The organism is Inquilinus sp. NPDC058860 (genome assembly GCF_042743185.1).
GTDB lineage: Bacteria > Pseudomonadota > Alphaproteobacteria > DSM-16000 > Inquilinaceae > Inquilinus.
This window is the reverse complement of the sequence record NZ_JBHYMS010000045.1, coordinates 1-55,280: the sequence shown is the minus strand read 5'-3', so window position 1 is coordinate 55,280 and position 55,280 is coordinate 1. Positions and strand designations below refer to the sequence as shown.

Sequence of the window (55,280 nt, the reverse complement as noted above, 5' to 3'; positions counted from 1 at the left end):
GGCGTTGCGCAGGCCCAGGCGGGACAGCACGTCGCCGATCATGCCCTTGCCGCCGAAGATCGCGGCGTGGCGCCCGTCCTCCATGAAGCGGACGACATAGACCGGCCGGTCGGTCCAGGGTTCGATCACGCGGCGCGCCTCGGCCAGGACGGCGTCGGCGCGATCGGACCAGGAGCGTGCTTCGGCGTCGCGGCCGGTCAGCGCCGCCACCCGGATCAGCAGGTCCCGGGCATGGTCCAGCGCCGGCTTCTCGGCGGAGAAGCTCGGCAGCCAGGCGACCGGGGCGATGCGTTCGAGGTCGTTCTGGCCGACCTCCGCCCAGGAGGGGGCCAGGATCAGGTCGGGCCGAAGATGCTGCAGCAGCTCGAGGTTGGGTTCCTGCAGCGGGCCCAGATCCGGCACGCCGTCCGGCAGCCTCGGCTCGGCCACCAGACGGTCATAGAGCGGGATGTTGCCGACCGCGGCGGGGGTGACGCCGAGCGTCAGCAGCGTCTCGGTCAGCAGCAGGTCGAGGCACGCGACCCGGCGCGCCGGTCCCGGAGCCTGCGCGCGCGCCCGGGCCGGGCCGGCGAGGGCCAGCCCGATCCCGCCCAGGAACCCGCGCCGGTGCAGCATCACATCATCACCAGCGGTAGCCCAGCGAGGCCGAAATGGTGAAGGGCTCGCCGTAGCGGCAGCCGCCGATGTCGACGCAGGTGATGTAGTCCGTGTCGAACAGGTTCTTGGCGTTGAGCTGCAGCGTGGTCCCCGTCAGGCGCTCGTCGAGCGCGCCGAAATCGTAGGCGATCATGGCGTCCACCAGCATGCGGCCCGGCACGTCCTCACGGACCTTCCCACCGGCGTCTTGGCCGCTGGTATAGAAGCCCGGGATGTTGATGGAGCTCAGATATTGCAGGCCGGCGCCGATCGTCAGGCCCCTGAGGCCGAGGCCGTCGAGCTTGTAGTCGGCCCAGACCGAGACATTGTGATACGGGACCAGGGCCAGACGCTCGTCCTTCAGCTGGCCTTCCATGTTGCGCGCGTCGGTATAGCTGTAGGCGCCGACGAGGTTCAGCGCTCCGATGCTGGCCCGGGCCTCCAGCTCGATACCCTGCGACCGCACCTTGCCGGTCTGGATCGAGAACAGGTTGTTCTCCGGATCCGTCATCAGGACATGGTCCTGGTCGATCCGGTAGATGGAGCCGCTGACCAGGAAGTTCTCGCCCGCCGGCTGATAGCGCAGCCCGGCCTCGTACTGGTTGGCCTTGCTCGGCTCGAACTGCCTTCCGTCGGCACTGACGCCGGAGCTCAGTGCGGTCGGGTCGAAGGACTGGCTGAAGCTGAGATAGGGCGCGAGGCCGTTGTCGAACAGGTACAGCAGCCCGACGCGGCCGGTGAAGGCGCTGTCCGAACGGCTCTGCTTCCGGTCGATGCCCAGAAGGTCGAGCGTGGCCTGATTGCGGTAGCTGTTGTTGTAGGCGTCGGCCCAATCGTAGCGGCCGCCGAGCACCAGGATCAGCTTGTCGTAGATCTTCATCTGGTCCTGGAAATAGACGCCGATCTGCGAGCCCGAGTTCTTGAAGCCGGTGTTGTTGCTGTTGACGGTGACGTTCGCGTCATAGACCGGGTCGTAGATGTCGCCGAGCGGGCCGACCGAGCCGCCGAAGCGATTGGTGTCGTAGCTGACGCCGTAGGTGTTGACGCCGGCCAGGAGCGTGTGCTGCACCGGTCCGGTCTCGACCTTCGCCTCCAGCGAGGTGTCGGTGGTGAAGCCGTTTGACACCTCGTCGCGATTGATCACGCCGCGGGTCAGGGAGTTGTCGGGCCTGAGCGCTCCGTAGCTCAGATAGTTCCAATCCACCTCGGCATGGTAGTAGCGCAGGGAATTGCGCAGGGTCAGGCTGTCGTTGAATTTGTGCTCGAGCTGGTAGCCGAGCGTGTAGCTCTCGCTGTAGTACTTGTCGTAGCCCTTCTGGCCGATGAACAGGTCGCGCGGGATCTTGCCTTCGCGCAATTCGGTAAAGGGCATCGGCGGCGCGAAGCGGGTGTAGATCTCCTGATAGTCGCTCAGGAAGGTGATGGTGGTCGCGTCCGACGGCCGGAAGGTGAGGGCCGGGGCGATGTAGAACTTGTCGTCCGGCACGTGATCGACCCAGTTGCCGGAATCGCGCCACAGACCGGTCAAGCGGTAGGACAGCATGCCGTTGTCATCAATCGGGCCGCCGGTATCGCCGGAGAACTGGGTCCGGCCATAGCTCCCGTATTCGGCGTTCAGCTCGTGGAACGTCGTGTCGGTCGGCCGCTTGCTGATGGCGTTGACCACGCCGCCGGGGGTCAGCTGGCCGTAGAGGACGGAGGACGGACCGCGCAGCACCTCGATGCGCTCCAGCCCGTACGGCTCCTGGTTGCCGTCATAGACGTTCGACTGCAGCCGCAGCCCGTCGCGCAGCATCCCGGATGCGCCGGTGGACACGTTGAAGCCGCGGATCATGAAATCGTCGTTCAGCCGGCTGTAGGCGCCGGACTGGAAGGTCACGCCGGGGGTGTAGGTCAGCGCCTGGGACAGGGTCTCGGCGTTCGTCGCCGTGATCTGGTCCTTGGGGACCACCGAGATCGCCTGCGGCGTCTCTATCAGCGGCGTGGCGGTCTTGGTGGCGCTGAGGCCGGTGTTGGCCACGAAGCCCTGCACCGGGCCGGTCGGGTCCTCGCCCTGGCCGGTGACGACGATCGGGGCCAGGACGACGCCGTCCCCGGGCTGCGTCTCCTGCGCCTGGGTCTGCGGCTGCGCCGGAGGCTGAACCTGCGTCTGCGCCTGCGCGGATGTCCCGACCGATCCGCCGGCCGCGACGAGAATGGTTGTCGTTAGCAACATCCGCACGCGATCGCGCGCGCCGTATCCAGCACCCATGCCACCCCATCCTTCTTATTCGGAACCGCGGACGCCGGCGGCCTGCGCCACGCCCGTCGTGAAATGTCGGTTGCTCAATTATCAAGAATAATAATGACTCGCAATCTCATTTCATGAAGATTTTCATCGAACTCGACGGATCGGCGAACCGCATCCGGCATCGCCCGGTCGTCAGGCCCTGCTGAGCCGGTCGAGGATGGTCTGGGCCTGATCAAGGTGGCGCTTGACGATCGGCACGAGCTGGGTCGCGATCGCCTTCAGCGCGGGGTTGGCGCCGAAGCTGCTGTAGTCCTGCTGCAGCTTCAGCGCCGCGGTGTGGGCTTCCACCTGGATCCGCATGTACAGCCGGTCGAAATCCTGCTCGGTCGCGTTGGCGAGATCCTGCAGCAGCTGGTCGTGCCGCGCGTCCACGCCGGTCGGCAGGGAGGTGGCGAGAGTCTGGCCTTTTGCCGCGTCCGCCAGCTGCTCTCCGGCCTTCATGTGGTCGTCGATCATCATCCGGGCGAAGCTGCGGACCTCGTCGGAGGACGCCTTCTTCAGCGCCGCCTGGGCGGCCGAGATCTCGAACAGGTCGCTGATCGCGGTCTCTCGGACATAACCGGCGGCGTCGGTCCGCACCGGCTGCGCGGCGGTGTTGCCGCTCTGCGCCGATGCGGTCGGGACGGTCGCGAGGCAGGTCATGGCGGCGACGGCCACAACCGCCGGGAGGCGTCTCATGGTCGGCTCCGTGCTGGAGGCAGTCGGTCCTGCCCGGTCAACGAGACGGCCGGATCGCGGGTTCCGACGCCATGGGCACCGGGTCGACCCGGATTTCGGCGATCAGCGGCAGATGGTCCGAGGCATGCCGGCCCTCCGGATCGACCCAGCTGCGCAGCAGGGCATGGCGTGGCCGGCAATACACCCGGTCCAGCGTCAGCACGGGGCAGCGGGCCGGATAGGTGCGCTGCGGCGTGCGGGCCGGCAGCACCTCGGCCAGCAACCGCCGGACGGCGCCGTTCCAGGTCCAGTCGTTGAAATCGCCGAGCATGACCGAGGTCCGCGCCGCGCTGTCGGCGATCCGCGCCAGCATCGCTGCCTGGCGGCGCCGTTCCGAGAAGGCGAGGCCGAGATGGACCGAGGCGAGGTGGAGCGGGCCGGCCGGAGCCGAGACCATGGCCTCGACGGCGCAGCGCGGCTCCCGGCGGGAATGGGTCAGGTCGTGCAGCTGGATGGCCGACAGCGGCCAGCGGCTGATCAGAAGATGTCCGTAATGCCCGTCCGGCGCGACGATGGTCCGCGCCGCGGCGGTGTGGGGGCCGAGCGCCGTGGCGAGCAGGGCAAAGGGGGAATCGGGGCCGTTGCCGCGGCCGCGCGAATCGACCTCCTGCAGGGCGACGATGTCGGGCTCGTGCCGCCGGACCAGGGCGACCACGCGGTCGAGGTCGTAACGGCCGTCCGGGCCGATGCCGGCATGGATGTTCCAGGTCAGAAGGCGGAGCGGCGCGTCCGTCACGACTGCGAGCGCCGCCTCCGGCTGACCAGCGCCTGCAGCCCGACGGACAGCGCGATCCAGGCGGCCAGAACCGCCAGCAGGACGCCGATCTCCGCCAGGGACGGATCGCGCAGGATCGACAGGATGCGGTCGCCCAGCGTCGACAGCACCAGCAGCCCGGGCGCCAGGCCGAGGGCGGTGCCCAGGACGAAGTCGAGGATCGGGATCCGTGCCGCGCCGGCGACCAGGTTGACCAGGGTGAAGGGCGCGACCGGCACCAGCCGGATCGTGGCGACGGCGACCACCCCGCGGCGGGCGATGCCGTCGCGGATCCGGTGCAGTCGCGGGCCCATGACGGCGCGCAAGGCATTCTCGCCCGCCATCAGGCCGACCAGATAGCCGGCGAGGGCGCTGGCCAGCGCGCCGGCCCCGGCATAGGCCAGCCCCGGCCAGGCGCCATAGGCGGCGGCCGTCGCGGCGATCAGCACCGTCACCGGGAACATCACCATCCCGCCCAGCACGAAGGCGGCGACGACCAGCGGCGGCCCCCAGCCGGTTCCCGCAAGGCCGTGCAGGGACTGCTGCAGCCGCTCCGGCTGCGCCCAGCCGGCGAGGTCGGTGGTGCCCCAGGCCAGCGCCAGCAGCAGGGCCGCGACGACGATCGGGGCGATGCGCAGCAGGCCGCGCCAGCGCGCCTTGACCGAAGCCAGGGCGCGGTCGATCAGGCCGGTCGCCGGCAGCGGGTGGCGAGGGTCGGCGAAGCCGGCCAGGGTCCAGCCCCGCTCGTCCGCGATCGGCTGATGGTCGTCGACCGGCACCAGGTGGCGTTCCGTCCCGGCGGCCGCGATCGCGACCAGCAGGGATCCGGTCTCGCGGATTCGCCGATCCATCTCCTCCGGCTCGACCCCGCAATGCTCGGCCAGCAGACGGGTGCGGATGCGCCGGATGGCCCGGCGCTCATCGGCATCGGTGGCCTCGAGAGTCAGGTCGCATTCGCTGTCCACGCCCATCGAGCGGTTGCAGAGATTGGCGGAGCCGACCCGCAGCAGCCGGTCGTCCACGATCATCAGCTTGGAATGGACCATGACATCGGCCGTCGTACCGTCGCGGCCGGCCTGCGGGTGCAGCAGCCTGACCCGCCCGGCGACGCCGGCGGCGCGCAGGATCTCCATGAACCGGATGCGCCCGGGGGCCATGGCGCGATGCTCGACCCAGCTGTGGTGGATGCGTGGGGCCACGATCACGGCCTGCAGCGCCGGGACGTCCTGCATCCGGCGGGCCAGGCGCTCGGCGATGCGCGCGGAGGTCAGGAACTGGTTCTCAATGTAGATCGTCTCCCGGGCCGCATCGATCATGTCCTCGAACAGGGCCTCGATCTCGCGCGCCTCGCCCTCACCGGGATAGAGCGGCAGCGTCCGGGAGATGCCGACGGCGACGTCGTGGAAATCCGCCTCGACCTGCTCGGGCCACGGCACGGACCGGGCGGCGACCGCCGGCAGCGCCTCGTATGTCGCGCGCTCCCAGCGCCAGCGGGCGAGTTCGGCCAGAGCCCGCGCCGCGGGGCCGTCGACGGCCATCTGGACATCATGGAAGGGCGGGTAGGCGACACCGGCCGGGTCGACCCGGCCGGGATGCTCCGGCTGGTGGGACGAGGTGTCCCAGCGACGGATCGTCAGGTCCAGTCCGCCGACGAAGGCAACCGCATCGTCGATCACGACGATCTTCTGGTGGTGCGAGGAGCCGACCGGGATCTCGTCGTCGAGGCACAGCTCTATCTGCGGCGGCGTGCTCCATTGCAGGGCGAGGAGCGGCAGGGGCTCGCGCTCCAGCGCGTAGTACAGCGAGTAGTTCCAGAGCAGCAGCTTGACCGACAGCTCGGGCCGCTCGCGGACCAGGGCGCAGAGGAAGTCGCCCAGCGCGGCCGGCAGCCCGTCCTTCGGCTCGCCCTCCGGTCCGACCAGGGGTGTGCGGCTGTCGATATCCCAGCCGATCACCAGGATCCGGTGTTTCGCCTGCCGCATCGCCGAGCGCAGCGCCCCGAAATAGGCGGCGGCGTCGATCAGCACCGCGGCCCGGCCGGCTTGCTCGATCCGCCAGACGTTCCGCCGCGGCCGCAGCACCGATGTCTCCACGGGGCAATCCGCTTCCTGGTCGACGGCCGCGGTGCTTCGAATGACCCTCACGGCGTGGGATCCCTCGCTTCCTGTCCCTGCCCAGTCAACGCGCGAAGGAGGGAAAAAGTCACCGCCGCTCCGGCCGGCTGCGATCTCCGTCGCGCCGGGGGCCTTGCCAGGGGTCTTCACCTGCCATAGGGTATCGAGGTCACTGACTGACATGGTCATATGATGAATTTGGCCCCGCATGGCGATCTCGTGGCCCGTCTGCGCGCCGCGCTGCCCAAGGGCGTGCTCGACGATCCGGCGGATCTCGCCGGCTTCGTGACCGATTGGCGCCGCCTGCACTCGAACCCGGCGCTCTGCGTCGTCCTGCCGACCAGCACCGCCGAGGTCGCGACGGCCGTCCGGCTGTGCGCCGAGGCCGGCGTGGCGATCGTGCCGCAGGGCGGTAACACCGGCATGGTCGCCGGCGCGGTCCCGGTGGCCGGGATACCGCAGGTGATCCTGTCGCTCCGTCGCATGACGGCGGTGCGGGCGGTCGACGCGGTCGGCGACAGCATCACGGTCGAAGCCGGCGTCACGCTGCGGGCGGTGCAGGAGGCGGCGGCCGCGGTCGGCCGGCTGTTCCCGCTCAGCCTCGCGGCGGAAGGCACGGCCCAGATCGGCGGCGCGGTCTCGACCAATGCCGGCGGCCTGCAGGTGTTGGCCTACGGCTCGATGCGGTCCCTCGTCCTCGGGCTCGAAGTCGTGCTGGCCGACGGGCGCGTCTGGGACGGGCTGCGGTCGCTGCGCAAGGACAACACCGGCTTCGACCTCAAGCAGCTCTTCATCGGCTCGGAGGGGACGCTCGGCATCGTCACCGCCGCCTGCCTCCGGCTGTTCCCGGCGATCGTGCAGCGCGCCACCGCGCTTGTCGCGGTGCCGTCGGTCGCACGGGCCGTCGACCTGTTCCAGGCGGTGCGCGGCCGCACCGGCGGCGCCCTGACCATGTGCGAGTATGTGGCGGGTGACGCCATGCGGCTGGTCGCCCGGCAGGTCGCCGATGCCCGGCCTCCCTTCGACGCGCCGGCCTATGTGCTGATCGAGCTGTCCTCGCCCAGCGACCAGGACCCGATCTCCCTGACCCTCGAGCAGGTGCTGGGGGAGGCGCTGGAGGCCGGCACGGCCCAGGACGCGGTGATCGCCCAGAGCGAGCGGGAGAGGGCCCGGCTGCTGCGGCTGCGCGAGGAGATCTCCGACGCCGAGCTCGCGTCCGGCGGCGCGGTGAAGCACGACACCACCGTCCCGATCGCGCTGATCCCCGAGATGGTCGCGGCGACCGAGGCCCTGGTGCGGGACCGGTTCCCCGGCTGCCGGCTGAACGTCTTCGGCCATCTCGGCGACGGCAACCTCCACATCAACGTCATGCCGCCCGAGGGCCAGAAGGTCGCCGAGCTCGGCCCGCTCTACCGGACCATCACCGAGGCGGTGGAGGAGCTTGCGATGGCGCGCGGCGGCAGCTTCAGCGCCGAGCACGGTATCGGCCAGATGCGGGCCGCGAGCCTGCTCCGCTTCAAGGGCGAGGTAGACCTGGAACTGATGCGGACCCTGAAGTCCTCGCTCGACCCGAAGCACATCCTCAATCCCGGCAAGATCCTGCCGAGCGTCGCTGGGAGCCGCGGTTGACCGTCGATCGCCAAATCCGGGACGTCGCAGGAGGCGAGCCGGCCGCCGGCCGCCGGCTCGGCCGGCCGGCGCCGCTGGCGGAACGGGTGGTCAAGGCGCTGCAGGAGGATGTCGAGACCGGGCGTCTCGCGGCGGGGGACAGGCTGCCGACCGAGCCCGGGCTGGCCGCCAGCTTCGGCGTCAGCCGGACGGTGATCCGCGAGGCCGTGTCCCGCCTGCGGGCCGACGGCATCCTGGTCAGCCGGCAGGGGGCCGGGGTGTTCGTGTCGGACGCGCCGCTGCAGCGGTCCTTCCGGATCCGCGACGAGGAGGTGACGAGCGGCCCCGCTCCGCGCGAGATCTTCGAACTGCGGCTCTGCCTCGAGGTCGAGGGGGCGGCGCTGGCTGCGGTGCGGCGCACAGACGCCGATCTGGAGGCGCTGGCCCATTGGCTGGAGGAGATGGACCGAACCAAGCATGGCGCCGATTTCGGCGTCGCCGCCGACATCGAATTCCATCGCACGGTGGCCGCCGCGAGCGGCAACGGCAAGGTCGCCGATTTCCAGCGCTACCTGTCGGTCCTGCTGCGCCAGAGCGTGTCGGTGGCCCGCGGCAACACGCTGAAGCAGCCGGCCCTGGTCGACCGGGTGATCGACGAGCACCGCCGCATCCACCGCGCCATCGCCGGCGAGTCCGCCGCCGCGGCGCGCGAGGCGATGCGCCGGCATCTGCTGGCGGCGGCGCGGCGGCTCGGGCTTCTCGACGAGGCCGAGGCCGCGCGGCTGCGCTGACGCGCATCTTGCCGAAAGGCCGCCGGCTCGGCTAACGAAGGACCGGAACCGAGAGTCGATCCCGACATGAGCATGCTGACCGACGGCGCCGCCGCCACCTGGGGCATCGCCGCGCTGGCGACCGGCGGCGTCATCCTGCGGCCCTGGCGCCTGCCCGAGGCGATCTGGGCGGCCGCCGGCGCCGTGGCGCTGGTCGGGTTCGGCCTGCTGCCGGCACCGGAGGCCCTGGCGGCGATCGGCAAAGGTACCGATGTCTACCTGTTCCTGATCGGCATGATGCTGCTGGCCGAGCTGGCGCGCACCGAAGGCCTGTTCGACTGGGCGGCGGCGATCGCGGCGCGGCAGGCCCGCGGATCGGCCAGCCGGCTGTTCGGGCTGACCTATGTCGTCGGCATCGTCGTCACCGTGTTCCTGTCGAACGACGCCACCGCCGTGGTGCTGACGCCCGCGGTCTATGCCGTGGCGCGGGCGGCCGGGGCGGCGCCGCTGCCCTATCTCCTGATCTGCGCCTTCATCGCCAACGCCGCCAGCTTCGTGCTGCCGATCTCCAACCCGGCCAACCTCGTGGTGTTCGGCAGCCAGATGCCGCCGCTGCTGACCTGGCTGTCCTGGTTCGCCCTGCCGTCGGCGCTGGCGATCGGGGCCACCTTCGTCGCGCTGCGCCTGACCCAGGCGAAGGCGCTGCGTGCGCCCATCGCCACCGGCGTGCCGGTGCCGGCCCTGCCGCCGGGCGGCCATATGGCGGCCTGGGGCCTCGGCGCCACGGCGGTGGTGCTGCTGCTGGCCTCCGCCTTCGGGCTCGATCTCGGTCTGCCCACGGCGCTGGCCGGCCTCCTCACCACCGCGGCGGTGCTGCTGCATCGCCGTGCCGCGCCCTGGGAGCTGCTGCGCCGCATCTCCTGGGAGGTGCTGCCGCTGGTCGCCGGGCTGTTCGTGCTGGTCGAGGGGCTGGACCGCACCGGCGTGGTCCATCTCCTCGCCGCGACGCTGCAGGACGCTGCCTCCCGCTCGGTCGACGGCGCGGCCTGGGGCACGGGCGCGATCGTGGCGGTGGCCACCAACCTGATGAACAACCTGCCAGCGGGGCTGATCGTGCAGTCGACGCTGGCTCAGGCCCCCCTGGGCCAACCGCCCATTCCGCCGCAGATCGCGGGCGCCGCGCTGATCGCCATCGATCTCGGCCCGAACCTGTCGGTCACCGGCTCGCTCGCCACCATCCTCTGGCTGGTGGCCCTGCGCCGCGAGGGGCTGGAGGTCGGGGCGCTGCAGTTCCTCCGGCTCGGCCTCGTCGTGATGCCGCCGGCGCTGCTGCTGGCCCTGGCCGGATTTCTCCTCCCCTGGTGATCAGGCCAGGCTCCACAGGGCCAGGATCAGCACCACCACGAAGATCAGCGCGAACAGGAAGGCGATGGCATAGATCGGCCGCAGGGTCTGCGGCAGCCGCGGATCGGATGTCGCGGGGCCGCGTGCGAGCTCGGTGTCCGGCGGGCGCCCGATCGCTTCGCGGCGGCGGGCATCCCGGATCTCCTCGGAGGTGGGCGGCATGCCGGCGGCCTCGTCGTCGGTGCCCAGCGGCGCCGCGGCCGGGTCCTGCACCGGGATCTTGTCTCCGGTCAGGCCGCGGTCGATGTCCCGCCGCAGCTGTTCCGCGCTCTCCTTCCGGCTGGGCGAAGGCATTCCGAGCTCCGAGATGGCCAAGCTCCGAGATGGCCGCTATCAGGCCAATGGCCGCGGCCCGCCGCCGGTTCCGGCCGCGGGGCGGCGTCGCAATTTTCGGCGGGCGGTCGAACGGGTTCCGGCAAGGTGCTGTTGAGCCTTCAAGACGTATCGGAGCGACAGGAGAGCGCGATGACCGACCCGAGAGAGCATCTGACGCATTGGCTGCGCGACGCCTATGCGATGGAGAGCCAGGCCGTCTCCCTCTTGGAGACGCAGATCGACCGGCTCGAGACCTATCCCGAGGCCAGGGCGAAGGTGCAGGAGCATCTGCAGCAGACCAGGCGGCAGCGGGAGGACGTGGAAAGCTGCCTGGCGAAGCTGGGCGCCGACCCGTCCGACCTCAAGGTCCTGGCCCAGAAGACCATCGCCAACGTCCAGGGCCTGTTCCACTCCATGACCGAGGATGAGGTGCTGAAGCACGCGCTCGGCAGCTACTCCTTCGAGCAGTTCGAGGCCGGCAGCTACCGCATGCTGGCGGCGGCCGCCCGCGAGGCCGGGGAGCCGGGCATCGCCGAGACCTGCGAGCGCATCCAGGCCGAGGAGGAGGCGATGGGCGACTGGATCTGGCAGCAGATGCCGGCCCTGACCCAGGAGTATATGAGCCGCTCCGAGGTCGGGGTCACCGCCAAGCGCTGACGCTGGTCTGGGTGCGGCCGGTCAGGCCGTCCGCACCCAGACCAGCATCTCCCCGGGGTCGCGGTTGTCCCAGGCGTAATAGGGCACGGCCTTGATCCTGACCGGATGCTCGGGCGGCGGGGCGGTGCGGTAGAGGTCGTCGCCCCAGTCCGACACCGGCTGCGCCCGGGCTTGGCCCTCCAGCGTCACCACCCCGCCCAGCAGGCCGGGCTCGTGGCGTGGGGTCAGCCTGGCATCCGCCGGCAGCACCAGGCTGTTGAGCGGCACGCCGTTGTCGACGCCCTCCAGGCAATAGACCAGCGGCCCGCGCCGGATCGCGGCCCGGCCGGCATCGTGCCGGATCTCGGGATGGGCGTGGATCCGCTCGACCGCCAGCTCCAGGTCCAGCTTCACCGTGTCGCCGGCCGTCCAGCGCCGGGTGAGCGCCGCATAGCCGCTGCGGGTGACGGCGGCCAGGTCCTGCGGCTCGCCGTTGATCGACAGCGTCGCCTTCCGGCACCAGCCGGGAATGCGCAGATGCAGGGTGAAGACGGCCGGTGCCGCCGGGTGGACCGTGATGGCGACGACGCCGTCCCAGGGATAGCGCGTCTCCTGCACCAGCCGCACCTTGCCGCCGGCGACGTCCAGCGTGGCGGTGCTGTCGCCGTAGAGATGGATGGCGATGCCGTCCTCCGACTGGCCGTACATATAGCTGCCGATCGAGGCGGTCAGCCGGGCGATGTTCGGCGGGCAGCAGGGGCAGCGGTGCCAGGTCCAGCGGTGATGGCCGCCGCGGCTCTCCAGCGGGTTCTCGTAGAAGAAGGTGGCGCCGTCCAGCGACAGGCCGGAGGAGGCGCCGTTGTACAACGCCAGCTCCATCATATCGGCGTAGCGCGCATCGGGGCCGAGGCCGAGCATCCGGCCGGCCCAGAACACGAGGCCGACCGCGGCGCAGGTCTCGGCATAGGCGCTCTCGTTCGGCAGGTCGTAATCGGCGGTGAAGCCCTCGTTGTCGGCGGAGGGGCCGAGGCCGCCGGTGACGTAGAGGCGCTTGCTCGTCAGGTCGCGCCACAGCCGCTCCAGCGCCAGGCGCAGGCTGTCGTCGCCGTACTCCATCGCGATGTCGGCCATGCCGCTATAGAGGTACATGGCGCGGACGGCGTGGCCGACGACCTTGTCCTGCTCCCGCACCGGCACATGCGACTGGTTGTACTCGTAGGTCTTGAAAATGTAGTCCTCCGGGTCGCGGCCCTGCTCGCGCGCCTCGGCATCGTAGAAATGCGGCTGCCGGCCGCGCTCGTCGATGAAGTATTTGGCCAAATCCATGTATTTCTGCTGGCCGGTGACGCGGGCCAGCTTGACCAGCGCCAGCTCGATCTCCTCATGGCCGCAATAGCCGCGCTTCCGGCCGGGTCCGGTGCCGAGCACCGTGGCGACGTGGTCCATGAAGCGGCACATGATGTCCAGCAGTTGGCGCTTGCCGGTGGCCTGGTAATAGGCGACGGCGCCCTCGATCAGGTGCCCGGCGCAGTACAGCTCGTGGCAGTCGCGCAGATTGGTCCAGCGCAGCCCCGGCTCGATCCGCTGGTACCAGCTGCTGAGATAGCCGTCGGGCTGCTGCAGCCGGCCGTACAGCTCGATGACGTGGTCGACCTTGCGCTCCAGCTCCGGGTTCGGGGTGCGCTGCAGGCAGTAGGCCGCGGTCTCGATCACCTTGCCGAAATCGGAATCCCAGAACATCTGGGCGGTGACCAGCCCGCCGTGGAACGGGATCTTGACCCCCGGCGCCGGCTGGTCGGGATCGATCTGCTGCAGCATCCCGGCCTCCTCGCAGCGCTGGTACAGCGTGTCGGCGGTCCTGGCGCAGACGGCGTCGATGCGGCCGCCCCAGAAGCCGCGGACCTCGACCTGCGGCACGGCGGGCGGGCGGAAGCGGGCGCGGGGGGCAATCTCGGCGGCGGGGGCGGTCATCCGGAACTCCATCGATCGGTCGGTCAGGGAATGCGTCTACTTCACCGCGCCGGCCGTCAGGCCGCGGATGTAGAAGCGCTGCAGGGCGAGGAACAGGATCAGGCAGGGGATCATCATCACGGTGACGCCGGCCTGCACCGCGCCCCAGTTCACGGCGCCGAAGCGGCCGGAGCGGACGGCGGTCATCAGGATCGGCAGGGTGAACTTGTCCTGGTCGGTCAAGAGGATCAGCGCCGCCAGGAACTCGTTCCAGGCGGCCAGGAAGGCGAACAGCGCCACGGTGACGATGCCGGGGAACACCAGCGGCAGCATCACCCGGGCCAGCAGTTGAAGACTGCCGGCGCCGTCGATCCGCGCCGCCTCCTCGATCTCGCGCGGCACCGCGTCGAAGGCGTTGCGCATCATGAAGATCGAGAAGGGCAGTTGCAGCGTGACGTAGATCAGCACCAGCCCGGCCAGCGTGTTCTGCAGGCCCAGCTTGGTCAGCAGCAGGAACAGCGGCGTCAGGATCGACTGGAACGGGATCATGATCGTGGCGATCACCAGCACGAACAGCGCGTTCTTCAGCGGGAAGCGGAAGCGCGAGAACCCGTAGCCGCCGAGCAGGCTGACGATCGAGGTGATCGCCGCGGTGGCGATGGCGACCGTCAGGCTGTTGCCGGCATAGTGGCCGACGCCGGCGCCGAAGGCGTCGAGCGCGGCATAGCTGTCGGTGCTCCAGCCGGCGCTGGGCCAGGGCGGCAGCGGCGGCAGGTTGGCCTCCGACGCCGGCTTGAGGCTGGCCAGCATGGTCCAGGCGATCGGCGCCAGGAACAGCAGCGCCGCGATCAGCGCCGCCGCCTGCAGCAGGAAGCCGGGGGCGGCCCGGCGCATCGGCACGGCCGTGCTCATCATTCGCCCTCCGGATGGCGCAGCAGGCGCAGCTGGATCACGCTCAGGACCAGCAGGATGGCGAGCAGCACCATCGACAGCGCCGCGCCGTAGCCCAGCCGGAACGAGACGAAGGACTGGTTGAAGATCCAGTAGACGGCGGTGACGGTCTGGTTGCGCGGGCCGCCGCCGAGGATGATGTAGAACTGGTCGAAGGCCAGCATCGAGCCGGTGACCGACAGGATCAGCGCCAGGGCGATGGTCCGGCGCATCAGCGGCAGGGTGATACGGCGGAACCGGGCCCAGGGGCCGGCGCCATCGATCTTCGCCGCCTCCAGATAATCGGCCGGGATGCCCTGCAGCCCGGTCATCAGGATCACCATGGTGAAGCCCGCGACCTTCCACACCACCATGGCGATGATCGACCAGAAGGCCGGGTCGAAATCGGCCAGAAGGTTGACCCGGCCGGAGGTCAGCCCCAGCGCCTCCGCCGCCGGGCTGAACAGTCCGGCATCGACGTTCAGCAGCCAGGCCCACAGCAGGCTGGCCGAGGCGAAGCCGACCACGACGGGCAGGAAATAGGCGGTGCGGTAGAAGCTGCCGAAGGGCCGCGGCTTCTCGACGAACAGCGCCAGCGGGAAGGCGGCGGCGAAGATCGCGACGGTGACGACGACGGTATAGAGGGCAGTGAAGCGCAGGGCGTTCCAGAACCGGGTGTCGCGGGCGATGGCGAGATAGTTGTCGAGGCCGATGAAGCGCGACACGCCCATCAGCGGCCAGTTGTGCAGCGACATCCAGGCCGTCATCGCCAGCGGCACCACGAAGAACACCACCACCAGCGCCACCGCCGGCAGGACGAAGACCAGCCCGGCCCATTGGTGCCGGCGGAGGGGGCGGCGGCGGGCGAGGGCTCGCGGGATGGCGCCGGCGGCCTGGGTTGTGGACATCAGGCCTGTCTCCCCGACGAGCCGAGCTCTTTCTTGTCCCCCCTCCCCTTGCGGGAGGGGGGTAGGGGGAGGGGTCTGCGCGCGTCTGCGCGCGAATGCGGAGAGGATCGATCTCGCCGGAAAGGATTTGCGGCAGTCAAGGCTCGGCCAAGCGGAGACAACCCCCTCCCCCTAGTCCCCTCCCACGAGGGGAGGGGGGACTCGTTTGGGTTGGCCTCGGCGATTCTGGATGCCATCACCGCCCTCAGTTCCCCGGGGCGCTGTCGATGATGCCCTGCATCGTCTCCTGGGCGGTGGCGAGGGAGGCGTCGACGTCGTCGCCGAAGAACACCTCGTTCACCATCTGCACCCAGGGGCTGTTCATGCTGTTGATGATGTCGTTGAAGACCACGGAATAGGGCGTCCGGCCCTTCTCCATCGCCTCGGCCGCGATCTTGTAGCGCGGGTCGAGGTCCTTCAGCGCCTCGGCCGAGATGTCGCCGCGCACCGGCAGGCTGCCGTAGCGGGCCAGCAGGGTCTGGCCCTCCAGCGAGTAGGAGAAGTCGAGGAAGGCCTTGATCGCCTTCAGCTTGGTGGTGCCCTTGGTGACCACGAAATTGTCGCCGCCGGCGAAGGACGACCAGCCGCCGGTCTTCCCGGGCAGGAAGGTGACGCCGTAGTCGATGTCCGGGAACTGCGTGTTCAGGGCGCCGATGGCGAAGGCGCCGGACGGGGCCAGGCCGATATTGCCGCGGGCGAAGGCGGCGAAGAAGTTCGACCCGGTGTCGGTCCGCGCCCCCTCCGGCACCAGCCCCTTCTGGACCATGTCGCGGTAGAAGGCGATGGCGTCGCGCATCTGCGGCGTGTCGAGCGTCGCCTTGCTGCCGTCCTCGGTCAGGATGTCGCCGCCGCTGGCCCAGATCAGCGGCGTGAAGGTGAAGATGTTGCAGCCGCCGCAGGCGCCGGAGAAGTAGAAGCCCTTGATGTCGCCGCCCAGCGCCGCGACCTTCTCCGCCGCCGCCTCGATCTCGGCCCAGTTGGCCGGACCCTTGTCCGGGTCCAACCCGGCCTGGCGGAACAGCTTCTTGTTCCAGATCAGGACCGAGCTGTCGGCGGAATAGGGCAGGCCGTAGATCCGGTCCTTGTAGGTGCCGGTCTTCACATGCGCCGGCGACAGCTTGTCGAAATAGGGCAGGGACCTGGCCCAGTCGGTGATGTCCTCGAGCTGTCCGGCCGCGGCGAAGGACGGGGTGTAGATCAGGTCCAGCGACAGCGCGTCCGGTGCGGCGCCGCCGGCCGCGGCGGTGGCGTATTTCTGCACCAGCTCGGCCACCGGCACGATCTGCAGCTCGGCCTTGTCCTCGTGGCTCTGGTTGAACGCCTCGACGATGCGGGGCATGAAGTTCGACCCGTCGGACCGCACCCACAGGGTGAAGGTCTCGGCCGAAGCGGCGGAGACGGTGAGGGCCAGAAGGGCGATGCCCCCGGCCAGGCGCTGCATCAGACGCTTCATCTCGTGTCCTCCCTCGGTTCCGGCCGTCCTTCGGGGCGGCCTTGTTGATCCGGTTGGGCCGCTCAGCCAGGCGGGGCGCCGCAGGACGCCCGCACCACCAGGCGGCAGGGCAGCTTGCGGATGCCCGGTTCGATCGGCTCGCGGTCGACCAGCTTCAGCAGGGTCAACCCGGCCTCGCGGCCCAGCTGCTTCAGGTTCATGTCGACCGTGGTCAGCGGCGGGCGCGTCGCCGCGGCGACGATCTCCCAGTTGTCGAAGCCGATCACGGCGACGTCGTCCGGCACGCGGCGGCCGCGCTCGCGCAGCGCGTCGACCACGCCGCGGGCGATCTGGTCGTTGCCGCAGAACACCGCGTCGGGCGGCCGGCCGATGCCGTCGAACAGGTAGCCGGCGGCCTCATGCCCCCAGGCCTCGGTCCAGTGTCCGGTCAGCACGCCCTGCTCGGGCTCCTCCAGCCCGGCCTCGCGCAGCACGTCGCGATAGGCCTTGGCCCGCTGGTGCACGACGCGGAAGCTGGACGGGCCGGTGACATGGGCGATGCGGCGCCGCCCCAGCCGGGCGAGGTGCTCGACCGCCAGCCGCGCCCCGGCCTCGTCGTCGGAGACGAAGCCGATCGACTCCGGGTCGGGCTCGGTGAAGGCGTAGATCACCGGGATACCCAGGTTCGACAGGTCGACCGGCAGATGGCGGTCGATCCGCTTGCCCGAGGCGATGATGCCGTCGACCCGCTTCTCCAGCATGGCGTCGACATGGGTCTGGGCCAGCCTAGGGTCGTCCTCGATGTTGCACAGGAAGACCGAGACGCCGTTGTCGACCAGCGCGTCGGCGATGCCGGCCATCACCGGCAGGGTGAAGCGGCCATAGGTGTCGTTGGTCAGCAGCCCGACGGTGAAGCTGCGTTGTCGCGACAGGCTCTGCGCCAGCCCGTTCGGCCGGAAGCCCAGCGCCTTGGCCGCCTGCCGGATCCGCTCCCGCGTCTCCTCCGCCATCCGGCCGTGGCCGTTCAGCGCCTTGGACGCGGTGGCGACACTGACCCCGGCGGCCCGCGCCACGTCGCGCAAGGTCACCGGCCGGCCGGGCCCGTTCGGAGCGGATCGTGGTGACCTCTGGTCCATGCCGAGCCCGGTCGCATCCTGTTGAGAAAGTGGTTTCTCACGCCCGTTCCTTTGGACTTGTTCATTGATGTGAGAAACCGATTTCTCAAACACGGTAAGCGAGGAGGCCGGGCGACGGCAAGCCTGAATCGTCGGATCGGTTTCGAGCCTTGTCCGGTCGTCAGTCAGGCAGGCTGACGGTGAGATGATTGCTCCTAGCTTGGCAGGCAGGAGGCGTATATACGGATCCGCGTATATGTGTCTATTATACGGGTTCGGGTATATAGAAATTTTATGCGCGACCCCGTATATTGATTCATAATACGCCTTCACGTATATCTCTTGACGTGGAGGTTCTCATGGCGGACCAGATCGCACGCAGCGAAAATCAGCTCGGTGCCATCTTGCGCCGGGCCCGCAAACAGGCCGGCCTGACGCAGGGAGCGCTCGGCGAGCATATCCATTTGCGGCAGGCCACGGTCTCTCGCCTGGAAGCCGGGCAGCCCGCCGTCCAACTGCGCACGCTGATGGCCGCCCTGTCCGCCCTTGACCTTGAGCTTGTCGTCCGCCCCCGCAGCAAGGCGAGCGCCGCCGATATCGAGGACCTGTTCTGATGGCGCGCCGCCGGGCCCATGTGCCCCTGAACGTTTTCCTGAACGGACGCCTTGTCGGCGTACTGCGTCGCGAATCCACCGGCGCGATCGATTTCCAGTACGCCCGCGACTGGCTCGACTGGGAGAGCACCTTTCCGGTCTCGCTCTCGCTGCCCTTGCGCGAGGATCGCTATGTCGGCGTGCCGGTCATTAACGTCTTCGACAACCTGCTCCCGGACAGCGACGCCATCCGCAGGCGCGTCGCCGAGCGCGTCGGGGCGCGCGGCACCGACGCCTACAGCCTGCTGGCGGCCCTCGGCCGTGACTGTGCAGGCGCACTGCAATTTCTTCCGGGCGGTATCGACCCCGGTCCGGCCGGCGCTGTCGACGGCAAGCCAGTCAGCGACGAAGAGGTCGCTGCGATCGTCAACAATCTGGCAAGCGCGCCGCTGGGCATGGGCGAGGACGAGGACTTTCGCATCTCGATCGCGGGCGCGCAGGAAAAGACCGCCCTGCTGCGGATGAACGGCCAGTGGCTCAAACCGGTTGGCACAACCGCCACCACACACATTCTCAAGCCGCAGATCGGTCAGCTGCCGAACGGCATCGACCTATCGAATAGCGTTGAGAACGAGTTTCTCTGCCTGAAGCTGCTCGCCGCCCTCGGCGTGCCGACGGCTGATGCCGAAATCGCCGATTTCGGGGGGCGGCGGACGCTCGTTGTCGAACGTTTCGACCGCCGCTGGACAAAAGACGGCCGCCTATTGCGCCTGCCGCAGGAAGATATCTGTCAGGCTCTCTCCGTGCCGCCCACGCGCAAGTACCAGTCCGAGGGCGGTCCGGGAATGCGCGACATCATCCAGCTCCTCAAAGGCAGCGACACGCCCGATGACGACATCGCCACATTCATGCGCGCCTGCATTCTTTTCTGGATGATTGGGGCCACGGACGGCCATGCCAAGAACTTCAGCATTGCTCTGGGCCCCGGCGGGCGTTTCCGCCTGACCCGGCTCTACGACGTTCTGACCGCGCAGCCGAGCCTCGATGGCGGCCAAATCCGGCACAAGGAGTTCAAGCTCGCCATGTCCGTAGGACGGAACCGGCACTACCCGGTCGATGCCATCATGCCCCGCCACTTCCTGCAGACCGCCGCGCTGGCCGGCGTCGGCACGCCGCTGATGCAGGCCATTTTCAAAGATCTTGCCGAGAACGCGGTAAAACAGACCGGCGCCGTCATTGCGTCGTTACCGCGCGGGTTTCCGGAACAGCTTGTCACATCTGTCAGGGCGGCCGTGGAAGCGCGCGCCCGCCTCCTCGCCGAAGCTCCCACGGAGACCGCCGGTGCCTGAAGGACGACCTGGCCCGGCTGAGTCTTGACGCTACGCCGCGCGGACGAAGTGGTTGCCGGCGATCTGGCGCACGCCGCCCGTCATCCGCGCGGCATCGCGAGCCCGGGCGACGAGGTCGGCCTGCAGCTGCGACGCCTCGCCGTCGAACGGCCGCTCCGGGTCCGGCACGGCGGAGAGCAAGAGCTGGGTGTAGGGGTGCTGCGGCGCATCGATCACTGCGCCGGTGTCGCCCCATTCGACGATCCGGCCGGCATACATCACCGCGATCTCCTCGGCGACGTAGCGCGCCGTGGCGATGTCGTGGGTGATGTAGAGGAAGGCCATGCCGCGCTCGCGCTTCATCCTTTCCAGCAGGTTGAGCACGTCGAGCCGGATCGAGACGTCGAGCATCGAGGTCGGCTCGTCCGCCAGCACCACCTCGGCCCCGACCGCCAGGGTGCGGGCGATGTTGACCCGCTGCCGCTGCCCGCCGGACAGCTGGTGCGGGTATTTCGGCGCCGTCGTCTCCGGCTCCAGCTCCACCGCCGCCAGCAGCTCCATCACCCGGGCGTTCAGCGCTTTGCGGTCGGCGATGCCGGCATGGAGGGCGAGGGGGCGGGCGATGTGGTGGAAGATGGTGTGGACCGGGTTCAGCGACCCGAACGGGTCCTGGAACACCATCTGCACGGCGCGGCGATAGGCCAGCAGCTCGGCCGTGCCGTGCAACGCGGCGACGTCGCGGCCGCGGAACAGCACCCGGCCCGATGTCGGCTGGTGCTGCAGCATCAGGATGCGGGCGCAGGTGGTCTTACCGCTGCCGGATTCGCCGACCAGCGCCAGGGCCCGGCCGGCATGGAGGTCGATCGAGACGTCGTCCAGCGCCTGCAGCGGGCCGAAGCGCTTGCCGACGCGCTCCAGCGCGAGGAGGGGGGTCATGGCGTCGCCTCCGCCGCGTCCTGCAGCGCCGTGCGCCGGGCCCCGTGCACCGAGGGGAAGGAGGCCCAGAGCTTCCGCGTGTAGTCATGAGCAGGCGCGCGGAAGATCTGCTGCGCCGCCCCGACCTCGACCAGCCTGCCCTTCAGCATCACGCCGATGCGGTCGCAGAACTGCACCATCAGGCTGAGGTCGTGGGTGATGAACAGGATCGAGAAGCCGAGCCTGCGGCGCAGCCCGTCGATCTGCTGCAGGATCTCGCGCTGGACCACGACGTCGAGCGCCGTGGTCGGCTCGTCCATCACGATCAGCTTCGGGTTCAGGGCCAGGCAGATGGCGATGACGATGCGCTGGCGCATGCCGCCGGAGAACTGGTGCGGATAGTCGCGCAGCCGCGCCGGGTCGATGTCGACCATGCGCATCAGCTCGACCGCGCGGTCATGCGCCTCGGCCCGGCTGCAGCCGGTGTGGGCGGCCAGCACGTCGCGGAACTGGGCCTCGACCGTCAGCACCGGGTTCAGCGCGTTCATCGCGCTCTGGAACACCATGCCGACCTCGTGCCAGCGGAAGCGGCGCAGCGCCTCGCCGTCCAGGCGCAGCACGTCCTGGCCGCCGAAGCGGATCTCGCCGCCGCTGATCAGGGCGGGCGGCTTGTGCAGCCGGGTGATGGCGAAGGCGATGGTGCTCTTGCCGCAGCCGGATTCGCCGGCCAGGCCGAACACCTCGCCGCGGCCGATCTCGAAGCTGACGTCGTCGACCGCCCGGAAGTCGCCGCGGTCGCCGACATAGTCGATGGTCAGACCCTGCACCGACAGCAGCGGCTTGGGCGGAACCACGCTCATATCCGGGCTCACGGCCGCGCCTCCCGCAGCCGGGCCAGCCGCTTCCAGCGCGCCATCGACCGGCCGATGCGCAGCTGCGGGTTGGCGACCTCGTCGATGGCGAAGTTCATCAGCGACAGCCCGGCGCCGAGCAGGGCCAGGACGGCGCAGGGGGACAACAGCTCCCACCATGCCCCGACGGCCATGGCCGAAGCGTTCTGGGCGTTGAACAGCATGATGCCCCAGGAGATGGTCTGCGGGTCGCCGAGGCCGAGGAACTCCAGCGTCGCCTCCGTGATCACGGAATAGATCACGCTGCCGATGAAGTTGATGCCGACGATCGACACCAGGTTCGGCAGCAGCTCGACCAGCATGATGCGCCAGCGCGGCTCGCCGATCATCTCGGCCGAGCGCACGAACTCCTTCTCCCTGAGCGCGAAGGTCTGGGCCCGGGTCACCCGCGCGCCCCAGGCCCAGGACGTGGCGCCGATGATCAGGGCGATGACCAGCGGGCTGGCCTGGCCGATGAAGGCGGCCAGCACCAGCAGCAGGGGCAGGTTCGGGATCACCAGCACGACATTGGTGGCGAAGTTCAGCGCCTCGTCGGTCTTGCCGCCGAGATAGCCGGCGGCGATGCCGACCGCGGTGCCGATCACGGTGATCAGCAGCCCGGCGCCGAAGCCGACCGCCAGCGAGGTGCGGGCGCCGTAGACCAGCTGGGAGAAGACGTCGTAGCCGTTGCGGGTGGTGCCCAGCACATGGGTGGCCGAGGGCGGCTCATGCGGCCGGCCGACCCGGCGCGACGGGTTGTAGTCGGTCAACAGTGGCGCGATCAGCGCCATCACCACCAGGAAGGTGACGATGAACAGGCCGATCGCGGCCTTGCGGTTGGACAGGGCGGCCAGGATCATCCGCATGGTTCAGCTCCTGCGCAGCCGGGGGTCGAGCCGGGCATAGGCGATGTCGGCCAGGAAGTTCGCGGTCAGCATCGCCAGGGTCATGATCAGCAGCTGGCCCTGGATCACCGGATAGTCGCGCCCGAGGATCGCCTTGTAGAGGGTGTTGCCGAGGCCGGGATAGTTGAACACCACCTCGGTCACCAGCGACCCGCCCAGGATCTTGCCGATGGCGATGGCCAGGTTGGTGACGCCGGGCAGAAGGGCATTGCGGGCGCCGTACATCAGCATCACCCGCCGGTCGGCCAGGCCCTTGGCCCGGCCCATGGTGATGTAGTCCTCGCCCAGCAGGTTGATCATGTTGTTGCGCATGGTGACCAGGAAGTCCCCGGTCAGCACCACCGACAGCGTGATGACCGGCAGGATCGCGTGGTACATCACGCTGAGGATGTATTCGGCGGAGAAGGCGGGGTCGATCGAGGTGTCGGCGGCGTAGCCGGTCGGGAACCACTGCAGGGTGAAGCCGAAGACGAACAGCCCGAACAGCGCCACCACCACCGCCGGGGTGGCGGTGGAGACGATGGCGGTGGTCGACACCGCGACGTCGAAGCGGCTGCCGCGGCGCCAGGCGGCGACGATGCCGAGCAGGGTGCCGAGCGCGAAGCTCAGGAGCGTCGCCCCGCCCATCAGCACCAGGGTCCAGACCAGGGCGCGGCCCAGAACGTCGGAGACGGGGATCGGGAAGTACTTCACCGAGACGCCGAGATCGCCGGTAAAGACGCTGCCCAGATAGGTCAGGTACTGCTGCCACAAGGGTCCGTCGACGAAGCCGAAGGTGGCCTTCAGCGCCGCCAGGTTCTCGACCGACAGCCTTGTGCCGGACTGCGAGAACATGATGTCGATCGGGTCGCCCGGCATCAGCCGCGGGATCAGGAAGTTGATGCTCGCGGCCACCAGGAAGGCGACCAGGTAGAAGAACAGTCGTCGGGCGACGAAGGCCATTCCCGGTCCTCGGATGCGGGGGCAGGGGTGGCGCGGGGCCGGCCGTCGGCCCCGCGCCGGACGGTGTCCTTACTGAACCGGCTTCAGCGCCAGCAGGTGCAGCAGCCGCTCGTGGTTGGGGTCGTAGTTCTGCGGGCTGACGAAGGGGTTGTCGGCGGTGGCCCAGCCGGTGAACCGCTTCGAGTTGTACTCGTACCAGATCGGGTTGTTGTAGATCGGCACCACCGGCAGCTTCTCCGCCAGCAGCGTCTGCGCCTGGTCCAGCAGGTCCTTGCGCCTGGTGTCGTCGGTGGTCTGGGTATAGGCGTCCAGCAGCTGGTCCAGCTTCGGGTCGAAGAAGCGCTGCGCCGCGAACCGGGTCTTGCCCTTGTTGCGGGAATGGAAGGCGTCGTCCATCTGGTAGTAGGGCGTGGCGCCGACATACCAGGAGTTCAGCGCCATGTCGAAGCTGCCGTCCAGCAGGCTCTGGCGCCAGGCCGCGCCGTCCGGCGTCGCCAGCTTGACGTCGATGCCGATCTCGTTGAGGCCCTCGATCGCGATCTGCGAGGTGCTGATCCAGTCGGTCCAGCCGTTCGGCACGATCAGGTCGAAGGACAGCTTCTCGCCGTCCGGCGTGTCGCGGAAGCCGTCGCCGTCCTTGTCCTTGAAGCCGGCCTGGTCCAGCAGCGCCTTGGCCGCTTCCAGGTCGTACTGGGTATACTTGCCGTAGGTCTCCTTCACCTTCGGGTCGGCCCAGCCCTCGAAGCGCTTGCCGAAGGTGCCGGGATCGTCGTTCAGGGTCGGATAGCCGTAGCCGGCGACGTTGACCATGGCGTCGCGGTCCATCGCCATGCTGACGGCGCGGCGGAAGTCGACGCTGTCGAAGGCCTTGCGATGGGCCGGATCCGGGCTCTCCAGGTTCATGATCACCGCCACCAGGCTGCCTGGCGGGAACCAGTAGCCGTGATGGTCCTTGTCGGCGGCGACATAGGTCTTGTCGATGTCCGGCAGGAAGGAGGCGAACCAGTCCAGCTCCCCGGCATTGGCCGCCGTCAGCGCCTGGTCGTTGCTGGCGATCTGCGGGAAGCGAAGGCAGTCCACCTTCAGCGACGCCGCGTCCCAGTAATGCGGGTTGCGGCACTGCTCGTAGACCTGCGGGGTGAAGCGGGCGATCTCGGTCATCGGCCCGGTGCCGACCGGGGTCTCGTTCAGATAGGTGACCGGATCGGCCACGTCCTTCCAGGCGTGCTGGGCGATGATCGGCATCTCGACGATCTTCTCCGGGCCCAGGGCGGTCGGCTCCTTGAAGGTGAACCTCACCTTGGTCGGGCTCAGCTTCTCGACTCCGGAGATCACCTGCCAGATGCTGTTGAAATCCAGCGCCGGGAATGTCTTCATCAGCTCGAAGCTGAAGATCACGTCGTCGGCGGTGAAGGGCTTGCCGTCCGACCACTGCACGTTCTCGCGCAGGTCGAAGGTCACCGCCTTCAGGTCGTCGGCCAGGCTCATCGCCGTGGCCAGCCGGTAGTAGGGCTTGTTGTTCTGCGCCTTGCTGAACACGACCAGCGGCTCGTAGATGAAATCCATCGTGCTCTGCCGGTACGCGGTGCGGTTGAACGGGTTGAAGTTCCGCACCCAGTTCGTCTCCTCCTCGATATGCATCGTCAGGACGGACTGGGCGAGGGCCGTGGCGCTCGACGCCGCCAGCAGCGCGGCCGCGAGCAGGAATGCCGACTTCTTCTGCCTCATGACATTGGCCTCCATGCGTCTGTTTTATCGTTGATCGTCGATGCGCCGGCCCCGCGGGACGGGCCGGCGGTCCGTCAGGATCAGGCCGCGGCCAGCAGGGCCTCGACCTCGGCGTGCAGCGCCGTGACGTCGGCCGGGGCGGCGCCCAGGCGCCGCTCCGCCGCGTCCAGCCGGGCGGCCGCGGCGTCGTCCAGCGGCCGGGCCCGGGCGGCGGCGCGCTGCATCTCCGGCAGCTCGCCATGGCAGTGCAGGGCGATGTCGCAGCCGCCGTCCAGCACCTGGGCGACGCGGTCGTGCACCTCGCCCTGCAGCGAGTTCATGAACACGCAGTCGGAGATCAGCACGCCGTCGAAGCCCAGGCGGCCGCGGATCACCTCCCGGGTGATCACCGGCGACACCGAGGCCGGGCGGTCGGGGTCGAAGGCGCTGTAGACGACGTGGCTGACCATCGCCCAGGGCGTGTCGCGCAGCCGGGCGAAGGGCAGGAAGTCGGTGGCATCCAGGGTCGCCGCGTCGGCGGTCACCACCGGCCGGGTCCTGTGGCTGTCCTCGGTGGCGCGGCCATGGCCGGGGATGTGCTTCATCACCGGCATCAGCCCGACCTCGAGGAAGCCGTCGACGACCTCCCGCCCCAGCGCCGCCACCAGCTCCGGATCGCCGCCGAAGGCGCGCTCGCCGATCACCGCGTCGGCGCCGGGCATGAGCAGGTCGAGCACCGGCGAGCAGGCGCTGTTCAGCCCGACCTCGCGCATCATCCGGCCCATGGCGACCGAGGACAGGCGGATGGCCCGTTTCGCCGCCGGCAGATCCTTCTCCGCCAGCCGGCCGAAGCTGCGGAAGCTGCGGAACAGCGGCCAGGCGCCGGAATCGAGATGTGAGACGCGGCCGCCCTCCTGGTCGGTCAGCACCGGCGCATCCGGCCGGCCCACCGCCTCGCGGAAGGCGGCGCACAAAGCGCGCAGCTGCTGCGGGTCCTTCATGTTGCGGCGGCCGAGGAACAGGCCGTAGGGGTTGGCCTCACGGAAGAAGGCCAGCTCGTCCGCCGACAGGGTCGGCCGCTGGATGCCAAGGACGAGCGCGAGGGGCCGGCCGGGCCTGGATGCGGTCACGTCTGAGAACCTCCCGTCTCTGCGGCGGGGCCGGCCCGGTGCGATCGGGGCCGTGCCTCCGGATCAATCCGTCTCGGGCCGTATCATGCCGTGGTATAGACCACTTGTGGAACCCGGAATCTCGATCGCCCCGACGATTTTCTCGTAGAATGCGACCGGCCCGGCGCCGCCGATGATGGCGTAGGCGTGGCCGAGGTGGCGCATCCCCTCCATGGTCTCGCGCAGCAGCGCCTCGCCGATCCCCTTGCCGCGCTGGCCGGGGTCGACGCCGGTGGGGCCGAAGAAGCCGATGGCGGTGGCGTTGTGGCAGGCGAAGCCCAGCAGGGCGCCATCCCGGACCGCGACCAGGCAGCCGACCGGCTGGTGGGCGAAGGCGATCTCGACCTCGCTGGCCCAGCGGTCGCCGAAGCGCTCCGCCACCCAGCGGGCGACGGCGCGCTTCTCCGGCGCGATGGCAGGGCGGATGGTGATGCCGGCAGCGGCCATCGCCGCGCGCGACTCCGTCGGCGGCTCCAGCGCATAGAGCTTGACCAGCATGTCGGTCATCCCGGCCTCCTGTTATTCCGCAATAACGAAGCATGTAGCGTTATTGCGTTCTAACAGCTAAAGCCGGGAACGGGGGCGGCGTCAATATGGAAGGGGCGAGTCGCTTACCCCATGCTGCTCCTCCGCTCCACCAGCGCGAAGGGCAGGGTGACGTCGCCGCCGGCGCCGGGCTCGCCGGCGATGCGGCGGCCCAAGAGGGCCATCGCCTCTACCCCCATGCGGCGGCGCGGCTGGCGGATCGTGGTCAGCGGCGGCTCGTAGGTGCCGGCGAACTGGATGTCGTCGAACCCGGCCACGGCCACGTCGCGCGGCGCCTCGCGCCCGGTGATGCGCAGCGCCCGGATCGCCCCGATCGCCATCTCGTCGTTGCTGCAGAACACCGCAGTCGGCGGGGCGGGGAGGTCCAGCAGCGCCGTCATCGCCGACTCGCCGCTCGGGATGGTGAAGTCGCCGTGGCGGACCAGATCCGGCTCGTCGCGGAGGCCGGCGGCGCGCAGCCCGGCGCCGTAGCCGGCCAGGCGCTGCCGCGTCAGGATGTTGCTCTGCGGCCCGGCGATGTGGCCGATGCGGCGGTGGCCCAGCCCGGCCAGATGGGCCACGACCGCGGCCGCCGCGGCCGCGTTGTCGATGCCGACCACCGGCACCCGTCCGCCGGGGATGGCCTCCGACACCGCCACGATGCGGCCGTCGAAGTCGCGGTCGCGCAGCAGCCGCGGCGGCAGCCGGCCGTTCACCAGGATCAGCCCGTCGACCGCGCCGGTCAGCATCTGGCCGGCATGCCGGTCCTCGCGCGCCGGGTCCTTGGCGGTGTTGCCGACCAGCATGCTGAAGCCGCGCGCCGCCGCCTCCTCCTCGATTCCCAGCAGCACCTCGGAGAAGAACGGGTTGCCGATGTCCGGCACCAGCACCAGGATCTGCCGCGCCTCCTGCCGGCGCAGGCCGCGCGCCAGCGGGTTCACGGCATAGCCGGTCTGGCGCACCGCCGCCTCGATCCGCTCGCGCGTCTCGGCCGTGACCAGGGGCGATCCGGTCAGCGCCCGGCTCACCGTCGCCACCGAAACCCCGGCCAGCCGGGCGATGTCGACCATCCGGGTGCGGTTCCGCCCGTTCATGGGGGAGGACAATATTCGTTCCTCGATTCCGCGGTTGACGCCTCAATGTAATCGATTGTACGATCCGGTCAAAATACGGAATGCGCTGCAGTTCCAGTGTTCGCCACCCGTTCTGCGGGCGGTGATGGGTTCGATAGGCCGGTAAACCGAATAAATCGAGGGAGGAATCTTATGTATTTTCCTCAACGACTTCTGTTGTCCGCGGCTTTTTGCGGTGCAATAGCGGCGGGAGCAGCAGGAACGGCAACCGCGCAGACGGTCGACGTGGTCCATTGGTGGACCAGCGGCGGCGAATCCAAGGCGATCGGGGTGTTCGCCGAGGAGTTCAAGAAGCGCGGCGGCACCTGGATCGACAGCGCCGTGGTCGGCGGCACCGCGGCGCGCGCCTCGGCCATGAACCGGATCGCCGGCGGCGACCCGCCGTCGGCGGCGCAGTGGAACATCGGCGTCGCCGTGCGCAAGCTGGCGGAGGAGGGGCTCCTGACCGAGCTCGACGACCTCGCCGCCGCGGGCGGCTGGGAGAAGGTGCTGCCGCCGCTGATCGTCAAGAACGCCACCTATGACGGGCACATGGTGGCGGTGCCGACCGACATCCACGGCAACAACTGGATGTGGTACTCGACCAAGATCTTCTCCGAGGTCGGGGTCGAGCCGCCCAAGACCTGGGACGAGTTCTTCACGGTCGCCGACAAGATCAAGGCCAAGGGCTACATCGCCTTCGGCCTCGGCGGCGAGCCGTGGCAGGAAGGGCTGCTGTTCGGCGCCGTCCTGGCCGGCACCGCCGGCAAGGACACCTACCGCAAGATCTATGTCGACCACGACGCCGACCTCGCCGGCGGTCCCGGCACGGTGAAGGCGTTCGAGACGCTGCGCCGCCTCAAGGGCTATGTCGACGAGGGCCACAACGGCCGGAAGTGGAACGACACCACCATGCTGGTCGCCACCAACAAGGCGGCGATGCAGATCATGGGCGACTGGGCCAAGGGCGAGTTCGCCGCCGCCGGGCTGACCCCGGGCAAGGAGTTCGGCTGCGTCCTGGCCCCGGGCACGCAGGACGCCTACATCCTGACCGTCGATGTCTTCGTCTTCCCGAAGATCAACGACGAGGCCAAGGCCAAGGCGCAGAAGCTCTTGGCCGAGGTGATGATGGACCCGGCGCTGCAGGTCAAGTTCAACCAGTTCAAGGGCGCGCTGCCGGCCCGGCTCGACGCCGATGTCGGCACGCTCGACCCCTGCGCCCAGGCGGGCCAGAAGGTGCTGGCGGATGTGAACAACCAGATCCCCAACACCGCGCTGGGCTTCAGCAACGACGTCGAGGGCCAGATCAACGACCTGATCACCCTGTTCTGGAACACGCCGGAGATGTCGGCGGCGGACGCGGCCAAGCAGTTCGCCGACATCGTCGCCAACGCCGATCTCTGATCCCCAGCGCTCCCGGCGGTCCGCCGCCGGGAGCCAACCGGGAGGGACCATGTCCGCGCTCCGCATCCGTTACCCGGCGGCCAAGGCCATGCTCGCGCCCACCGTCCTGATCATGGCGGTGTGCTTCTACGGCGCGATCCTGTGGACGATCTACATCTCCTTCACGCGCTCCGGGCTGGTGCCGAACTACAGCTTCGCCGGCATCGGGCAGTATGTGCGCCTGTTCGGGACCGCGCGCTGGCACACCGCCTTCAGCAACATGTTCGTGTTCGGCGGGCTGTTCATCGTCGGGGCGCTGCTTTTCGGAACGCTGCTGGCCGTGCTGATCGACCAGAAGGTCCGGTTCGAAGGGGCGTTCCGCACCGTCTTCCTGTACCCGCTGTCGATGTCCTTCATCGTCACCGGCCTGGCCTGGCGCTGGTTCCTCAACCCGACCATGGGGCTGCAGGACTTCGTCCGCGACCTGGGCTGGGAGAGCTTCACCTTCGACTGGATCGTCGACCGCGACCGGGCGATCTACACCCTGGTCGTCGCCGCGATCTGGCATTCCTCCGGCCTGATCATGGCGATCATGCTGGCCGGGCTGCGCGGCATCGACCACGAGATCTGGCGCGCCGCCCGGGTCGAGGGCATCCCGCGCTGGCGCACCTATGTCTCGATCGTGCTGCCGATGCTGCGGCCCCTGATCGTCACCTGCTTCGTCCTGCTCGCGATCGCGGTGGTGAAGAGCTACGACCTGGTCGTCGCCATGACCAATGGCGGCCCCGGCAACGCCACCGACATGCCGGCCAAGTTCGTGGTCGACCTGACCTTCGAGCGCGCCAATGTCGGCCTCGCCTCGGCCGGCGCGGTGATCATGCTGACCGCGGTGCTGGCGGCGCTCGCCCCCTATCTCTACATCGAACTCGGGCGGAGGAACCGATGACCGACGCCGTCGCCGGCGCCATCCCGCGCGCCGCCCGCCGCCGCGCCCCTTCGCATGGCACCGCCGGGCGCCTCGGGCTCTACGCCTTCCTGGTGGTCTCGGCGCTGTTCTTCGCCATCCCGCTGCTGATCGCCTTCAACACCTCGCTGAAGCCGATGGACGAGATCCGCCAGGGCTCGCTTTTCGCCCTGCCGGCGGCGCCGACGCTGGAGGCCTGGGACAAGGCCTGGTTCTCGGCCTGCACCGGCCTGTTCTGCGACGGGCTGCATGTCGGCTTCTGGAACTCGGTCAAGATCCTGGTGCCGAGCGTGATCCTGTCGATCCTGGTCAGCGCGCTGAACGGCTACGCCCTGGCGCAGTGGCGCTTCCGCGGCGCCAACCTGATCCTGACGCTGCTGATGCTGGGCGCCTTCATTCCCTACCAGGTGATCCTCTACCCCCTGGTGAAGGTGTTCTCGACCCTGTCGCTCTACGGCACCCTGCCGGGGATCGTGCTGATCCACGTCATCTTCGGCCTGCCGGTGCTGACCCTGATCTTCCGCAACTTCTACGCCGGCCTGCCGGAGGAGCTGGTCAAGGCCGCGCGGGTCGACGGCGCCGGCTTCTTCCGCATCTTCCTGCAGATCATGCTGCCGATGTCGCTGAACATCCTGATGGTGGCGCTGATCCTGCAGGTCACCGGCATCTGGAACGACTATCTGCTCGGCCTGATCTTCGCCGGCCGCGAGAACCTGCCGATGACGGTCCAGCTCAACAACATCGTCAACACCACGACCGGAGAGGTCGAATACAATGTCGACATGGCGGCGACGCTGCTGGCGGCGATCCCGCCCCTGGTCGTCTACTTCCTCTCCGGCCGGTACTTCGTCCGCGGCATCGCCTCGGGCGCCGTGAAGGGGTAAGCCCATGTCCTCCGGCATTTCCATCCGACGCCTGAACAAGTCCTACGGCCCGCTGCACGTGCTGCGCGAGATCGACATCGACGTCGATCCCGGCGCCTTCACCGTGCTGCTCGGCCCGTCCGGCTGCGGCAAGTCCACCCTGCTCAACGCCATCGCCGGCCTCGACGACGTCGATTCCGGCGAGATCGTGATCGGCGGCGTCGACGTCACCGACGCAGAGCCGAGCGCGCGCGGCCTGGCCATGGTGTTCCAGTCCTACGCCCTGTACCCGACCATGACGGTGCGCAGGAACCTGTCCTTCGGGCTGCGCGTCAACCGCGTGGCGAAGGAGGAGGTGGAGAAGCGCGTCGCCTGGGCCGCCGACCTGCTGCAGATCCGCGAGCTCCTGGACCGCAAGCCGGGGCAGCTCTCGGGCGGGCAGCGCCAGCGCGTGGCGATCGGCCGGGCCCTGGTGCGCGACGCCCAGGTGTTCCTGTTCGACGAGCCCTTGTCCAATCTCGACGCCAAGCTGCGCACCGAGATGCGGGTCGAGATCAAGCGCCTGCACCAGGAGCTCGGCTCGACCATCATCTACGTCACCCACGACCAGGTTGAGGCGATGACGCTGGCGACCCGCATCGCGGTGATGAAGGGCGGGCAGGTCGAGCAGTATGCCGACCCGCAGACGCTGTACGAGAAACCGGCCTCCCTGTTCGTGGCCGGCTTCGTCGGCTCCCCGGCGATGAACTTCCTGCCCGGGACGGTGGTGCCGTCCGACGGCATGGCCGCCCGGATCGACGGCCACGACCTGCCGCTCGGGGCCTATCCCTTCCTGTCCGAGCCCGCGGCCGGGAACGAGATCGTGCTCGGCTTCCGGCCGGAGGATATCGGCCTGGCCGATGACGGCGCGCCGGGCGTGCCGGTGGAGGCGCCGCTGCTCTTCACCGAGCCGATGGGCGCCGACACGCTGGCCTGGTTCGAACTCGCCGGCAAGCGCGTCTCCGTCCGCCTGCCACCGGACCGGGCGCGGGCGCTGCCGGGCGGCGCCCGGCTGACGCTCGACCTGTCCAAGGCCTCCCTGTTCAGCACCCAGACCGAGCGCCGGCTGTAAGGCCGGCCCCCGGGACAAGACCGCCGGCAAAGCCGGCGACCAGACGCCGGCCCCAGACCGGCTTCAAACCCCAGAGGAAGCGATGTCCACTCCGGATGTGATCTCCATCCAGCTCTACAGCCTCCGCAACTACGGCGATCTCGACAAGCAGCTCGACGCCGTGGCCGCCGCCGGCTACCGCCATGTCGAGACGATCCAGTCGCATTTCGACGATGCCGCCGGCACCCGCCGCAAGCTCGATTCCCGCGGCCTGACCGCGTCCTCCGGCCATATCGGCCTGCCGGCGCTGCGCGATCGGCTGGACTGGGTGGTCGAGGGTGCCAGGACCGTCGGCCTGACCCAGCTGTTCATGCCGGCCCTGCCGGCCGACGAGCGCAAGGGCGACGGCGCCCGTTGGCGCCAGGCGGGGCAGGAGCTCGGCGAGTTCGCCGCCCGGCTGGCCGACCGCGGCATCAAGCTCGGCTACCACAACCACCATTGGGAGCTGGAAGCGATGGCGGACGGCCGCCCGGCGCTGGCCCATTTCTTCGACGGCGCCGACGGCCATCCGCTGACCTGGCAGGTCGACGTCGCCTGGCTGGCACGCGGCGGGGCCAACCCGTCCGACTGGCTGGCGAAGGAGAAGGCGCGGGTGACGTCGGCCCATGTCAAGGACATCGCCCCGGCCGGCCAGAAGACCGACGAGGACGGCTGGACCGATGTCGGCACCGGCACGCTGGACTGGCCGCGGCTGTGGCGCGAATGCCGGTCGGCGGGCGCCGAGTGGATGGTGGTCGAGCACGACAACCCCAAGCACCCCGACGCCTTCGCCAAGGCCAGCTTCGACTTCCTCAAGGGCCTGCCGGCCTGACCTGAAGGATCTTCGTCGGCACCGACCTCTCCATTCCCTTACTGTCATGCCCGGGCTTGACCCGGGCATCCAGAGACTGTCGAGACCTTCTGGATTGCCGGGTCAAGCCCGGCAATGACAGGGTGGGGAAGGGAAGAGCGACGCCGACGAAGGGCCAACCAAGACACCTCCGGAGACTCCATCCATGACCCCCGTCACCCTCGGCATCATCGGCTGCGGCAACATCAGCGACGCCTATTTCCGCGGCGCCGCCGGATCCAGCCTGGTGCGCGTCAAGGCCTGCGCCGACCTGCGGCGCGAAGCGGCCGAAGCCAAGGCCCGGCAATACGGCGTCACCGCGCTCACGGTCGACGAGCTGCTGGCCGACCCGGAGATCGAGATCGTCATCAACCTGACCGTGCCGCTGGCCCATGCCGCGGTCGGGCTGCAGATCATCGCCGCCGGCAAGCATGTCTATCTGGAGAAGCCGCTGGCGGCGACGCTGGGCGACGCCCGCGCCCTGGCCCAGGCCGCGGCAAAGGCCGGCCTGCGCATCGGCTGCGCCCCCGACACCTTCCTCGGCGGCGCCCACCAGGCCTGCCGCCGGCTGATCGACGAGGGCCGCATCGGCCAGGTGGTCGGCGGCGCCGCGGCGGTGATCTCGCGCGGCATGGAGAGCTGGCACCCGAACCCGGAGTTCTTCTTCAAGCCGGGCGGCGGGCCGATCCTCGACATCGGGCCGTACTACGTCACCCAGCTGATCAACCTGCTCGGGCCGGTGAAGCGGGTGGCGGCGGTCGCCACCAAGGGCTATCCGACCCGCAAGGTCACCAGCGAGCCTTTGGCCGGCCAGATCATCCAGGTCGAGGTGCCGACCACGGTCAACGGGGTGCTGGAGTTCGAGAGCGGCGCCAACATCTCGCTCACCGCCTCCTGGGACGTGTGGAAGAACAAGCGCATCCCGTTCGAGATCTACGGCACCGAGGGCTCGCTGCTGGTGCCCGACCCGAACTTCTTCGGCGGCGCGCCGCAGGTCAGCGCCCAGGCCGGCGACTGGCAGGATGTCGACATCGCGGCGCATCCCTTCGGCACGCCGAACCGGCCGCTGAAGGACGGCCGGTCGGTGGCCGACTACCGCATCATCGGCGCGCTCGACATGGCGGTCGCGATCCGCGAGGGCCGGCCGCACCGCGCCTCCGGTGAGCTGGCGCTGCACGCGCTGGAGGTGATGGAGGCGTTCGCCCTGTCCTCGACCGAGGGCCGCCACGTCACCATCGAGAGCGTTTGCCAGCGGCCGGAGCCGGTGCCGCTGGGCACCGACGAGTCGGTCTTCGTCGCCGCGCGCAAGGCGGCGTGACGGAAAGGATGGAAGCGGCCGTCTAGTGTTTGCTGTCATTGCCGGGCTTGACCCGGCAATCCAGAAGATGTCGACAGTCTCTGGATGCCCGGGTCAAGCCCGGGCATGACAGATGGAGAGACAACTTGCCGGCTTCCTCCACCCTCGACGCCGCCTTCCTCGCCCGCCTCGACGCGCTGCTCGGCCCGGGCGGGCTGGCGCGGGGCGACGCCCTGGCCGGCGCCCATCCCGGCTATCATCCCGACAACCTGGCCGCCGGCGTCCAGGCCTCGCCGCGCACAGTGGACGAGGCCTCGGCGGTGCTGGCGCTGTGCCACGAGGCCGGAATCTCCGTCGTGCCCCATGGCGGCCGCACCGGGCTGGTCGGCGGCGGCGCCTCGCGGCCGGGGCAGATCGTGCTCAGCACCCGCCGGCTCGACCGGGTGGTCGAGATCGACACCGCCGGCCGCCTTGCCGTGGTCGAGGCCGGGGTGACGCTGCAGCAGCTGCAGGGTGCCGCGGCCGAACACGGCCTGACGCCGGGCATCGATCTCGCCGCCCGCGGCTCCGCCACCATCGGCGGCATGATCGCGACCAATGCCGGCGGCATCGAGGCGTTCCGCCGCGGCACCATGCGCCACCGCGTGCTCGGCCTCGAATTCCTGCGCGCCGACGGCACCGTGGTCTCCGACCTGGTGCGGGTGCTGAAGAACAACACCGGCTACGACCTGAAGGACCTGATCGCCGGGTCGGAGGGCACGCTCGGCATCGTCACCCGCGCGGTCGTGCGGCTGGAGCGGCAGGTCGCCCCGGCGGCGACGGCGCTGGTCGCCTGCGCCTCGGCCGAGGCGGCGCTGGCCGCGGCCCTGCGGCTGCGCGACCGCTTCCCGGGCCGGCTGCGGGCGCTGGAGATCATGTGGCACGCCTATGCCGAGACGGTGGCGCAGGAGCACGGCGTGGCCCTGTCCGGCTTCGGCCTGGATCCGGCGCCGGTCTATCTCCTGACCGAGGCCGAGCAGGACCCGGACACCGACATCGCCGCGGCAATGGAGGCGGAGATCGGGGCGCTGTGGCAGGAGGGGGCGGTCGCCGGCGCCGCCCTGGCGCAGAACGAGCGGCAGCGCGAGCTGTTCTGGCGCATCCGCGACGATTCCGACGCGATCGGCCGCGCCTGCCCGGGGGTGAAGACCTTCGACGTCTCGGTGCCGCTGTCGGGGCTGCCGGCCTATGTCGAGCGGATCCGGGCGGAGCTGGCGGCGACCTTCTCGCCGGCGATGCGGGTCTATGTCTTCGGCCATCTCGCCGACGGCAACCTGCATGTGCTGGTCGGCGACTGGCCGGAGGGGTCGGAGGCGCGGATCGAGGCGATCCTCTATGACGGCCTCGCCGAATCCGGCGGCTCCTTCTCCGCCGAGCACGGCATCGGGCTGGAGAAGCAGGACGCCTTCCGCCGCTACGCCGACCCGGCGCGGCGGGCGGCGATGGCGGCGGTGAAGGCGGCGCTGGACCCGAAGGGCATCCTGAACCCGGGGAAGATTTTGGCGTAGGTTGGGTTCGCGTCCGCGAACCCAACAGGGACGGCCGGGCAAACGATGTTGGGTGCGCCCGGCGAACCCAACCTACGGCAGAGGCCGGGCCTTCAGCCACAGGAACAGCGGCAGCCGCGTCCATTGTCGCAGCCGGTCGCTGCCGTCCGGACGATCCGGCTGCGGCTCGCGGATCGAGGTGATGGCGAGGCCTGCCGCCTCCAGCGCCGCGGCATAGGCCTCGAGCGGCTGCGACCAGCCGGCGAAATCCATGCGCAGCCCGTCGCGCTCCTCGCTGCCCTCGAAGCGCTCGCGGCCGTAATAGCTGCCCTCGAAGACGAAGGGCGCGTCCGGCTCCGGCCCGGCAAAGCGGCCGCGGTCGCGGAACGGGTGGACCAGCGACACCATCAGAGTGCCGCCCGGCCGCAGCACGCGCCGCACCTCGCGCAGCGCGCCCGGCACGTCCTCGACATCCATCAGCATGTTGTAGGCGACCACCAGGTCGAAGCGGCCGTCCTCGAAGGGCAGGGCGGCGGCGTCGGCCACGGCGTAGTCCTGGGCGGAGCCGGCTTCGGCCGCGATCTCCACCAGCTCGGCCACGGTGTCGGCGGCGGTGACGCGGTACCCCAGCGCCGTCAGCTCGCGCGACACCCGGCCCTCGCCGCAGCCGAGGTCCAGCGCCTCGCCCGGGCCGCGGCCGATATAGCCGACCAGCGCCTCGCGATAGGCCCAGAAGGCATCATGGCCCGGCTTCCGCGCCCAGGCCGTCCAGTCCCGCGCGACACGGGCCCAGTGCTCCCGGTCGGATGAGGTTTTGGTCATCGGTCCTCTCCGGCAAAGGGAAAGGGCGGCCGCAACCGGCCGCCCCCGTCGGTCGGCAGGCCGGCTACTTGACCTTGGAGAACGCCGTCGGCTTCAGGATGGCGTTGGTGATGTGCGACACGATCGGGCCGTCGCGCTCGGTCCCGGCGCGCTTCTCCAGCCACTCCGGATCGGTCACGAAGGCGGACCATTTCTGCTCCCGCTCGGCCAGGGACTCCCATTCCAGCAGGTAGTACAGGGCCTGGTTCGTCTCGCCGATCTCGACGGTCCAGAACCCGGCCTGGCGGATGCCGAAGCGCTCCCAGATCTTCAGGGTGATGGTCTCGAAGCGGTTCAGCACGGCGGGCAGCTTGCCCGGCACGGCGTAATAGACGCGCAGCTCGTGAATCATTCCAGTCTCCTCCCGCAAGGGAAGGGACTGTGACCCCGCCGCGGCCCGATTGCAATCGTCCGGCAAAAGGCCGGCGCCCTCAGTCCTTGTCGGCGTAGGGGTTCTTCGGCTGGCGCAGCACCACCCGGATCGGCACCCCGGCCAGATCGAAGCTCTCGCGCAGCCCGTTCACCAGATAGCGCAGATAGCTGTCCGGGAACTCTTCCGCCTGGGACACGAACAGGGCGAAGGTCGGCGGCCGGGCCTTGACCTGGGTGATGTAGCGGATCTTCAGCCGGCGGCCGCGCACCAGCTGCGGCGGATGCGCCTCCAGCATCGCCGGCAGCCAGCGGTTCAAGGGCCCGGTGCGGACCCGGCGGTTCCACACCTTGTGGATGTCCAGCACCGCGTCCATCAGCCTGTCCAGCTTCTGGCCGCGCAGGGCGGAGATGGTGACGGTCGGCACGCCGCGCACCTGGGGCATCGAGGTCTGCAGCTTGTCGCTCAGCTGCCGCAGCGCCGCGGCGTGGTCCTCGACCGCGTCCCATTTGTTGATCGCGATGACGAGGGCGCGGCCTTCCTCGATCACGTGCCGGGCGATGGTCAGGTCCTGCTTGTCCATGATCGCGCCGGCGTCCAGCAGCAGCACGCAGACATGGGCCAGCCGGATCGTCTCCAGCGTGTCGCCGACCGACATGAACTCGATCTTGTCGTCGACCTTGTCGATCCGCGCCTTGCGCCTGAGGCCGGCGGTGTCGACCAGATGGATCGCCTGGCCGCGCCAGGTCCAGTCGACGCCGATGGCGTCGCGGGTGATGCCGGCCTCGGGCCCGGTCAGCACCCGCTCCTCGCGCAGCAGGGCGTTCATCAGGGTCGACTTGCCGACATTCGGCCGGCCGATGATGGCGAGGCGGATCGGCCGGGCGAGGTCGCGCTCCGGATCGACCGTGTCGCCCTCGCCCTCCTCCTCCGGCATCGCCGCGTCGTCCTCGCCGTCGGCCCCGGCCGCGTCCTCGTCCTCGGCCGGCATCAGCGGCCGCAGCGCGTCGACCAGGTCGACCAGCCCCTCGCCATGGGCGGCGGAGATCGCGATCGGCTCGCCCAGCCCCAGGGCCCAGGCCTCGTGCAGCCCGGCCTCGGCGGCGCGGCCCTCGCATTTGTTGGCCAGCAGCAGCACCTTGCCGCCCTGGCGCCGCAGCCATTGCGCGAAGTGCTTGTCCAGCGGCGTCACCCCGGCGCGGGCGTCGATCAGCATCAGCGCGACATCGGCCTCGCGCAGCGCCGCCTCGGTCTGCTGCCGCATCCGCGCCTCGAGGCTGTCGTCGAACGCCTCCTCCAGCCCGGCGGTGTCGATCACCCGGAAGCTCAGATCGGCCAGCCGGCCCTCGCCGATGCGGCGGTCGCGCGTCACCCCCGGCGTGTCGTCGACCAGCGCGGTGCGCTTGCCGACCAGCCGGTTGAACAGCGTCGACTTGCCGACATTCGGCCGGCCGATGATGGCGAGGGTGAAGGGCATGCGCTCGGGACTGCTCAGCGATAGGCGGTCAGGGTGCCGCCGGTGCCGACAATATACAGGGTTCCGTCGGCGACCACCGGGGCGATCCGCGTCGGGTCGGTCTCGAAATGGCCGGTGACCTCGCCGGTCCTGGGCGCGATCAGCACGCCGTCGCCGGTCGAGCTGGCCAGGATCAGCGTGTCGCCGGCCAGCACCGGGCCGGTCCAGGTGATCGGGCCTTCCTTGTCCTCGGGATCGGTCCAGCGCTCCAGCTCGCGGACCCAGCGCACCTTGCCGGTGTTGCGGGCCAGCGCCACGACCACGCCGCCGGTGGAGACCAGATAGATCGTGTCACCGGCGACCCAGGGCATCTGCGTCCCGCTGACCGGCTGCTCCCAGACCGTGGCGCCCGAGCGCATGTCGATGCCGACCGCCTGGTTGCCGTGGCTGACCGCGACCACCAGGTCGCCGTCGATCGCCGGCATGGCGGTGATGTCGGCCAGGCCGGCCAGGGCCCCGGCGGCGCGTGCGGCGCCGCCGCCGACATTGGCGGCCCACACCGGCCGGCCGTTCTCGATGCGCAGGCCGAACAGCTCGCCCGAGGAATAGGGCGCCACCACCACGCCGTTGTCGACGGCGGGGCTGCCGCTGCCGAGCAGGGCGGAGGCCTCGGTGATGCCGGCATGGCTCCACACCTGGGTGCCGGTCTTGGCGTCCAGCACCTCGGTCTGGTTGTCGACGGTGATGGTGACGACGCGGCCCTGGGTCACGGTCGGCGCGCCGCGCACCGGGCCGGCCAGCTTGCTGCGCCAGATCAGGCCGCCGTTCTGCGGGTCGACCGCCACGGCCTCGCCGAAACCGGTGGTGGCGTAGACCGTGCCGTCGGCATAGGCGGCGCCGCCGCCGATCGGCACGCTGTCCTGCTCCGGATCCGCCACCCGCACCCGCCAGTGGGAGCGGCCGGTGGCGGCGTCGAGCGAGTTCAGCCGGCCGGAGGCGTCGGTGATGTAGACCTTGCCCTCGGCGATCACCGGGCCGGTCAGCAGGGCCGCGCTGCTGCTGTCGCCGCTGCCGATGCTGCTGCTCCAGGCCCGCTGGAACGGGATCTTCAGCGCCAGGTTGCCGTTGACGTGGTTCACCGCGCCGCCCGGGTTGCGCCAGTCGGGGTTGGTGCGCACCGCCGGCAGAACGCTCGGCTGGCCGGCATCGGCCGCGGGCTCCAGCCCTTCGGTGCGGCTGATGACCGAGATCCGTTCGCCCGGCAGCGGCGTCTTGGCTTCCTTGAACCAGCTGCAGGCGCCGAGGACCCCGGCGAGCGCGAGGATGGAGAGCCGGGGCAGCAGATGGCGTCGCCGCATGGGGTGGTCCCTCAATTGCTCGAAATGCTGAGGAGCTGTTCGGCCCGGCTGCGCACGCCGGGGGGCGAGGCGGGGTCCTTCGACAGCGCCTCGAAGATCTCGCGGGCCTTGGCCGCATCCTTCTGGCGCAGGGCAAGCAGGCCCTGCAGCTCGCGCGCCGCGGCCCGCCAGGGCGCGCCGTCGGCCGCCAGCGGCGCCAGCTCCTCGTTCAGCGCCGCGGGGTCGCCGTCGTCGAGCCGGGCCATGACCGAATAGAGGCGGGCGAGGTCGCGCACCACCGTATTGACGCCGCTGTCGCCGGCGATCTGCTGGTAGACCTTGCCGGCCTCGTCGCGCTTGCCGGCGTCGAGATCGGCGCGGGCCTCCAGGAGACGGGCCAGGGCGGCACGGTCGGCGCTGCTGTCGGCGGCGACGGCGGCGTAGATCGAGGCGGCGTTCTGCGGGGTGGCGGCGGCCTGCTGCTGGGCGTCGACCAGGGCCCGGGTCTGCGACTGCGCCTGGCTCTGGCTGTAGCTGCGCCAGCCGACGAAGGCGCCGGTGCCGAGGACGACCGCGACCGCGCCGGCGATGATCAGCGTGCCGTAGCGGTTCCAGATCGCCTTGACGCGATCTTCGCGCAGGGCTTCGTCGACTTCGCGGAAGATATCGGTCATTCACAAGGTTCCGAACAGGGCGCCGCCTCGGCCGGGCGTCGCGGCCGAGCCGCCTTACCTAGACGATTGGTTCCGGGAAGACAATCCAGCGGTGTGGCGGCGATAAGGCGATATGCACCGGCGCTGCGATCGGACTCCGCTGCGATCGGGGCGCGCACCGTCTGGACGCGCGGCCGGATTTGTCCAACACTCGGCCTGACCGACTCAACCGTGTCGAGGCGTTCCGTCCGGCGCATGTCGCAGGTTCTCGATCTCTCCCAGATAAGGCGCGGCCGCGGGCGCGTCTATTTCAACCGCGGCGAGCTGGGCCAGCTCCTCGGCCTCTATTTCGACCGCGTCGCCGCCGGCGAGTGGCGCGACTACGCGATCGACCACGGCGTCGGCATCGCCGTGTTCAGCGTGTTCCGGCACAGCCACGACCGTCCGCTCTACGGCATCGCCAAGACGGTGGGGCCGCAGGGGACGGAGTACGGCGTCTATGAAGGCCGGCACCGCCTCCGCCGCGGCCACGTCCTGGCGGAGGTGCTGGCGCTGTTCGAGCGCAAGCTGACGCTGGTCCGGGACTGACCCCGATTCCCTCCATCCCTTTCCAGGCCGCATCATGACCGACTTCGCCCTCTATCCCAGCCTGCAGGACCGGGCCGTGCTGATCACCGGCGGCGGCTCCGGCATCGGCGCCGCACTGGTCGAGCATTTCGTCCGCCAGAACAGCCGGGTCGTGTTCTGCGACATCGACGCGGAGTCGTCGCGGGCGCTGGTCGAGCGGCTGGCGGGGGAGGGGCTGGCGGCCCCGACCTTCCTGCCCTGCGACCTGCGCGACATCGACGCGCTGCGCGCCATGGTGCGGGCGGCGGAGGCGGCGGCCGGGCCGATCCGGGTGCTGGTCAACAATGCCGGGCACGACCAGCGCCACAGCATCGACGAGGTGACGCCGGACTACTGGGACGACCGGCTGGCGGTGAACCTGAAGCACCAGTTCTTCGCGGTGCAGGCGGTGCGGGCGGCGATGCGCGACGCCGGCGGCGGCTCGGTGGTCAATTTCGGCTCGATCTCCTGGCGCGCCGGGATGGGCGGCATGCCGGCCTACACCACCGCCAAGGCGGCGATCGAGGGCCTGACCCGCAGCCTGGCGCGCGACCTCGGGGCCGAGGGCATCCGCGTCAACTGCGTGCTGCCCGGCGCGGTCCGGACCGAGCGGCAGGTCAAGCTCTGGTACACGCCCGAATACGTCGAGCGGATCATGGCGTCGCAATGCCTCAAGGGCTTCGTCGAGCCGGACGACATCGCCCGCATGGTCGCCTTCCTGGCCTCGGACGACGCCCGCATGTGCACCAGCCAGACCTATGTGGTGGACGGCGGCTGGATCTGAGCGATTGTTCGGCAATACACCGGCTGCGGCCGCCTGGCGGCGGGTTGGAAGCTTCCGATGCTCATGGACCCTGGCATCCGCTGCGCGCCGGCCCTGGAAACCGCCGCGTGCCGATTCACGCCTGCCCAGTCCCGAGCTCATTCACCGCATCTCCCGGGAATTGACGATTCTCCGGATTATACCTATCTTCCGGAACATAGGGAGCCCGTGTGCTCCGCAGACTCGAAAACGCTGAACCTGCCAGATCGAACCGAGACACCGAAACGCGCCAAGACGCTCAGATCCTCGCACGCTGAACCCGAAACTCGCAAAACCGCACCGGAGCACCCGCTCATGGCGAAAGGCATGGAAATCGTTCCCTCGAGCGAGCTGCAGAAGCAGTTCGGCCGCTACTCCGACGAGGCGATGATCCGCCCGGTCGGCGTCAGCCGGAATGGTCGCGTGCGCTTCGTCATGGTCCCCATCGACGAATATGAGCGCCTGCGCCGTCGAGAGCGCGTCGCGGGCCGCGCGGAGGATCTGGATGACGAAACCCTTGCGGCGATCCGGGCCGTCGAGCCCGCGCCCGAGTGCGAAGACGCAGAGGCCCAGCTCGGCTCTTCCTAAACCGGGCGAGGTCATCAACTACAGCTATCTCTGGGAGCGCGAGTATCGGGAGGGCCGCGACGAGGGCGTGAAGGATCGGCCGGTCGCCGTCGTCCTTGTCACGGCATCCGTCGACGGTCTCGACCAGGTCCATGTCGTGCCGATGACCACCAGGCCGCCCGGACGAGACCAACAGGCGGTCGAAGTTCCGGAGGCGGTGCGCCGCCAGCTCGGCCTTTCGGCCGAGCGTTCCTGGATCATCGTCTCCGAGTGGAACCGGTTCACCTGGCCCGGCTACGACATCCGGCCGATCCGCGGCCGCGAACCTTCGGCGAGCTTCGGCTTCCTTCCGGCCGGGCTGTTCCGGCAGGTGCGAGATGCGCTCGTCGCCGCAGCGATCGGCCGCCCGGTCGATCGCGACGATTGATCGGTGCGGGTCAGGCGTGTCGATCCGCTAGCCATATGATCCATCTGGTACCATCGATCGCCCTTGTCTGGATCTAACGGCCGCGGCCGAAACCCCGCATGCTGCAGTCGACCCGGCATCGGCCGGACCGTTGTCACGCCCCGGAAGCGCCGGGGAGAGAAGGCGCGATGCGCGCGACCTGCCTTGGGCTTCCAGGCTCAATGGGCCAGCAGCGTGGTCTCGATCCGGCCGTCCGGCGCGATCGCGCGGATGCCGTCCGCCAGCTCGCGGCCGACCGCCTCCAGCGCCGCGAGCGGCATCGGCTCCAGCCGCTCGATCACGAACCACATCTCGGTCGTCGGCAGGTCGAGGCGGGTGCGCGGGCCCTGGCGCCAGTTCCAGCGCCGGCAGGTGACGCCGCGGTCGTCGCGCCAGACCACCTCGCCCGGCTCCGGATGCTCGGCTGCGGCCTCGCCGTTCGACAGCGTCTCGAAGACCTCGTCGCCGGTCGCCCGCACCAGCCGCGGCGGCCCCGCATAGGCGGCCAGGTCCTCGCCGCCGATCGGCACGGCCCAGCGCACGCTCAGCGCATTGTAGAGGTCGACCATGCGGTTGATCGGCGGCAGCCCGCCGTCGCGCTGGGCCCGCTTGCGCAGCGCCTCGGCCGAGCAGGGCGTGCGCTGCGGCTTGGCGCCGAAGCCGCGATAGGCCTCGCGCCAGGCCTCCAGATGCGCCGCCGCCCAGTCGGGGCCGTCAGCTGCGGCCTGGCAGGCCTCGATCAGCCGGGCCGCGCTCTCGGCATCGCTCGGGCCGTTGCGGGCGCCGCGCGCCACCAGGCTCAGCGCCACGAAATCGGGGCGGAGCGCCCGGATGGCAGGATCGACGACAGGCAGGGCGGACAGCATCGGCTCGGTTCGCTAAAATGACCGGAAGGATCACTTTGTTGAATAGGCCGAGATGACCGAACAGGTCAATATAGTGACCGGCGCGGCGCCCGAAGACGCCGAGGCGGCGACCGCGACGGCGGTGGCGCGCCATGTCGCCGAGCGGCGGCGGGAACGGCGCCTGTCGCTGGACGCGCTGGCCCGGCTGTCCGGCGTCAGCAAGGGCATGCTGGTGCAGATCGAGAACGCCCGCTCCAACCCCTCGATCGCCACGCTGTGCCGGGTGGCCGCGGCGCTCGGCGTCTCGGTGGCGCAGCTGGTCGACCTGAGCGGGGGGGAGGTGGTGCGGCTGGTCGGGCCGGGGGAGGCGGCGCGGCTCTGGGCCGGGCCGGAGGGCGGCGCCGCGGTGCTGCTGGTCGGCAGCGACGGGCCGGACATGCTGGAGCTGTGGCGCTGGGAGCTGAAGCCGCGCGAGCGGCATGTCTCCGACCCGCATCCGGCCGGCACGCGCGAGCTGCTGCACGTCACCGCCGGCACGCTGCTGCTCGAGGTCGAAGGCCGCCCGCACGAGGTGCCGGCCGGCACCTCGGCGCTGCTGCACAGCGACCGGCCGCACAGCTACGCCTGCAAGGGCGCACGGCCGGTCCGCTTCACCATGGCGGTGATGGAGCCGGCCGGCCGGCGGTTTTGAGGGATAATGACGTAGGTTGGGTTCGCGTTGGCGAACCCAACCTACGGCTTACTCGCCCATTCCGGCGAGCAGCACGTATTTCAGCTCCACGAACTCCTCGATGCCGTGATGCGAGCCCTCGCGGCCGAGGCCGGATTCCTTGACTCCGCCGAAGGGCGCCACCTCGGTGGCGACGACGCCGGCATTGACGCCGACGATGCCGTAGTCCAGCGCCTCCGCCACCCGGAACACCCGGCCCAGGTCGCGGGCGTAGAAATAAGCGGCCAGGCCGAAGGGCGTGGCGTTGGCCTGGGCCACCACATCCGCCTCGTCGCGGAAGCGGTAGACCGGGGCCAGCGGGCCGAAGGTCTCCTCCTGCGTCACCACCATCTCGGTGGTGGCGCCGGACAGCACCGTCGGCTCGAAGAAGGTGCCGCCCAGCGCGTGGCGGTGGCCGCCGGTGACGACCGCGGCGCCCTTGGCCGTGGCGTCGGCGATGTGGCGCTCGATCTTCTCCACCGCCTCCAGGGTGATCAGCGGGCCCTGGACCACGCCGGGCTCGATGCCGTTGCCGACCTTCATCGCCTTCACCTTGGCGGCGAAGCGGGCGACGAAATCGTCATGGACCGCGTCCTGGACGTAGATCCGGTTGGCGCAGACGCAGGTCTGGCCCATGTTGCGGAACTTCGAGGCCAGCGCGCCCTCGACCGCCGCGTCGATGTCGGCGTCGTCGAACACGATGAAGGGCGCGTTGCCGCCCAGCTCCAGCCCGACCTTCTTCACCGTGTCCGCGGCCTGGCGCATCAGCAGCTTGCCGACCTCGGTCGACCCGGTGAAGCCGACGAACTTCACGGCGGGGTGGCCGGTCAGCACGCGGCCGATCTTCGGCGCGTCGCCGGTGATCACGTTCAGCACGCCGGCCGGCACGCCGGCGCGCACCGCCAGCTCGGCCAGGGCCAGGGCGGTCAGCGGCGTCTCCGGCGCCGGCTTGATCACGGCGGTGCAGCCGGCGGCCAGGGCCGGCGAGACCTTGCGGGTGATCATCGCCGCCGGGAAGTTCCAGGGCGTGATCGCCGCGACCACGCCGATCGGCTGCTTCATCACCAGGATGCGGGCATCGGCGCGGTGGCTCGGGATGGTCTCGCCGTAGATGCGCTTGGCCTCCTCGGCATAGAACTCGACGAAGGAGGCGGCGTAGTCGACCTCGCCCCGCGCCTCCGCCAGCGGCTTGCCCTGCTCGCTGGTCATGATCAGGGCGATGTCCTCCCTGTTCGCCAGGATCAGGTCGAACCAGCGACGCAGGATGGCGGAGCGCTCCTTGGCGGTCTTCTTCGCCCAGGGGCCGAAGGCGGCCTCGGCGGCCTCGACGGCATCGGTGGCCTCGGCCTCGCCGAAGCGCGGCACGCGGCCCAGCGTCTCGCCGGTCGCCGGGTTGGTCACCGCATCGACGGCCTCGCCGATCCAGGAGCCGCCGATCAGGGCCTGGCTCTTCAGCAGGGTGGGGTCGTTCAGGGTCAGCATAGGGACCTCACGGGGTCACGGAACGGAATGGCGCAAAGGCGCCTTCGCTGCTCTTTGCTGTCATTGCCGGGCTTGACCCGGCAATCCAGGGGCCGCGCAGAGCAGCTCTTGCCGCCCTGGATGCCCGGGTCGAGCCCGGGCATGACAGAAAAGGGGACTAACGCGCGTCGATCAGGCCGCGGCCAGCGCCGTCTCCAGCACGTCCAGGCCTTCGTCGACGATGGCGTCGCTGGCGGTCAGCGGCACCAGGATGCGGACGACATTGGCGTTGACGCCGCAGGACAGCAGCACCAGGCCGTTCTCATAGGCCTTCTGCGTCACCTTCCTGGTGGCGTCGGCATCGGGGTCGTAGGCGCCGCGCGACTTGACGATCTCGAAGGCGACCATGCCGCCCAGGCCGCGGATGCCGGCGATCGGCAGCAGGTCGTTGCGCCGCGACAGCGTCTCCAGCCGCGCCTTGATCCGGGCGCCGATGGCGTTGGAGCGCTCCAGCAGCTTCTCCTCCTTGAACACCTCCAGCACCGCCAGCGCCGCGGCGCAGGCCAGCGGGTTGCCGGCATAGGTGCCGCCCAGCCCGCCGGGATCGGCCGCATCCATGATCGGCGCCCGGCCGATCACGCCGGACAGCGGGAAGCCGCCGGCCAGGCTCTTGGCGACGCAGATCAGGTCGGCCTCGACGTCGAAATGCTCCATCGCGAACATCTTGCCGGTGCGGCCGAAGCCGGTCTGCACCTCGTCTGCGATCAGCACGATGCCGTGCTCGTCGCAGACCCGGCGCAGGGCGCGCATCAGCTCGCCCGGGGTCTCGTAGAAGCCGCCTTCGCCCTGCACCGGCTCGATGATGATCGCGGCGACGCGGGACGGGTCGACATCGGCCTTGAACAGGAAGCTCAGCGCCTTCAGCGAATCCTCGACGGTGACGCCGTGCTGGGCCACGGGGAAGGGCAGGTGCCAGACTTCGGGCAGCACCGGACCCAGGCCCTTCTTGTACGGCACCACCTTGCCGGTCATGGCCGAGGCCATGACGGTGCGGCCGTGGAAGGCGCCGGTGAAGGAGATCACGCCGCTGCGGCCGGTGGCGGCGCGGGCGATCTTCACCGCGTTCTCGGTCGCCTCGGCGCCGGTGGTGAAGAACACGGTCTTCAGCGGGCCGCTGATCGGGGCCAGCGCGTTCAGCTTCTCGGCCAGCTCGATATAGGGCTCGTACAGCATCACCTGGAAGCAGGTGTGGGTGAAGTTCGCCATCTGCTCCTGGACGGCGGCGATCACCTTGGGATGGCAATGGCCGGTGTTGACCACCGCGATGCCGCCGGCGAAGTCGACATAGCGCTTGCCCTCGACGTCCCAGATCTCGGCGTTCAGCGCGCGGGCGGCGGAGATCGGCGTGGTGTGCCCGACCCCGCGGACGACGGCGGCGTTGCGGCGCTCAAAAAGCTCGGCATTGGTGGTCATGCGCATCCTCTCGGGTCAGGCGACAGACAGAAGGTCGGTGCGGCAGCCTCGTTGCACAATCGCCTAGTTTGAACGCGTCCGGTGCATCCTATGCACCATTGCCGCTCGGCGTCGCGAACAGATCGCGCAGCCAGCGCCGCAGCGTGGCCAGGCCGGGCTCGTCCCAGCGCGCCGCCTCGGACAGGAAGTGGTAGCCGCCGAGGCGGATGTCGGACGGCACCATCTCGACCAGCCCGCCTGCGGCCAGGTCCTCGCCGGCCAGCACGGCGTTGGCCAAAGCGATGCCCTGGCCCAGGCGGGCCGCCTCGATCGCCAGATGGGCATGCCACAGCCGCGGGCCGCGCAGCGGCGGCAGCTCCGCCACCCCGGCCTTGTGCAGCCAGCGCTCCCACTGCTCGGTCGACTCCTCGTGGATCAGCGGCACCCGCAGCAGGTCGGCCGGCGCCGCGACATCGGCGTGGCGGGCGCGGAAGGCGGCGCTGGCCACCGGGAAGACGCGCGGGCTGGACAGGAGCTCGGCCCGCACCCCGTCGCGCGGCGCCACCGCCTCCAGATAGATGATCTCGGCGTCGGCCTCGTCACGGGCAAAGTCGGGCCGGGCCAGGGTCGGCAGCAGGGTGATCTCGTGCTCCGGCAGCAGCGCCTCCAGCTCCGGCAGAAGCGGCAGCACCCGGCGCGAGGCGACGCCGGGGGCGCACCAGATCGCCAGCATGCGGCGGCGCGGGGCGGACAGCTCGGCGGTGGCGCGCTCGATCAGGTCCAGGGCATTGCCCACCTGGGCCAGGTAGCGCGCGCCCTCCGGCGTCAGCGCCAGGCCGCGCCCGGCCGGCCGCAGCAGCCGGGCGCCGAGGCGCTGCTCCAGGTTGCGGACATGGCGCGACACCACGGTGTGGCTGACCGCCAGCTCCTCCCCCGCGGCGCGGACGCTGCCGAGGCGGCCGACGGCCTCGAAGGCGCGGAGCGCGAGGAGATGGGGCAGACGGCGGGCCATGGCGGTCTCGGGTCGGGATCGGGCGAGGCGGACCCTAGCATGGCGGCGATACGGCCGGGGCGCCTCGGCGATATATGAATTTTTTCACGAATTCGCAGAATCCGGATTGCCGAGCGAGGCGGAGCCGGGATTAAGCTGGCATGGGCGCGGGAGGGCCGGGAGAACACCGGCCGAGGCGCGCCTGATTTGGTGGGGGAGAGGATTTCATGCCGGTATTTTCAGGCACGGCGGCCGCCGACAGAATCGTCGGCAGCGCCGAGGCGGATCGCGTGTACGGTCTGGACGGCAACGACACGCTCTATGGCGTGGGCGGCAATGACGTGCTCGACGGGGGGCGGGGCGGCGACATCCTGGTCGGCGGTCTCGGCAACGACGTCTATCTCGTCGATTCGGCCGGCGACCGGGTGGTGGAGCGGGCTGGCGAAGGCGTCGACCGGGTGCATGCCCGGGTCAGCCATCAGCTCGCGGCCCATGTCGAGAACCTGATCCTGGAAGGCACGGCCGACCTGGCCGGCACCGGCAACGCGCTGGACAACACCCTCATCGGCAATGCCGGGAACAACGTGCTTAACGGCAGCGCCGGCGACGATATCCTGATCGGCGGCAAGGGCGATGACGTCTACGACGTGGACTCGACCGGCGACCGGATCCAGGAATTGGGGAACGAGGGTTACGACCGGGTGCGGGCCGCGGTCAGCTTCACGCTCAGCTCCAGTATCGAGGAGCTGAACCTGACCGGCACCGGCGCCATCAACGGCGCGGGCAATGCGTTGGCGAACACCATCGTCGGCAACGCCGGGAACAACGTGCTCAACGGCGGCGCAGGCGACGACCTGCTGATCGGGGGCAAGGGCAACGACGTCTACCTCGTCGATTCGGCCGGCGACAGGGTGGTGGAACGGGCGGGCGAAGGCGTCGACCGGGTGCACGCCCGGGTCAGCCATCAGCTCGCGGCCAATATCGAGAACCTGATCCTGGAAGGCACGGCCGGCCTGGTCGGCACGGGCAACGCGCTGAACAACACCATCATCGGCAACGTCGGGAACAACGTGCTCAACGGCAGCGCTGGAAACGACATCCTGATCGGCGGCAAGGGCGACGACGTCTATGACGTGGACTCGGCCGGCGACCGGATCCAGGAACTGGCGAATGAGGGCTATGACCGGGTGCGGGCCTCGGTCAGCTTCACGCTCGGCTCCAATATCGAGGAGATGAACCTGACGGGCGCGGCAGACGTCTCGGGAATCGGCAATGCTTTGGCGAACACCATTACGGGCAATGCAGAACAAAATGTCCTGAGTGGAGGCGCCGGCAACGATCGAGTGTTTGGTGGTGATGGACGCGACGACTTGCGCGGCGGTGCTGGCAGAGACTACTTAAGTGGAGGTGAGGGAAATGATCAGTTTAATGAACACCAAAATGATTTGATGGCAGGGGAAGTTTATGACGGTGGTGATGGGTATGATAGAATCTGGGTAAGCGGAGATTCTTTTAGCTTAATCGATTTTTCGAAAATATATTTATATAACTTGGAAGAGTTGGTAGTTGAATATGGTATTGCGCAAATTTCGGTTGAAAATATCATTTCGATAGATAAAATAATAGCAAATACTATTAAAATTTATAACAGTGGCGATTTAGGATTTGTTAGCTCTGATGTCCAGGCAGATAAAATTATATTGTCAGATTTTGGAAATTCTTTGACGCTTGGGGCGGCATATACCGGCCTTGGTGGTAGGACAGTCCATGGAGGGTTGGGAGTCGACTCTATTATCTGTAGTGACTCGGGCGATACGTTCTTCGGTGGCGGTGGAAATGATAGCATAACAGGCGGCGCTGATATTGATCAACTTTATGGAAATTCTGGTGATGACGTAATTTTTGCAAGAGGGGGGAGCGATACCATCGGAGGTGGTGAAGGAAACGATCGTCTATCAGGAGGATATGGACAGGATTATTTTAGGTTTTCTGGAAAAGATGATGGGATAGATACAATAGTTGATTTTAATTTGTCCGAAAATGATAAGATATTATTTGACTATGATGGTTTCCTGCATGGAGTTTTCACATATCTTGGCTCAGCTGCCTTTACGGGTCACGGCAACACGGAGGCGCGCTTCTCAGCCGGACAAGTGCTTGTCGACGCAGACGGCGACAGCATGGTGGACATCACGATCAGGCTGGACGGTATCACGGCGGCCTCCCAGCTCAGCGAGCGCGACTTCGTTTTCTGGTAGTCACTCGCCTCAGCGAACACGCGCAACCTCCGCCCCGCATTTCCCGAATGCTGCATTGCAGCATTCGTATGACGTATCGGCAAGATAAGCGCGCATTCTAGGGGCGAACTCCCGTCATCGGATTCGCCCCTCATGCCGCTGCCGCTCTTCGCCCTGGCCGTCGCCGCGTTCGGCATCGGCACCACCGAATTCGTGATCATGGGCCTCTTGCCCGACGTGGCGCGGGACCTCGGCGTCTCGATCCCGGCGGCCGGCATGCTGGTCTCGGGATACGCGCTCAGCGTCACCATCGGCGCGCCGATCGTGGCGCTGATGACGGCCAGGCTGCCGCGCAAGACCACGCTGCTCGGGCTGATGGGCGTCTTCATCCTCGGCAACCTGATGTGCGCGCTGGCGCCCGACTACTGGTCGCTGATGGCGGCGCGGGTGCTGACGGCGCTGTGCCACGGCGCCTTCTTCGGCATCGGCGCCGTGGTCGCCGCCGGCCTCGTGCCGCGGCACCAGCGCTCCCGCGCCATCGCGCTGATGTTCTCCGGCCTCACCCTGGCCAATGTCCTGGGTGTGCCCTTCGGCACCGCGCTGGGCCATGTCGCCGGCTGGCGCGCCACCTTCGGCGCCATCGTGCCGATCGGCATCGCCGCGGCGCTGGCCATCGCCTTCATCCTGCCGCGCGACCGCGAGGCGCCGGCCGGCAACCTGCTGTCCGAATTCTCGGTGCTGCGCAAGCCGCAGGTCCTGCTGGCCATGGCGCTCAGCATCCTGTCCTCGGTCAGCCTGTTCACCGTTTTCACCTACATCACGCCCATTCTCGAGACCGTCTCCGGCCTGACGCCGCAGGGCGTCACCACCGCCCTCCTGCTGTTCGGCGTAGGCATCACCGTCGGCAACCTGTTCGGCGGCCGGCTGGCCGACTGGCGGCTGATGCCGGCGGTGATGATGAGCTTCACCGCGCTGGCCGTGGCCTGCGCCGGCTTCGGCCTGGCCGCGCCGATGATGGTGCCGGCCGTCACAGCGATGGTGCTGTGGGGCGTGGTCCAGTTCAGCCTCGGCGCGCCGCTGCAGACCCGCGTGGTCGACCAGGCGCATGAGGCGCCGAACCTGGCCTCGACCCTGAACCAGGGCGCCTTCAACCTCGGCAACGCCGCCGGGGCCTGGCTCGGCGGTGCCGCGATCACCGCCGGCATGCCCTATGGTCAGCTCCCTTATCTCGGCGCCGCCGTCGCCGTGATCGGTTTGGCCGTCGCGGTCCTGTCCTACACCCTGGACAAGCGCGCCCCGGCCCTGGCCTGAGATTCCATTCCGGCTTGATCCATGCAGGTACAAAGCTCAAGTTAGCTTGAGTATCGACCGTGACGGACCATGCCATGGACGGAGTCCTGACGATCAACCAGGTGTCGCGGCGCAGCGGCGTCGCCGCCTCGGCGCTGCGCTATTACGAGGAGCGGGGGCTGATCCGGTCCGAGCGGGCCGGCTCCGGCCATCGCCGCTTTCCACGGGCGGTGCTGAGGCGGATCGCCTTCATCGTCTTCGCCCAGCGCATCGGCATGTCGCTGGAGGAGGTGAAGGCCGAGTTGGACACGCTGCCGACCGACCATATCCCGACCGGCGAGGACTGGTCGCGCCTGTCCGGCGGCTGGACCCGGCGGATCGACGAGCGGATCGCGGAGCTGGAGCGGCTGAGATCCGGCCTCGCCGGCTGCATCGGCTGCGGCTGCCTGTCGCTGTCCTCCTGCGGCCTGGTCAACCCGGCGGACCGCGCCGCCCGGCTGGGACCGGGGCCGCGCGTCTGGCTCGGCGACAACAAGCCGCGAAGCTGAGGCGCCTCAGGCCCGCTTCCAGCGCTGCAGCAGGTCGGTCACGCGGCCGAGGGCGAGGTCGGCCAGCACCGCCAGCGTGCCGACCACCAGCGCGCCCTGGATGACATAGGCGAGGTTGTTGCCGTTCAGCCCGACGATGATCGGCGTGCCCAGGGTCCGGGCGCCGACGGTCGAGGCGATCGCCGCGGTGCCGATGTTGATCGCGACCGAGGTGCGGATGCCGGCCAGGATCACCGGCGCCGCCAAGGGCAGCTCGACCGACCACAGGCGCCGGGCCGGCCCCATGCCCATGCCCTCGGCCGCGTCGCGCGCCGCCGGCGGCACCTGCTCCAGCCCGGCGATGGTGTTCTCGACGACCGGCAGCAGGCCGTACAGCGACAGGGCGATCAGCGCCGGCCAGGCGCCGAAGCCGATCAGCGGCACCGCGATCGCCAGCACCGCCACCGGCGGGAAGGTCTGGCCCATCGCCGTCACCGTCTCGACCAGGCCGCGGAACTCCGCCCCGGACCGGCGGGTGACAAAGATCCCGGCGGCGACCCCGATGACGATCGCGATCAGGCTCGACGCCCCGACCAGCAGGACATGAGCCAGCACCAGGGCGGGGAAGCTGTCGGCCTCGTAGAAGGGTCGCTCCAGCTGCGGGAACCAGGCGGCGAACAGCGGCTTCGTGAGCGGCAGCCCGAACACCAGCACGGCGAAGCCGGCGGCCAGCCACAGCAGCGGGTCGCGCCAGGGGTGCCAGCCCGGGCGCGTGGGGTCGGCTGCGGCAGGCTGGGCGACGCTCACGCCCGCACCAGGTCGTCGAGATGCAGAGTGCCCAGCGGCCGGCCGTCCGCCGCCGCCACCGGGGCGCTGTCGGCGTGGCGCGCGACCAGGATCGACAGGGCGGTGCGCAGCGACGTCTCGGCCGGGATCGGCGCGCCGTGGGCCGCCTCGCCGGGCCGCACCCGGTCCGCCGCGGTCTCGGTGGCCAGCAGCTTCAGCCCGAGGTCGTCGCGGCCGATGAAGTCGCGGACGAAGTCGTTGGCGGGGGAGGTGAGGATCTCGCGCGGGCTGCCCAGCTGCACCAGCCGGCCGTGGTCGAGGATGGCGATCTGGCTGGCCAGGCGCAGCGCCTCGTCCATGTCGTGGGTGACGAAGACGATGGTCTTGCCGGTCTCGCGGTGGATCCGCGCCAGCTCGCCCTGCAGCGCGTCGCGGGTGATGGGGTCGAGCGCGCCGAAGGGCTCGTCCATCAGCAGCACCTCGGGGTCGGCGGCCAGCGCCCGGGCGACGCCGACCCGCTGCTGCTGCCCGCCGGACAGCTGGTGCGGGTATTTCTCGGCGAAGCGCGGGTCGAGCTGCAGCAGGTCCAGGAGCTCGCGCACCCGGTCGTCGATCTTCGATTGCGGCCAGCCCAGCAGGGCCGGCACCGCGGCGATGTTGCGGGCCACGGTCCAGTGCGGGAACAGGCCGATCGACTGGATGGCGTAGCCCAGGCGGCGGCGCAGCGCCTCGACCGGGATCGTGGTCACGTCCTCGCCGCCGACCTTGAGCGTGCCTTCGCTGTGCGGGATCAGCCGGTTGATCATGCGCAGGCTGGTCGACTTGCCGGAGCCGGAGGAGCCGATCAGGGCGCAGAAGGCGCCGTCGGGAACGCTCAGGGTCAGGTCGTCGACCGCCTTGATGCCGTCGAACACCTTGCTGACATGCTCGAACTCGATCATGCGGCTCTCCGTTGCAAGGCGTCGACCAGGATGCGGAACACGGCATCGACCGCCACCGCCATCAGGATGATCGGCAGCGCGCCCAGCAGCACCAGGTCGAGGGCGTTGGCGAACAGGCCCTGGAACATCACGGCGCCCAGGCCGCCGGCGCCGATCAGCGCCGCCACCGCGGCCAGGCCGATCGCCTGGATCAGGGTGATGCGCAGGCCGGACAGGAAGACGGGCAGGGCCAGCGGCACCTCGACCTTGCGGAAGATCTGGCGTCTCGTCATGCCGATGCCGCGGGCGGCGTCGATCACCCCGGCCTCGACCTGGCCCAGCCCGGCGGCGGTGTTGCGGGCGATCGGCAGCAGCGAATAGAGGGTGAGGGCGATCACCGCCGGGGTGATGCCGATGCCGCTGACGCCGAGCCAGGGCAGGGCGGCGGACAGGGCCGAGAGCGGCGCGATCAGCAGGCCGAACAGCGCGATCGACGGGATCGTCTGGATGATGCCGAGGATCGAGAAGATCGGCCCGCGCGCGGCGGCGGAGCGATGCGCGGCGATGCCCAGCGGCACGCCGATCAGCAGCGTCGGCACCAGCGCCAGCCCGACCAGCAGCAGGTGGCGCAGCACCTGCGGGCCGAACACGCCGTGCTGCTGGACGTATTCCTTCATCAGCGACAGCTGGTCGACCGCGCCGCCGGCGATCAGCGCCGCGACCGGCACCGCCAGCAGCAAGGCCGCGGCCAGCCGGGCCAGCGGGCCAAGGGTCAGCCGACGGGCGGCGTCGGCGGCGGCCAGCAGGGCGGCCAGGGCCAGCACCCAGAAGCCGGCGCCGAGCGAGGTGCGGGCCGAGGGCCGGGCGCCGGCGGCCAGCAGCTCGGCCTGGATCCCGGCCAGCCAGACCAGGCCGATGGCGATGCCGATGCCGGCGGCCAGCTGCGCCGCCAGCGTCCAGCGCCGCGGCGGCACGACCGCGCCGACCAGCAGCAGGACGGCCGCGGCGACCGGCAGCGCCGCCCAGGGCCCGGCCAGGTCGAGCGCGCCGATCGGCTTGCCGGAGAGCAGCCGGTTCGGCGCATGGGTCAGGATCGGCAGCGCCAGCCCCCCGGCCAGCGCCACCACCCCCAGCACCAGCAGCACGCGGTTGCGGATCAGGGGCATGGCAGGCGAGCCGGCCATGACGGTTCTCCCTCGAACCACGCCACAAAGAGTCCCCCCTCCCCTTGCGGGAGGGGGGTAGGGGG

Annotated in this window: 52 protein-coding genes (1 of these 52 running past the window's edge); 21 read left to right on the top strand and 31 right to left on the bottom strand. The window is 69.6% G+C overall.

Translation table 11 applies throughout. The features are described 5' to 3' along the window. The 5 genes from ACFW16_RS25975 to ACFW16_RS25955 form a co-directional block, all read right to left on the bottom strand. Positions 1-615, bottom strand: partial view of an ABC transporter substrate-binding protein gene (locus ACFW16_RS25975; RefSeq protein WP_380310538.1) — the 5' portion only. Its footprint begins 282 nt before the window's first position; the window shows 615 of its 897 coding nt (coding positions 1-615); the start codon lies at positions 613-615; its stop codon lies off the left edge, out of view. A 7-nt stretch (positions 616-622) separates the two neighbouring features. Then, positions 623-2,851, bottom strand: coding sequence for a TonB-dependent siderophore receptor (locus ACFW16_RS25970; RefSeq protein WP_380310536.1), 2,229 nt, complete (start codon positions 2,849-2,851; stop codon positions 623-625). A gap of 207 nt (positions 2,852-3,058) precedes the next feature. Next, entirely contained in the window at positions 3,059-3,604 is a 546-nt protein-coding gene (locus ACFW16_RS25965; protein ID WP_380310534.1) for a DUF4142 domain-containing protein, read from the bottom strand. 37 nt (positions 3,605-3,641) lie between these two features. Continuing rightward, the gene (locus tag ACFW16_RS25960; protein ID WP_380310532.1) at positions 3,642-4,379 is read right to left on the bottom strand and encodes an endonuclease/exonuclease/phosphatase family protein; all 738 of its coding nucleotides are present in this window, start codon (positions 4,377-4,379) and stop codon (positions 3,642-3,644) included. Continuing rightward, positions 4,376-6,490, bottom strand: a complete 2,115-nt coding sequence (locus tag ACFW16_RS25955) for a VTT domain-containing protein (RefSeq protein ID WP_380310530.1) — start codon at positions 6,488-6,490, stop codon at positions 4,376-4,378. Before ACFW16_RS25955 ends, ACFW16_RS25960 begins: the two co-directional genes overlap by 4 nt. 210 nt (positions 6,491-6,700) lie before the next feature. On the opposite strand from ACFW16_RS25955, the gene ACFW16_RS25950 reads away from it, so the two are divergent. The 3 genes from ACFW16_RS25950 to ACFW16_RS25940 all read left to right on the top strand — a co-directional run bounded on the left by ACFW16_RS25950 (position 6,701) and on the right by ACFW16_RS25940 (position 10,254). Then, the gene (locus ACFW16_RS25950; RefSeq protein WP_380310528.1) at positions 6,701-8,140 is read left to right on the top strand and encodes an FAD-binding oxidoreductase; all 1,440 of its coding nucleotides are present in this window, start codon (positions 6,701-6,703) and stop codon (positions 8,138-8,140) included. After that, entirely contained in the window at positions 8,137-8,910 is a 774-nt protein-coding gene (locus ACFW16_RS25945; protein ID WP_380310526.1) for a FadR/GntR family transcriptional regulator, read from the top strand. Before ACFW16_RS25950 ends, ACFW16_RS25945 begins: the two co-directional genes overlap by 4 nt. A gap of 66 nt (positions 8,911-8,976) precedes the next feature. Then, the gene (locus ACFW16_RS25940; RefSeq protein ID WP_380310525.1) at positions 8,977-10,254 is read left to right on the top strand and encodes an SLC13 family permease; all 1,278 of its coding nucleotides are present in this window, start codon (positions 8,977-8,979) and stop codon (positions 10,252-10,254) included. Here the strand turns inward: ACFW16_RS25940 and ACFW16_RS25935 are convergent, their stop codons facing one another. After that, positions 10,255-10,587 (bottom strand): hypothetical protein, encoded by a 333-nt coding sequence (locus tag ACFW16_RS25935; RefSeq protein ID WP_380310523.1) that lies wholly within the window; start codon positions 10,585-10,587, stop codon positions 10,255-10,257. Between the two features lie 171 nt (positions 10,588-10,758). Between ACFW16_RS25935 and ACFW16_RS25930 the strand changes: the two genes are divergently transcribed. Further along, positions 10,759-11,265 carry a ferritin-like domain-containing protein gene (locus ACFW16_RS25930; RefSeq protein WP_380310521.1) on the top strand — a complete coding sequence of 169 codons (507 nt, stop codon included), beginning with the start codon at positions 10,759-10,761 and terminating at the stop codon, positions 11,263-11,265. 21 nt (positions 11,266-11,286) lie between these two features. On the opposite strand, the gene ACFW16_RS25925 is transcribed toward ACFW16_RS25930, so the two are convergent. The 5 genes from ACFW16_RS25925 to ACFW16_RS25905 form a co-directional block, all read right to left on the bottom strand. Further along, on the bottom strand, positions 11,287-13,215 hold the full coding sequence (locus ACFW16_RS25925; RefSeq protein ID WP_380310519.1) for a glycoside hydrolase family 127 protein: 1,929 nt from the start codon (positions 13,213-13,215) through the stop codon (positions 11,287-11,289). Between the two features lie 36 nt (positions 13,216-13,251). After that, on the bottom strand, positions 13,252-14,106 hold the full coding sequence (locus ACFW16_RS25920; protein WP_380310517.1) for a carbohydrate ABC transporter permease: 855 nt from the start codon (positions 14,104-14,106) through the stop codon (positions 13,252-13,254). Further along, positions 14,106-15,032: a carbohydrate ABC transporter permease gene (locus ACFW16_RS25915; protein ID WP_380310515.1), complete on the bottom strand. Its 927-nt coding sequence runs from the start codon at positions 15,030-15,032 to the stop codon at positions 14,106-14,108. The genes ACFW16_RS25920 and ACFW16_RS25915 overlap by 1 nt, the downstream gene beginning before the upstream one ends. Positions 15,033-15,276: 244 nt before the next feature. Continuing rightward, positions 15,277-16,524, bottom strand: a complete 1,248-nt coding sequence (locus tag ACFW16_RS25910; RefSeq protein ID WP_380310513.1) for an ABC transporter substrate-binding protein — start codon at positions 16,522-16,524, stop codon at positions 15,277-15,279. Positions 16,525-16,586: 62 nt separating this feature from the next. Continuing rightward, on the bottom strand, positions 16,587-17,591 hold the full coding sequence (locus ACFW16_RS25905; protein WP_380310511.1) for a LacI family DNA-binding transcriptional regulator: 1,005 nt from the start codon (positions 17,589-17,591) through the stop codon (positions 16,587-16,589). Between the two features lie 386 nt (positions 17,592-17,977). On the opposite strand from ACFW16_RS25905, the gene ACFW16_RS25900 reads away from it, so the two are divergent. Together ACFW16_RS25900 and ACFW16_RS25895 are read left to right on the top strand one after the other, a co-directional pair. Next, positions 17,978-18,232, top strand: coding sequence for a helix-turn-helix domain-containing protein (locus ACFW16_RS25900; RefSeq protein ID WP_380310509.1), 255 nt, complete (start codon positions 17,978-17,980; stop codon positions 18,230-18,232). Beyond that, positions 18,232-19,560 carry a type II toxin-antitoxin system HipA family toxin gene (locus ACFW16_RS25895; protein WP_380310507.1) on the top strand — a complete coding sequence of 443 codons (1,329 nt, stop codon included), beginning with the start codon at positions 18,232-18,234 and terminating at the stop codon, positions 19,558-19,560. Before ACFW16_RS25900 ends, ACFW16_RS25895 begins: the two co-directional genes overlap by 1 nt. Positions 19,561-19,590: 30 nt before the next feature. On the opposite strand, the gene ACFW16_RS25890 is transcribed toward ACFW16_RS25895, so the two are convergent. The 8 genes from ACFW16_RS25890 to ACFW16_RS25855 all read right to left on the bottom strand — a co-directional run bounded on the left by ACFW16_RS25890 (position 19,591) and on the right by ACFW16_RS25855 (position 27,686). Then, positions 19,591-20,475: an ABC transporter ATP-binding protein gene (locus tag ACFW16_RS25890; RefSeq protein ID WP_380310505.1), complete on the bottom strand. Its 885-nt coding sequence runs from the start codon at positions 20,473-20,475 to the stop codon at positions 19,591-19,593. Next, positions 20,472-21,308: an ABC transporter ATP-binding protein gene (locus tag ACFW16_RS25885; RefSeq protein WP_380310503.1), complete on the bottom strand. Its 837-nt coding sequence runs from the start codon at positions 21,306-21,308 to the stop codon at positions 20,472-20,474. Before ACFW16_RS25885 ends, ACFW16_RS25890 begins: the two co-directional genes overlap by 4 nt. 14 nt (positions 21,309-21,322) lie before the next feature. Then, entirely contained in the window at positions 21,323-22,210 is an 888-nt protein-coding gene (locus ACFW16_RS25880) for an ABC transporter permease (RefSeq protein WP_380310501.1), read from the bottom strand. A 3-nt stretch (positions 22,211-22,213) separates the two neighbouring features. Further along, positions 22,214-23,191: an ABC transporter permease gene (locus ACFW16_RS25875; protein ID WP_380310499.1), complete on the bottom strand. Its 978-nt coding sequence runs from the start codon at positions 23,189-23,191 to the stop codon at positions 22,214-22,216. A 69-nt stretch (positions 23,192-23,260) separates the two neighbouring features. Beyond that, complete coding sequence (locus tag ACFW16_RS25870; protein ID WP_380310497.1) at positions 23,261-24,919, bottom strand: ABC transporter substrate-binding protein; 1,659 nt, start codon at positions 24,917-24,919, stop codon at positions 23,261-23,263. 80 nt (positions 24,920-24,999) lie between these two features. Then, positions 25,000-26,028 carry a glycoside hydrolase family 3 N-terminal domain-containing protein gene (locus tag ACFW16_RS25865; RefSeq protein ID WP_380310495.1) on the bottom strand — a complete coding sequence of 343 codons (1,029 nt, stop codon included), beginning with the start codon at positions 26,026-26,028 and terminating at the stop codon, positions 25,000-25,002. 63 nt (positions 26,029-26,091) lie between these two features. Further along, a complete protein-coding gene (locus tag ACFW16_RS25860; protein WP_380310493.1) occupies positions 26,092-26,574 on the bottom strand; it encodes a GNAT family N-acetyltransferase in 483 nt (160 codons plus the stop codon). Positions 26,575-26,678: 104 nt separating this feature from the next. Next, entirely contained in the window at positions 26,679-27,686 is a 1,008-nt protein-coding gene (locus ACFW16_RS25855) for a LacI family DNA-binding transcriptional regulator (RefSeq protein ID WP_380310491.1), read from the bottom strand. A 264-nt stretch (positions 27,687-27,950) separates the two neighbouring features. Between ACFW16_RS25855 and ACFW16_RS25850 the strand changes: the two genes are divergently transcribed. The 7 genes from ACFW16_RS25850 (at position 27,951) to ACFW16_RS25820 (ending at position 35,737) form a co-directional block, all read left to right on the top strand. Then, entirely contained in the window at positions 27,951-29,108 is a 1,158-nt protein-coding gene (locus ACFW16_RS25850; RefSeq protein WP_380310489.1) for an ABC transporter substrate-binding protein, read from the top strand. A gap of 49 nt (positions 29,109-29,157) precedes the next feature. Then, positions 29,158-30,033 carry a carbohydrate ABC transporter permease gene (locus ACFW16_RS25845; RefSeq protein ID WP_380310487.1) on the top strand — a complete coding sequence of 292 codons (876 nt, stop codon included), beginning with the start codon at positions 29,158-29,160 and terminating at the stop codon, positions 30,031-30,033. Further along, the gene (locus ACFW16_RS25840; RefSeq protein WP_380310485.1) at positions 30,030-30,935 is read left to right on the top strand and encodes a carbohydrate ABC transporter permease; all 906 of its coding nucleotides are present in this window, start codon (positions 30,030-30,032) and stop codon (positions 30,933-30,935) included. Before ACFW16_RS25845 ends, ACFW16_RS25840 begins: the two co-directional genes overlap by 4 nt. A gap of 4 nt (positions 30,936-30,939) precedes the next feature. Next, complete coding sequence (locus tag ACFW16_RS25835; protein WP_380310483.1) at positions 30,940-32,025, top strand: ABC transporter ATP-binding protein; 1,086 nt, start codon at positions 30,940-30,942, stop codon at positions 32,023-32,025. An 82-nt stretch (positions 32,026-32,107) separates the two neighbouring features. Then, positions 32,108-32,875 carry a sugar phosphate isomerase/epimerase family protein gene (locus ACFW16_RS25830; RefSeq protein WP_380310481.1) on the top strand — a complete coding sequence of 256 codons (768 nt, stop codon included), beginning with the start codon at positions 32,108-32,110 and terminating at the stop codon, positions 32,873-32,875. Positions 32,876-33,059: 184 nt separating this feature from the next. After that, a complete protein-coding gene (locus tag ACFW16_RS25825) occupies positions 33,060-34,211 on the top strand; it encodes a Gfo/Idh/MocA family protein (protein WP_380310479.1) in 1,152 nt (383 codons plus the stop codon). 125 nt (positions 34,212-34,336) lie between these two features. Then, a complete protein-coding gene (locus ACFW16_RS25820) occupies positions 34,337-35,737 on the top strand; it encodes an FAD-binding oxidoreductase (protein WP_380310477.1) in 1,401 nt (466 codons plus the stop codon). A 72-nt stretch (positions 35,738-35,809) separates the two neighbouring features. Here ACFW16_RS25820 and ACFW16_RS25815 read toward each other — a convergent pair whose 3' ends face one another. The 5 genes from ACFW16_RS25815 to ACFW16_RS25795 all read right to left on the bottom strand — a co-directional run bounded on the left by ACFW16_RS25815 (position 35,810) and on the right by ACFW16_RS25795 (position 40,414). Beyond that, positions 35,810-36,538, bottom strand: a complete 729-nt coding sequence (locus ACFW16_RS25815) for a class I SAM-dependent methyltransferase (RefSeq protein WP_380310475.1) — start codon at positions 36,536-36,538, stop codon at positions 35,810-35,812. Between the two features lie 64 nt (positions 36,539-36,602). Further along, a complete protein-coding gene (locus ACFW16_RS25810) occupies positions 36,603-36,929 on the bottom strand; it encodes an NIPSNAP family protein (protein ID WP_380310473.1) in 327 nt (108 codons plus the stop codon). A 79-nt stretch (positions 36,930-37,008) separates the two neighbouring features. Continuing rightward, entirely contained in the window at positions 37,009-38,424 is a 1,416-nt protein-coding gene (der, locus tag ACFW16_RS25805; RefSeq protein ID WP_380310471.1) for a ribosome biogenesis GTPase Der, read from the bottom strand. Between the two features lie 14 nt (positions 38,425-38,438). Next, a complete protein-coding gene (locus ACFW16_RS25800) occupies positions 38,439-39,761 on the bottom strand; it encodes a PQQ-binding-like beta-propeller repeat protein (protein WP_380310469.1) in 1,323 nt (440 codons plus the stop codon). Between the two features lie 11 nt (positions 39,762-39,772). Then, a complete protein-coding gene (locus ACFW16_RS25795; RefSeq protein ID WP_380310467.1) occupies positions 39,773-40,414 on the bottom strand; it encodes a tetratricopeptide repeat protein in 642 nt (213 codons plus the stop codon). Between the two features lie 234 nt (positions 40,415-40,648). On the opposite strand from ACFW16_RS25795, the gene ACFW16_RS25790 reads away from it, so the two are divergent. From ACFW16_RS25790 to ACFW16_RS25775, 4 genes are all read left to right on the top strand, one after another. Further along, complete coding sequence (locus tag ACFW16_RS25790; protein WP_380310465.1) at positions 40,649-40,981, top strand: DUF2794 domain-containing protein; 333 nt, start codon at positions 40,649-40,651, stop codon at positions 40,979-40,981. A gap of 34 nt (positions 40,982-41,015) precedes the next feature. Beyond that, complete coding sequence (locus ACFW16_RS25785; RefSeq protein WP_380310463.1) at positions 41,016-41,783, top strand: SDR family NAD(P)-dependent oxidoreductase; 768 nt, start codon at positions 41,016-41,018, stop codon at positions 41,781-41,783. 333 nt (positions 41,784-42,116) lie between these two features. After that, complete coding sequence (locus tag ACFW16_RS25780; protein ID WP_380310461.1) at positions 42,117-42,389, top strand: type II toxin-antitoxin system prevent-host-death family antitoxin; 273 nt, start codon at positions 42,117-42,119, stop codon at positions 42,387-42,389. Further along, positions 42,307-42,795 carry a hypothetical protein gene (locus tag ACFW16_RS25775; RefSeq protein ID WP_380310459.1) on the top strand — a complete coding sequence of 163 codons (489 nt, stop codon included), beginning with the start codon at positions 42,307-42,309 and terminating at the stop codon, positions 42,793-42,795. Before ACFW16_RS25780 ends, ACFW16_RS25775 begins: the two co-directional genes overlap by 83 nt. A gap of 197 nt (positions 42,796-42,992) precedes the next feature. On the opposite strand, the gene ACFW16_RS25770 is transcribed toward ACFW16_RS25775, so the two are convergent. Beyond that, positions 42,993-43,679, bottom strand: a complete 687-nt coding sequence (locus tag ACFW16_RS25770) for a B3/4 domain-containing protein (RefSeq protein WP_380310457.1) — start codon at positions 43,677-43,679, stop codon at positions 42,993-42,995. 52 nt (positions 43,680-43,731) lie between these two features. On the opposite strand from ACFW16_RS25770, the gene ACFW16_RS25765 reads away from it, so the two are divergent. Further along, positions 43,732-44,349, top strand: coding sequence for a helix-turn-helix domain-containing protein (locus ACFW16_RS25765; RefSeq protein WP_380310455.1), 618 nt, complete (start codon positions 43,732-43,734; stop codon positions 44,347-44,349). Between the two features lie 48 nt (positions 44,350-44,397). Here ACFW16_RS25765 and ACFW16_RS25760 read toward each other — a convergent pair whose 3' ends face one another. From ACFW16_RS25760 to ACFW16_RS25750, 3 genes are all read right to left on the bottom strand, one after another. Continuing rightward, a complete protein-coding gene (locus ACFW16_RS25760; protein WP_380310453.1) occupies positions 44,398-45,849 on the bottom strand; it encodes an NAD-dependent succinate-semialdehyde dehydrogenase in 1,452 nt (483 codons plus the stop codon). A gap of 171 nt (positions 45,850-46,020) precedes the next feature. After that, positions 46,021-47,301, bottom strand: coding sequence for a 4-aminobutyrate--2-oxoglutarate transaminase (gene gabT / locus ACFW16_RS25755; RefSeq protein WP_380310451.1), 1,281 nt, complete (start codon positions 47,299-47,301; stop codon positions 46,021-46,023). A gap of 88 nt (positions 47,302-47,389) precedes the next feature. Continuing rightward, positions 47,390-48,292 (bottom strand): LysR family transcriptional regulator, encoded by a 903-nt coding sequence (locus ACFW16_RS25750; protein ID WP_380310449.1) that lies wholly within the window; start codon positions 48,290-48,292, stop codon positions 47,390-47,392. A 206-nt stretch (positions 48,293-48,498) separates the two neighbouring features. On the opposite strand from ACFW16_RS25750, the gene ACFW16_RS25745 reads away from it, so the two are divergent. The 3 genes from ACFW16_RS25745 to soxR all read left to right on the top strand — a co-directional run bounded on the left by ACFW16_RS25745 (position 48,499) and on the right by soxR (position 52,346). Next, positions 48,499-50,529, top strand: coding sequence for a hypothetical protein (locus ACFW16_RS25745; RefSeq protein WP_380310447.1), 2,031 nt, complete (start codon positions 48,499-48,501; stop codon positions 50,527-50,529). 132 nt (positions 50,530-50,661) lie between these two features. Further along, complete coding sequence (locus ACFW16_RS25740; protein ID WP_380310445.1) at positions 50,662-51,819, top strand: MFS transporter; 1,158 nt, start codon at positions 50,662-50,664, stop codon at positions 51,817-51,819. A 74-nt stretch (positions 51,820-51,893) separates the two neighbouring features. Next, positions 51,894-52,346 (top strand): redox-sensitive transcriptional activator SoxR, encoded by a 453-nt coding sequence (soxR, locus tag ACFW16_RS25735; RefSeq protein WP_380310443.1) that lies wholly within the window; start codon positions 51,894-51,896, stop codon positions 52,344-52,346. Positions 52,347-52,352: 6 nt separating this feature from the next. Here soxR and ACFW16_RS25730 read toward each other — a convergent pair whose 3' ends face one another. Genes ACFW16_RS25730 through ACFW16_RS25720 form a run of 3 tightly spaced genes read right to left on the bottom strand, consistent with a single transcriptional unit; the run spans position 52,353 to position 55,215 of the window. After that, positions 52,353-53,132 (bottom strand): ABC transporter permease, encoded by a 780-nt coding sequence (locus ACFW16_RS25730; protein WP_380310441.1) that lies wholly within the window; start codon positions 53,130-53,132, stop codon positions 52,353-52,355. After that, positions 53,129-54,052 (bottom strand): ABC transporter ATP-binding protein, encoded by a 924-nt coding sequence (locus tag ACFW16_RS25725; RefSeq protein WP_380310439.1) that lies wholly within the window; start codon positions 54,050-54,052, stop codon positions 53,129-53,131. Before ACFW16_RS25725 ends, ACFW16_RS25730 begins: the two co-directional genes overlap by 4 nt. After that, the gene (locus ACFW16_RS25720; protein WP_380310437.1) at positions 54,049-55,215 is read right to left on the bottom strand and encodes an ABC transporter permease; all 1,167 of its coding nucleotides are present in this window, start codon (positions 55,213-55,215) and stop codon (positions 54,049-54,051) included. The genes ACFW16_RS25725 and ACFW16_RS25720 overlap by 4 nt, the downstream gene beginning before the upstream one ends. Between the last annotated feature and the right edge of the window lie 65 nt (positions 55,216-55,280).

What these genes read in the sequence shown, in the direction of transcription:
- ACFW16_RS25925 (WP_380310519.1), bottom strand. Translation starts at nt 13,215, where the DNA reads ATGACCGCCCCCGCCGCCGAGATTGCCCCCCGCGCCCGCTTCCGCCCG.
- ACFW16_RS25900 (WP_380310509.1), top strand. Translation starts at nt 17,978, where the DNA reads ATGGCGGACCAGATCGCACGCAGCGAAAATCAGCTCGGTGCCATCTTG.
- ACFW16_RS25935 (WP_380310523.1), bottom strand. Translation starts at nt 10,587, where the DNA reads ATGCCTTCGCCCAGCCGGAAGGAGAGCGCGGAACAGCTGCGGCGGGAC.
- ACFW16_RS25745 (WP_380310447.1), top strand. Translation starts at nt 48,499, where the DNA reads ATGCCGGTATTTTCAGGCACGGCGGCCGCCGACAGAATCGTCGGCAGC.
- ACFW16_RS25920 (WP_380310517.1), bottom strand. Translation starts at nt 14,106, where the DNA reads ATGAGCACGGCCGTGCCGATGCGCCGGGCCGCCCCCGGCTTCCTGCTG.
- ACFW16_RS25830 (WP_380310481.1), top strand. Translation starts at nt 32,108, where the DNA reads ATGTCCACTCCGGATGTGATCTCCATCCAGCTCTACAGCCTCCGCAAC.
- ACFW16_RS25840 (WP_380310485.1), top strand. Translation starts at nt 30,030, where the DNA reads ATGACCGACGCCGTCGCCGGCGCCATCCCGCGCGCCGCCCGCCGCCGC.
- ACFW16_RS25860 (WP_380310493.1), bottom strand. Translation starts at nt 26,574, where the DNA reads ATGACCGACATGCTGGTCAAGCTCTATGCGCTGGAGCCGCCGACGGAG.
- ACFW16_RS25965 (WP_380310534.1), bottom strand. Translation starts at nt 3,604, where the DNA reads ATGAGACGCCTCCCGGCGGTTGTGGCCGTCGCCGCCATGACCTGCCTC.
- ACFW16_RS25940 (WP_380310525.1), top strand. Translation starts at nt 8,977, where the DNA reads ATGAGCATGCTGACCGACGGCGCCGCCGCCACCTGGGGCATCGCCGCG.
- soxR (WP_380310443.1), top strand. Translation starts at nt 51,894, where the DNA reads ATGGACGGAGTCCTGACGATCAACCAGGTGTCGCGGCGCAGCGGCGTC.
- ACFW16_RS25810 (WP_380310473.1), bottom strand. Translation starts at nt 36,929, where the DNA reads ATGATTCACGAGCTGCGCGTCTATTACGCCGTGCCGGGCAAGCTGCCC.
- ACFW16_RS25915 (WP_380310515.1), bottom strand. Translation starts at nt 15,032, where the DNA reads ATGTCCACAACCCAGGCCGCCGGCGCCATCCCGCGAGCCCTCGCCCGC.
- ACFW16_RS25970 (WP_380310536.1), bottom strand. Translation starts at nt 2,851, where the DNA reads ATGTTGCTAACGACAACCATTCTCGTCGCGGCCGGCGGATCGGTCGGG.
- ACFW16_RS25845 (WP_380310487.1), top strand. Translation starts at nt 29,158, where the DNA reads ATGTCCGCGCTCCGCATCCGTTACCCGGCGGCCAAGGCCATGCTCGCG.
- ACFW16_RS25870 (WP_380310497.1), bottom strand. Translation starts at nt 24,919, where the DNA reads ATGAGGCAGAAGAAGTCGGCATTCCTGCTCGCGGCCGCGCTGCTGGCG.
- ACFW16_RS25890 (WP_380310505.1), bottom strand. Translation starts at nt 20,475, where the DNA reads ATGACCCCCCTCCTCGCGCTGGAGCGCGTCGGCAAGCGCTTCGGCCCG.
- ACFW16_RS25950 (WP_380310528.1), top strand. Translation starts at nt 6,701, where the DNA reads ATGATGAATTTGGCCCCGCATGGCGATCTCGTGGCCCGTCTGCGCGCC.
- ACFW16_RS25785 (WP_380310463.1), top strand. Translation starts at nt 41,016, where the DNA reads ATGACCGACTTCGCCCTCTATCCCAGCCTGCAGGACCGGGCCGTGCTG.
- ACFW16_RS25800 (WP_380310469.1), bottom strand. Translation starts at nt 39,761, where the DNA reads ATGCGGCGACGCCATCTGCTGCCCCGGCTCTCCATCCTCGCGCTCGCC.
- ACFW16_RS25770 (WP_380310457.1), bottom strand. Translation starts at nt 43,679, where the DNA reads ATGCTGTCCGCCCTGCCTGTCGTCGATCCTGCCATCCGGGCGCTCCGC.
- ACFW16_RS25895 (WP_380310507.1), top strand. Translation starts at nt 18,232, where the DNA reads ATGGCGCGCCGCCGGGCCCATGTGCCCCTGAACGTTTTCCTGAACGGA.
- ACFW16_RS25775 (WP_380310459.1), top strand. Translation starts at nt 42,307, where the DNA reads ATGACGAAACCCTTGCGGCGATCCGGGCCGTCGAGCCCGCGCCCGAGT.
- ACFW16_RS25930 (WP_380310521.1), top strand. Translation starts at nt 10,759, where the DNA reads ATGACCGACCCGAGAGAGCATCTGACGCATTGGCTGCGCGACGCCTAT.
- gabT (WP_380310451.1), bottom strand. Translation starts at nt 47,301, where the DNA reads ATGACCACCAATGCCGAGCTTTTTGAGCGCCGCAACGCCGCCGTCGTC.
- der (WP_380310471.1), bottom strand. Translation starts at nt 38,424, where the DNA reads ATGCCCTTCACCCTCGCCATCATCGGCCGGCCGAATGTCGGCAAGTCG.
- ACFW16_RS25825 (WP_380310479.1), top strand. Translation starts at nt 33,060, where the DNA reads ATGACCCCCGTCACCCTCGGCATCATCGGCTGCGGCAACATCAGCGAC.
- ACFW16_RS25795 (WP_380310467.1), bottom strand. Translation starts at nt 40,414, where the DNA reads ATGACCGATATCTTCCGCGAAGTCGACGAAGCCCTGCGCGAAGATCGC.
- ACFW16_RS25880 (WP_380310501.1), bottom strand. Translation starts at nt 22,210, where the DNA reads ATGCGGATGATCCTGGCCGCCCTGTCCAACCGCAAGGCCGCGATCGGC.
- ACFW16_RS25790 (WP_380310465.1), top strand. Translation starts at nt 40,649, where the DNA reads ATGTCGCAGGTTCTCGATCTCTCCCAGATAAGGCGCGGCCGCGGGCGC.
- ACFW16_RS25740 (WP_380310445.1), top strand. Translation starts at nt 50,662, where the DNA reads ATGCCGCTGCCGCTCTTCGCCCTGGCCGTCGCCGCGTTCGGCATCGGC.
- ACFW16_RS25750 (WP_380310449.1), bottom strand. Translation starts at nt 48,292, where the DNA reads ATGGCCCGCCGTCTGCCCCATCTCCTCGCGCTCCGCGCCTTCGAGGCC.
- ACFW16_RS25835 (WP_380310483.1), top strand. Translation starts at nt 30,940, where the DNA reads ATGTCCTCCGGCATTTCCATCCGACGCCTGAACAAGTCCTACGGCCCG.
- ACFW16_RS25765 (WP_380310455.1), top strand. Translation starts at nt 43,732, where the DNA reads ATGACCGAACAGGTCAATATAGTGACCGGCGCGGCGCCCGAAGACGCC.
- ACFW16_RS25910 (WP_380310513.1), bottom strand. Translation starts at nt 16,524, where the DNA reads ATGAAGCGTCTGATGCAGCGCCTGGCCGGGGGCATCGCCCTTCTGGCC.
- ACFW16_RS25815 (WP_380310475.1), bottom strand. Translation starts at nt 36,538, where the DNA reads ATGACCAAAACCTCATCCGACCGGGAGCACTGGGCCCGTGTCGCGCGG.
- ACFW16_RS25720 (WP_380310437.1), bottom strand. Translation starts at nt 55,215, where the DNA reads ATGGCCGGCTCGCCTGCCATGCCCCTGATCCGCAACCGCGTGCTGCTG.
- ACFW16_RS25780 (WP_380310461.1), top strand. Translation starts at nt 42,117, where the DNA reads ATGGCGAAAGGCATGGAAATCGTTCCCTCGAGCGAGCTGCAGAAGCAG.
- ACFW16_RS25725 (WP_380310439.1), bottom strand. Translation starts at nt 54,052, where the DNA reads ATGATCGAGTTCGAGCATGTCAGCAAGGTGTTCGACGGCATCAAGGCG.
- ACFW16_RS25855 (WP_380310491.1), bottom strand. Translation starts at nt 27,686, where the DNA reads ATGAACGGGCGGAACCGCACCCGGATGGTCGACATCGCCCGGCTGGCC.
- ACFW16_RS25875 (WP_380310499.1), bottom strand. Translation starts at nt 23,191, where the DNA reads ATGGCCTTCGTCGCCCGACGACTGTTCTTCTACCTGGTCGCCTTCCTG.
- ACFW16_RS25760 (WP_380310453.1), bottom strand. Translation starts at nt 45,849, where the DNA reads ATGCTGACCCTGAACGACCCCACCCTGCTGAAGAGCCAGGCCCTGATC.